The organism is Actinokineospora iranica (genome assembly GCF_900101685.1).
GTDB classification, from domain to species: domain Bacteria; phylum Actinomycetota; class Actinomycetes; order Mycobacteriales; family Pseudonocardiaceae; genus Actinokineospora; species Actinokineospora iranica.
The window spans coordinates 1-55723 of sequence record NZ_FMZZ01000021.1; the positions used below are offsets into that span (position 1 = coordinate 1).

Annotated in this window: 56 protein-coding genes, 2 tRNA genes, 2 rRNA genes, 1 other RNA gene and 1 pseudogene (1 of these 62 cut by a window edge); 34 read left to right on the forward strand and 28 right to left on the reverse strand. The window is 69.7% G+C overall.

All coding sequences use genetic code 11. The features are described from left to right. The 7 genes from BLS56_RS28060 to BLS56_RS28090 form a co-directional block, all read left to right on the forward strand. Positions 1-91: ribosomal RNA gene (locus BLS56_RS28060) — 23S ribosomal RNA — on the forward strand; the annotation flags it as partial. Positions 92-196: 105 nt separating this feature from the next. Beyond that, a 5S ribosomal RNA gene (gene rrf, locus BLS56_RS28065) occupies positions 197-313 on the forward strand. Positions 314-483: 170 nt separating this feature from the next. Then, positions 484-1341, forward strand: coding sequence for a GNAT family N-acetyltransferase (locus tag BLS56_RS28070; protein WP_091456997.1), 858 nt, complete (start codon positions 484-486; stop codon positions 1339-1341). Continuing rightward, positions 1338-2084 (forward strand): type 1 glutamine amidotransferase, encoded by a 747-nt coding sequence (locus tag BLS56_RS28075; RefSeq protein WP_091457001.1) that lies wholly within the window; start codon positions 1338-1340, stop codon positions 2082-2084. Before BLS56_RS28070 ends, BLS56_RS28075 begins: the two co-directional genes overlap by 4 nt. 1 nt (position 2085) lies before the next feature. Next, positions 2086-5085 carry a bifunctional [glutamine synthetase] adenylyltransferase/[glutamine synthetase]-adenylyl-L-tyrosine phosphorylase gene (locus tag BLS56_RS28080; RefSeq protein ID WP_091457003.1) on the forward strand — a complete coding sequence of 1000 codons (3000 nt, stop codon included), beginning with the start codon at positions 2086-2088 and terminating at the stop codon, positions 5083-5085. A 98-nt stretch (positions 5086-5183) separates the two neighbouring features. Then, entirely contained in the window at positions 5184-5609 is a 426-nt protein-coding gene (locus BLS56_RS28085; RefSeq protein ID WP_091457006.1) for an acyl-CoA thioesterase, read from the forward strand. 41 nt (positions 5610-5650) lie between these two features. Further along, the gene (locus tag BLS56_RS28090) at positions 5651-6283 is read left to right on the forward strand and encodes a TetR/AcrR family transcriptional regulator (protein WP_091457010.1); all 633 of its coding nucleotides are present in this window, start codon (positions 5651-5653) and stop codon (positions 6281-6283) included. Here the strand turns inward: BLS56_RS28090 and BLS56_RS28095 are convergent. Continuing rightward, on the reverse strand, positions 6242-7069 hold the full coding sequence (locus tag BLS56_RS28095) for an SAM-dependent methyltransferase (RefSeq protein WP_228772000.1): 828 nt from the start codon (positions 7067-7069) through the stop codon (positions 6242-6244). The two genes, BLS56_RS28090 and BLS56_RS28095, sit on opposite strands and share 42 nt — an antisense overlap. Before the next feature lie 95 nt (positions 7070-7164). Beyond that, positions 7165-8241 (reverse strand): DUF1611 domain-containing protein, encoded by a 1077-nt coding sequence (locus BLS56_RS28100; RefSeq protein WP_091457013.1) that lies wholly within the window; start codon positions 8239-8241, stop codon positions 7165-7167. A 161-nt stretch (positions 8242-8402) separates the two neighbouring features. Here BLS56_RS28100 and BLS56_RS31840 point away from each other — a divergent pair, with 161 nt between their 5' ends. After that, the gene (locus BLS56_RS31840; RefSeq protein ID WP_175483088.1) at positions 8403-8579 is read left to right on the forward strand and encodes a hypothetical protein; all 177 of its coding nucleotides are present in this window, start codon (positions 8403-8405) and stop codon (positions 8577-8579) included. A gap of 15 nt (positions 8580-8594) precedes the next feature. Here BLS56_RS31840 and BLS56_RS28105 read toward each other — a convergent pair whose 3' ends face one another. Continuing rightward, positions 8595-9644, reverse strand: a complete 1050-nt coding sequence (locus BLS56_RS28105; RefSeq protein WP_228772001.1) for an acetylserotonin O-methyltransferase — start codon at positions 9642-9644, stop codon at positions 8595-8597. Positions 9645-9944: 300 nt separating this feature from the next. Here BLS56_RS28105 and BLS56_RS28110 point away from each other — a divergent pair, with 300 nt between their 5' ends. The 3 genes from BLS56_RS28110 (at position 9945) to BLS56_RS28120 (ending at position 13114) form a co-directional block, all read left to right on the forward strand. After that, positions 9945-11318: a glutamate decarboxylase gene (locus BLS56_RS28110; RefSeq protein WP_091457018.1), complete on the forward strand. Its 1374-nt coding sequence runs from the start codon at positions 9945-9947 to the stop codon at positions 11316-11318. A gap of 3 nt (positions 11319-11321) precedes the next feature. Continuing rightward, positions 11322-12500 carry a cytochrome P450 gene (locus BLS56_RS28115; RefSeq protein ID WP_091457021.1) on the forward strand — a complete coding sequence of 393 codons (1179 nt, stop codon included), beginning with the start codon at positions 11322-11324 and terminating at the stop codon, positions 12498-12500. Positions 12501-12727: 227 nt separating this feature from the next. Continuing rightward, complete coding sequence (locus tag BLS56_RS28120; RefSeq protein WP_139191037.1) at positions 12728-13114, forward strand: hypothetical protein; 387 nt, start codon at positions 12728-12730, stop codon at positions 13112-13114. A gap of 255 nt (positions 13115-13369) precedes the next feature. Here BLS56_RS28120 and glnA read toward each other — a convergent pair whose 3' ends face one another. Continuing rightward, positions 13370-14794 carry a type I glutamate--ammonia ligase gene (glnA, locus tag BLS56_RS28125; RefSeq protein WP_091457025.1) on the reverse strand — a complete coding sequence of 475 codons (1425 nt, stop codon included), beginning with the start codon at positions 14792-14794 and terminating at the stop codon, positions 13370-13372. Positions 14795-15030: 236 nt separating this feature from the next. On the opposite strand from glnA, the gene BLS56_RS28130 reads away from it, so the two are divergent. Beyond that, on the forward strand, positions 15031-15513 hold the full coding sequence (locus BLS56_RS28130; protein WP_091457028.1) for an RDD family protein: 483 nt from the start codon (positions 15031-15033) through the stop codon (positions 15511-15513). Positions 15514-15537: 24 nt separating this feature from the next. On the opposite strand, the gene BLS56_RS28135 is transcribed toward BLS56_RS28130, so the two are convergent. The 8 genes from BLS56_RS28135 to BLS56_RS28165 form a co-directional block, all read right to left on the reverse strand. Beyond that, on the reverse strand, positions 15538-16296 hold the full coding sequence (locus BLS56_RS28135; protein WP_091457031.1) for an ESX secretion-associated protein EspG: 759 nt from the start codon (positions 16294-16296) through the stop codon (positions 15538-15540). Further along, the gene (locus BLS56_RS28140; RefSeq protein WP_139191038.1) at positions 16293-17774 is read right to left on the reverse strand and encodes a hypothetical protein; all 1482 of its coding nucleotides are present in this window, start codon (positions 17772-17774) and stop codon (positions 16293-16295) included. The genes BLS56_RS28135 and BLS56_RS28140 overlap by 4 nt, the downstream gene beginning before the upstream one ends. A gap of 9 nt (positions 17775-17783) precedes the next feature. After that, the gene (locus BLS56_RS28145) at positions 17784-18359 is read right to left on the reverse strand and encodes a DUF3558 family protein (RefSeq protein ID WP_091457036.1); all 576 of its coding nucleotides are present in this window, start codon (positions 18357-18359) and stop codon (positions 17784-17786) included. Positions 18360-18367: 8 nt separating this feature from the next. Further along, positions 18368-18778, reverse strand: a complete 411-nt coding sequence (locus BLS56_RS28150; protein WP_139191040.1) for a hypothetical protein — start codon at positions 18776-18778, stop codon at positions 18368-18370. A gap of 101 nt (positions 18779-18879) precedes the next feature. Continuing rightward, entirely contained in the window at positions 18880-19215 is a 336-nt protein-coding gene (locus tag BLS56_RS28155; RefSeq protein WP_091457040.1) for a hypothetical protein, read from the reverse strand. A 63-nt stretch (positions 19216-19278) separates the two neighbouring features. Then, positions 19279-20061 carry a helix-turn-helix domain-containing protein gene (locus BLS56_RS28160; RefSeq protein ID WP_175483089.1) on the reverse strand — a complete coding sequence of 261 codons (783 nt, stop codon included), beginning with the start codon at positions 20059-20061 and terminating at the stop codon, positions 19279-19281. Between the two features lie 14 nt (positions 20062-20075). Beyond that, positions 20076-20276: a hypothetical protein gene (locus BLS56_RS31845; protein WP_175483090.1), complete on the reverse strand. Its 201-nt coding sequence runs from the start codon at positions 20274-20276 to the stop codon at positions 20076-20078. A gap of 15 nt (positions 20277-20291) precedes the next feature. Beyond that, positions 20292-20513 (reverse strand): hypothetical protein, encoded by a 222-nt coding sequence (locus BLS56_RS28165; protein WP_091457044.1) that lies wholly within the window; start codon positions 20511-20513, stop codon positions 20292-20294. Positions 20514-21132: 619 nt separating this feature from the next. Between BLS56_RS28165 and BLS56_RS28170 the strand changes: the two genes are divergently transcribed. Further along, entirely contained in the window at positions 21133-22020 is an 888-nt protein-coding gene (locus BLS56_RS28170) for a helix-turn-helix domain-containing protein (protein ID WP_228772003.1), read from the forward strand. After that, entirely contained in the window at positions 22017-22214 is a 198-nt protein-coding gene (locus BLS56_RS28175; protein ID WP_228772004.1) for a DUF397 domain-containing protein, read from the forward strand. The genes BLS56_RS28170 and BLS56_RS28175 overlap by 4 nt, the downstream gene beginning before the upstream one ends. A gap of 103 nt (positions 22215-22317) precedes the next feature. On the opposite strand, the pseudogene BLS56_RS33160 reads toward BLS56_RS28175, so the two are convergent. The 5 genes and pseudogenes from BLS56_RS33160 to BLS56_RS28200 all read right to left on the reverse strand — a co-directional run. Beyond that, a pseudogene (locus BLS56_RS33160) lies at positions 22318-22485 on the reverse strand (Imm1 family immunity protein); the annotation flags it as partial. 502 nt (positions 22486-22987) lie between these two features. Beyond that, positions 22988-23224, reverse strand: a complete 237-nt coding sequence (locus BLS56_RS28185; protein ID WP_091457050.1) for a hypothetical protein — start codon at positions 23222-23224, stop codon at positions 22988-22990. A gap of 56 nt (positions 23225-23280) precedes the next feature. Then, on the reverse strand, positions 23281-24054 hold the full coding sequence (locus tag BLS56_RS28190) for a GNAT family N-acetyltransferase (RefSeq protein WP_175483091.1): 774 nt from the start codon (positions 24052-24054) through the stop codon (positions 23281-23283). A 41-nt stretch (positions 24055-24095) separates the two neighbouring features. Next, positions 24096-24683 carry a Uma2 family endonuclease gene (locus BLS56_RS28195; RefSeq protein ID WP_091457135.1) on the reverse strand — a complete coding sequence of 196 codons (588 nt, stop codon included), beginning with the start codon at positions 24681-24683 and terminating at the stop codon, positions 24096-24098. Between the two features lie 62 nt (positions 24684-24745). Then, positions 24746-25474: a DUF4191 domain-containing protein gene (locus BLS56_RS28200; protein ID WP_091457053.1), complete on the reverse strand. Its 729-nt coding sequence runs from the start codon at positions 25472-25474 to the stop codon at positions 24746-24748. A gap of 53 nt (positions 25475-25527) precedes the next feature. Here BLS56_RS28200 and BLS56_RS28205 point away from each other — a divergent pair, with 53 nt between their 5' ends. The 7 genes from BLS56_RS28205 to BLS56_RS28235 all read left to right on the forward strand — a co-directional run bounded on the left by BLS56_RS28205 (position 25528) and on the right by BLS56_RS28235 (position 31209). After that, complete coding sequence (locus BLS56_RS28205; RefSeq protein ID WP_091457056.1) at positions 25528-27645, forward strand: ATP-dependent DNA helicase UvrD2; 2118 nt, start codon at positions 25528-25530, stop codon at positions 27643-27645. A 125-nt stretch (positions 27646-27770) separates the two neighbouring features. After that, the gene (locus tag BLS56_RS28210) at positions 27771-28175 is read left to right on the forward strand and encodes a hypothetical protein (protein WP_139191041.1); all 405 of its coding nucleotides are present in this window, start codon (positions 27771-27773) and stop codon (positions 28173-28175) included. Positions 28176-28306: 131 nt separating this feature from the next. Next, positions 28307-28696: a WhiB family transcriptional regulator gene (locus tag BLS56_RS28215; protein ID WP_091457060.1), complete on the forward strand. Its 390-nt coding sequence runs from the start codon at positions 28307-28309 to the stop codon at positions 28694-28696. Next, positions 28693-28908: a hypothetical protein gene (locus tag BLS56_RS28220; protein WP_091457062.1), complete on the forward strand. Its 216-nt coding sequence runs from the start codon at positions 28693-28695 to the stop codon at positions 28906-28908. Before BLS56_RS28215 ends, BLS56_RS28220 begins: the two co-directional genes overlap by 4 nt. Positions 28909-29082: 174 nt before the next feature. Beyond that, positions 29083-30078, forward strand: coding sequence for a DUF742 domain-containing protein (locus tag BLS56_RS28225; protein WP_091457065.1), 996 nt, complete (start codon positions 29083-29085; stop codon positions 30076-30078). A gap of 58 nt (positions 30079-30136) precedes the next feature. Then, positions 30137-31006, forward strand: coding sequence for a class I SAM-dependent methyltransferase (locus BLS56_RS28230; protein WP_091457068.1), 870 nt, complete (start codon positions 30137-30139; stop codon positions 31004-31006). 11 nt (positions 31007-31017) lie between these two features. Then, a complete protein-coding gene (locus BLS56_RS28235; protein ID WP_091457070.1) occupies positions 31018-31209 on the forward strand; it encodes a hypothetical protein in 192 nt (63 codons plus the stop codon). A 14-nt stretch (positions 31210-31223) separates the two neighbouring features. On the opposite strand, the gene BLS56_RS28240 is transcribed toward BLS56_RS28235, so the two are convergent. Together BLS56_RS28240 and BLS56_RS28245 are read right to left on the reverse strand one after the other, a co-directional pair. Continuing rightward, positions 31224-32531: an ABC1 kinase family protein gene (locus BLS56_RS28240; RefSeq protein WP_091457138.1), complete on the reverse strand. Its 1308-nt coding sequence runs from the start codon at positions 32529-32531 to the stop codon at positions 31224-31226. A gap of 892 nt (positions 32532-33423) precedes the next feature. Then, a complete protein-coding gene (locus BLS56_RS28245) occupies positions 33424-34479 on the reverse strand; it encodes a ThiF family adenylyltransferase (RefSeq protein ID WP_091457073.1) in 1056 nt (351 codons plus the stop codon). Positions 34480-34589: 110 nt separating this feature from the next. Between BLS56_RS28245 and BLS56_RS28250 the strand changes: the two genes are divergently transcribed. After that, a complete protein-coding gene (locus tag BLS56_RS28250) occupies positions 34590-35120 on the forward strand; it encodes a M48 family metallopeptidase (RefSeq protein ID WP_091457076.1) in 531 nt (176 codons plus the stop codon). A 186-nt stretch (positions 35121-35306) separates the two neighbouring features. Here the strand turns inward: BLS56_RS28250 and BLS56_RS28255 are convergent, their stop codons facing one another. Beyond that, positions 35307-36647, reverse strand: coding sequence for a zinc-dependent metalloprotease (locus BLS56_RS28255; RefSeq protein WP_091457077.1), 1341 nt, complete (start codon positions 36645-36647; stop codon positions 35307-35309). Positions 36648-36726: 79 nt separating this feature from the next. On the opposite strand from BLS56_RS28255, the gene BLS56_RS28260 reads away from it, so the two are divergent. Continuing rightward, positions 36727-37827 carry a YlbL family protein gene (locus BLS56_RS28260; RefSeq protein WP_091457080.1) on the forward strand — a complete coding sequence of 367 codons (1101 nt, stop codon included), beginning with the start codon at positions 36727-36729 and terminating at the stop codon, positions 37825-37827. Positions 37828-37842: 15 nt separating this feature from the next. Here the strand turns inward: BLS56_RS28260 and BLS56_RS28265 are convergent, their stop codons facing one another. Then, entirely contained in the window at positions 37843-38361 is a 519-nt protein-coding gene (locus BLS56_RS28265) for a PPA1309 family protein (protein ID WP_091457083.1), read from the reverse strand. A gap of 268 nt (positions 38362-38629) precedes the next feature. On the opposite strand from BLS56_RS28265, the gene BLS56_RS28270 reads away from it, so the two are divergent. The 3 genes from BLS56_RS28270 to BLS56_RS28280 all read left to right on the forward strand — a co-directional run bounded on the left by BLS56_RS28270 (position 38630) and on the right by BLS56_RS28280 (position 42222). Further along, positions 38630-41653: a UPF0182 family protein gene (locus tag BLS56_RS28270; protein WP_091457085.1), complete on the forward strand. Its 3024-nt coding sequence runs from the start codon at positions 38630-38632 to the stop codon at positions 41651-41653. Between the two features lie 68 nt (positions 41654-41721). Beyond that, positions 41722-41795 (forward strand) — tRNA-Met (locus tag BLS56_RS28275). Positions 41796-42148: 353 nt separating this feature from the next. Further along, positions 42149-42222: transfer RNA gene (locus BLS56_RS28280), tRNA-Met, on the forward strand. An 81-nt stretch (positions 42223-42303) separates the two neighbouring features. On the opposite strand, the gene BLS56_RS28285 is transcribed toward BLS56_RS28280, so the two are convergent. After that, positions 42304-42873 carry an NADPH-dependent FMN reductase gene (locus BLS56_RS28285; protein WP_091457087.1) on the reverse strand — a complete coding sequence of 190 codons (570 nt, stop codon included), beginning with the start codon at positions 42871-42873 and terminating at the stop codon, positions 42304-42306. A gap of 752 nt (positions 42874-43625) precedes the next feature. On the opposite strand from BLS56_RS28285, the gene BLS56_RS28290 reads away from it, so the two are divergent. From BLS56_RS28290 to BLS56_RS28315, 6 genes are all read left to right on the forward strand, one after another. Beyond that, positions 43626-44126: a PadR family transcriptional regulator gene (locus BLS56_RS28290; protein WP_091457141.1), complete on the forward strand. Its 501-nt coding sequence runs from the start codon at positions 43626-43628 to the stop codon at positions 44124-44126. 51 nt (positions 44127-44177) lie between these two features. Next, positions 44178-45278: a peptide chain release factor 2 gene (gene prfB / locus BLS56_RS28295; RefSeq protein ID WP_091457090.1), complete on the forward strand. Its 1101-nt coding sequence runs from the start codon at positions 44178-44180 to the stop codon at positions 45276-45278. A gap of 90 nt (positions 45279-45368) precedes the next feature. Then, positions 45369-46058 (forward strand): cell division ATP-binding protein FtsE, encoded by a 690-nt coding sequence (ftsE, locus tag BLS56_RS28300; protein WP_091457092.1) that lies wholly within the window; start codon positions 45369-45371, stop codon positions 46056-46058. Between the two features lie 40 nt (positions 46059-46098). Next, positions 46099-47001, forward strand: a complete 903-nt coding sequence (gene ftsX, locus BLS56_RS28305) for a permease-like cell division protein FtsX (protein WP_091457095.1) — start codon at positions 46099-46101, stop codon at positions 46999-47001. Between the two features lie 45 nt (positions 47002-47046). Then, positions 47047-47523 (forward strand): SsrA-binding protein SmpB, encoded by a 477-nt coding sequence (gene smpB, locus BLS56_RS28310; protein WP_091457098.1) that lies wholly within the window; start codon positions 47047-47049, stop codon positions 47521-47523. Next, a complete protein-coding gene (locus BLS56_RS28315; protein WP_091457099.1) occupies positions 47520-48407 on the forward strand; it encodes an amidohydrolase family protein in 888 nt (295 codons plus the stop codon). The genes smpB and BLS56_RS28315 overlap by 4 nt, the downstream gene beginning before the upstream one ends. 18 nt (positions 48408-48425) lie before the next feature. Here BLS56_RS28315 and BLS56_RS28320 read toward each other — a convergent pair whose 3' ends face one another. Continuing rightward, a complete protein-coding gene (locus BLS56_RS28320) occupies positions 48426-49154 on the reverse strand; it encodes a hypothetical protein (RefSeq protein ID WP_139191042.1) in 729 nt (242 codons plus the stop codon). Between the two features lie 132 nt (positions 49155-49286). Here BLS56_RS28320 and lon point away from each other — a divergent pair, with 132 nt between their 5' ends. Next, on the forward strand, positions 49287-51650 hold the full coding sequence (lon, locus tag BLS56_RS28325) for an endopeptidase La (protein ID WP_091457144.1): 2364 nt from the start codon (positions 49287-49289) through the stop codon (positions 51648-51650). Positions 51651-51690: 40 nt separating this feature from the next. Here the strand turns inward: lon and BLS56_RS28330 are convergent, their stop codons facing one another. The 3 genes from BLS56_RS28330 to BLS56_RS28340 are packed head-to-tail and all read right to left on the reverse strand — an operon-like array spanning position 51691 to position 54135. Further along, positions 51691-52335, reverse strand: a complete 645-nt coding sequence (locus tag BLS56_RS28330) for a response regulator transcription factor (RefSeq protein ID WP_175483093.1) — start codon at positions 52333-52335, stop codon at positions 51691-51693. Beyond that, positions 52323-53441, reverse strand: a complete 1119-nt coding sequence (locus tag BLS56_RS28335; protein ID WP_091457105.1) for a sensor histidine kinase — start codon at positions 53439-53441, stop codon at positions 52323-52325. The genes BLS56_RS28330 and BLS56_RS28335 overlap by 13 nt, the downstream gene beginning before the upstream one ends. Positions 53442-53448: 7 nt before the next feature. Then, positions 53449-54135, reverse strand: coding sequence for a sensor domain-containing protein (locus tag BLS56_RS28340; RefSeq protein WP_091457107.1), 687 nt, complete (start codon positions 54133-54135; stop codon positions 53449-53451). Between the two features lie 168 nt (positions 54136-54303). On the opposite strand from BLS56_RS28340, the gene ssrA reads away from it, so the two are divergent. After that, positions 54304-54676, forward strand: a transfer-messenger RNA (tmRNA) gene (gene ssrA, locus BLS56_RS28345). Positions 54677-54922: 246 nt separating this feature from the next. Here the strand turns inward: ssrA and BLS56_RS28350 are convergent. Together BLS56_RS28350 and BLS56_RS28355 are read right to left on the reverse strand one after the other, a co-directional pair. Then, positions 54923-55384 (reverse strand): SixA phosphatase family protein, encoded by a 462-nt coding sequence (locus tag BLS56_RS28350; protein WP_091457109.1) that lies wholly within the window; start codon positions 55382-55384, stop codon positions 54923-54925. A gap of 102 nt (positions 55385-55486) precedes the next feature. Then, on the reverse strand, positions 55487-55723 hold the end of the coding sequence (locus tag BLS56_RS28355) for a DedA family protein (protein ID WP_091457112.1). Its footprint extends 393 nt past the window's final position; 237 of the gene's 630 nt are visible here — the last part of the coding sequence; its start codon lies off the right edge, out of view — the gene reads right to left on this strand; the stop codon is at positions 55487-55489.

The window sequence follows — 55723 nt, forward strand, 5'->3', positions numbered from 1 at the left end:
CCCCCAGTAGACGACTGGGTTGATAGGCCAGAGATGGAAGCCTGGTAACGGGTGGAGTTGACTGGTACTAATAGGCCGAGGGCTTGTTACAAAAATGCTACGCATCCACTGTGTGGTGTCTGAGACACCAACCATCCCCACCATCCCTGTTTTTCGGGTTGGGTCGGGGTTGAGGGTTGTGTTTGTTTCATAGTGTTACGGCGGTCATAGCGGTAGGGAAACGCCCGGTCCCATCCCGAACCCGGAAGCTAAGCCTGCCAGCGCCGATGGTACTGCACTCGTGAGGGTGTGGGAGAGTAGGACGCCGCCGGACAATCATTGCGAGCAGCCCTCGTTCCCCAGGATTCCGATCCTGGCGGAACGAGGGCTGCTTTGCGTTTCCAGGACCTTGCGGGCGTGTTTACGCGGGCAAGGCTGCGGGCGGAAGGCTGTGCGGCGGAAAACCGGTCGCGAGGGGCCCGGGTGGTTCGTCACCATGACTGGATGAAGGTGACCCGCTACGCCACGGCCCCCGACTACTGGGAAGTCGTGGGTCCGCTGTTCGAGGCCGATCCGGTTCGACACACCGTGGCGTTGACGGCGTTGTACGGGCTCATGGTCGTCGGGCCCGAGGACGATTCGCTTCTGCTCGCGATCCACCAGGATGAGCGGCTGGTCGGCGCCACCTTCCAGATCGAGCCGTGGCCACTGTCGGTGTCGGCGCTGCCGGTCGAAACGCACAACACGCTCATCGATTACCTGCTCGACCACAACCTCCGGCCGATGTTCGTGCGGGGACCGAGGGACGTGGCCGACCCGTTCATCGATCTGTGGCGGGAGCGGGCAGGCCTGGTGATCACCAGCAGGCGCCCGGATCGGCTTTATCGGCTCGGCGAGTTGATGGCTCCCGACACACCGGGGCGGTTCCGGCTGGCCACAGAAACGGATACCCCTCTCCTAGGGCGGTGGTGGGATGAGTTCAGCGCCGAGGTGCTGCCCGGGTTCACCGGACCGCCCGGGGAAGAGCAGATGCGGCGGCAAGTCGCGGCCGACCGACGGATCGGGATTTGGCTCGATGAGCAGGACACGCCCGTGTCCCTCGCGAGCGGCAGCGCGCCGCTGTGCGGCATGTCGCGGATCGGGCCCGTCTACACCCCGAAGGAGCACCGGGGCCGCGGGTACGCCAGCGCGGTGACGGCAGCGGTGGCGCAGGTGACGCTCGACCGCGGTGCGCGGGATGTGTTGCTGTTCGCCGACCTCGACAACCCCGTGTCGAACTCGATCTATCAGCGGATCGGGTTCCGGCCGGTGTTCGACGCTGTGGAGTCCTTGTTCGGTGAACGGCATACTCTCCAAGCGTGACGCCCGTACGCATCCTCCTGGTGCAGCTTTCCGACATGGACCCGCCCGCTCGCCTCGCGGACTGGTTGGCCGACGCGGGCGCCGACCTCGACCTGGTGCACGCTGACCGGGAGCCGCTGCCCGCCGCGCCTGCCGACTACGCCGCCGTGGTGTGTCTGGGCGGGCGGATGGGCGCGAACGACGTGCTGGAACACCCGTGGCTGGTCGACGTGCGGCGGTTCCTGAGCGCGTGCGTCACCGGGAACGTGCCGCTGCTCGCGGTGGGCCTTGGCGCGCACCTTCTCGCGGTCGCCATGGGCGGGGAAGTGGTGGCCGGGCCGGAGGCCGGCGGCGGCCTGGTCGCCAAGCGGGACGTGGGATGGGCCGACCCGCTGTTCGCCGACCTGCCGCTGATGCCCGACGTCGTGCAGTTCCACACTGACACCGTGCACCGGCTCCCGGTCAACGCCGATCTGCTCGCCTCGTCCACCCGCTACCCGAACCAGGCGTTCCGGATCGGGCGGGTCGGCTACGGCCTCCAGTTCCACATCGAGACCACCACCGACATCGTGCTGGACTGGGCACAAGCGGACCCGGCGACCGCCGCCCACGCGCGGCCCGGCGAGCTGACCCCTGAGCGGCTGGACGAGGTGCACGCCGACGTCGAAGAGACCTGGCGGCCGTTCGTCGACCGGTTTGTGCGCCTGGCGCGCGGGGAACTCGCCCCCGTGGACCCTGCCCGCCCACAGCTGCCGATGATCTGACGTGGCTGACCCCGCGCGTTCGATTTCCTCCGCTGCCCGGTTCGGCCTGACCGAGAGCCGGGCCGAGCAGGCGCTCCGGGCGGCAGGCCTCTGGGGCGATGTCGGCCCACAGGCCGAGTACGAGGTGATCCTCACCGCCCTTTCCCGCAGCCCCGACCCCGATCTGGCGTTGCGCGGGCTGGACCGCATCCGCGAGTCCGACCTCGACGCCTGGCCGGAGTTGCGGGACGCGTTGGTGGCCGACCGGCGGCTGCGCGGCAGGCTCGTCGCCGTGCTGGGCGGGTCGAGCGCCCTGTCGGACTTCCTCGCCGCGCGCCGTGGCGAGTGGCGCAGGCTCGCGGGCGACGGCACTCCCGTCGACGGGTACAACGCGGCCCTGTACGCGGCCGTAGGCGCCGACGCCCAGACCGATGGGCAGGGGCCGGTGGCGACGCTGCGGGGCGCGGAAGCGGTGCGGGCGCTCAAGTTCGCCTACCGCGGGCTGCTGCTGGAGATCGCCGCCGACGATCTCGGGCATGTGGTCGAGCCGGGGCTTCCGGCCGCCGTGTACGACGTGATCGCGGGCAGGCTCAGCGACCTGGCCGAGGCCGCGCTGCGGGCCGCGCTCGCGGTCGCCTGGGAGGAGAACGGCGCCGCCCCGGTCCAGGAGCGGGCCCGGTTGGCGGTCATCGCGATGGGCAAGTGCGGCGGCCACGAGCTCAACTACGTCAGCGACGTCGACGTCGTCTTCGCTGGTGAGGGCGACAGCTCGCTGGCCACCCGGGTGGCCACCGCGATGATGCGGGTCGCCAGCGAGGCGTGTTTCGAGGTCGACGCCGGGCTGCGTCCCGAGGGCCGCAACGGCGCGCTGGTCCGCACCCTCGACGGGCACAGCGCCTACTACAAGCGCTGGGCCAAGACCTGGGAGTTCCAGGCGCTGCTCAAGGCGCGGTTCGTCGCGGGCGACGCCGGGCTCGGCGCGACATACCTGGACACGGTGCGGCCCATGGTGTGGAACGCCGCCGACCGGGAGAACTTCGTCCCCGAGGTGCAGGCGATGCGCAGGCGCGTCGAGGAGCACGTGCCGTCCGAGCTGCTCGACCGCGAGCTCAAGCTGGGCCGGGGCGGGTTGCGCGACGTCGAGTTCGCCGTGCAGCTGCTGCAACTCGTGCACGGCCGCACCGACGAGGCGCTGCGCCTGGGGTCCACTGTGGACGCGCTGGCCGCGCTCGGCGCGGGCGGGTACGTCGGGCGGACCGACGCGGCCGAGTTGGGCGAGTCGTACCGGTTCCTGCGCACCCTCGAACACCGCTTGCAGTTGCAGCGGCTGCGCCGCACGCACCTGTTCCCCGCCGACAGCGAGACCGCCGACCTGCGCTGGCTCGCCCGCGCCACCGGCATCGGGCCCGAGCGCGGCCGGTCGGCGGCGCAGGTGTTGCAGGCCGACTTCAAGCGGCACGGCAACCGAATCCGAAGGCTGCACGAGAAGCTGTTCTACCGGCCGCTGCTCGAAGCGGTGTCCCGGGTGCCGACCGACGCGCTGCGACTGACCGCGCAGGAGGCGCGGGCCCGGCTCGCCGCGCTCGGCTACACCTCGCCGCAGGGGGCGCTGCAGCACATCAAGGCGCTCACCGAGGGGGTGTCGCGGCGCGCGGCGATCCAGATGGCGATACTGCCGGTCCTGCTCGACCTGCTCGGCAAGACACCGGACCCGGACGGCGGGCTGCTGGCCTACCGCAAGGTTTCCGAGGCGTTGTCGGGCACGCCCTGGTACCTGCGGGTGCTGCGCGACGAGGGCGCGGTGGCCGAGCGGCTGGCCACGCTGCTGGGCACGTCGAAGCTGGTCCCGGACCTGGTGGTGCGCGCCCCGGAGGTGCTGCGGTTACTGGCCGAGCCCAAGGAGTTGGCGGTCCGCGACCCGGCCGAGGTCGCGACGTCGCTGCGCAACGCGGTGAACCGGCACGGCTACCTGGGCAACGCGGTCACCGCGGCGCGGTCGCTGCGCAGGCACGAGTTGCTGCGGGTGGCGTGCGCGGACCTGTTGGGGTTCATGGACGTCATGTCGGTGTGCTCGGCGCTGTCGAGCGTGTGGAGCGCGGTGCTGCAGGCCGCGATCGCCGCGGTCGACCGGGCGGAGGCAGCGGCGGCGGGCGGTCGGCAGGCGGCCGTCGCGGTAATCGGCATGGGCAGGCTCGGCGGGGCGGAACTGGGCTACGGATCGGACGCCGACGTGCTGTTCGTGTGCGAGCCCGCGCCCGGGGTGTCCGATTCGGACGCGGTGAGGTACGCGAGCCGGGTCGCGCAGGCCGTGCGCAAGCTGCTCGGGTCGCCGAGTCAGGACCCGCCGCTGCAGGTCGACGTGGATCTGCGGCCGGAAGGGCGGCAGGGGCCGATCGTGCGGACCCTGGAGTCCTACCGGGCGTATTACGCGCAGTGGGGCGAGATCTGGGAGACCCAGGCGCTGCTGCGGGCGCGCCCGGTGGCGGGCGACGAGGAGCTGGGCGCGCGGTTCATCGAGCTGATCGACCCGATCCGCTACCCCGAGGGCGGTCTCGACGCCACCCAGGTCCGCGAGATCCGCCGGATCAAGGCCAGGGTCGACACCGAGCGGCTGCCGCGCGGGGCCGACCCCACCACGCACACCAAGCTCGGCCGCGGCGGGCTCGCCGACATCGAGTGGACGATCCAGCTCGTGCAGCTTCGGCACGCGCACGCCTGCCCGTCGCTGCGCACGACCTCCACTGTGGACGCCCTGGCCAACGCGGCCGCGGCGGGCCTGATCGACCCCGACGACGCCCGCGCGCTGCGCGAGGCCTGGCTGCTGGTGACCCGGGTCCGCAACGCCGCCACCCTGGTGCGCGGCAAGCAGACCGACCAGGTGCCCACGCACGGCCGGGAGCTGGCGGCGGTGGTCAGCGCCCTGCGCGAGCCGCTCAGCGAGGACCCCGGCGAGTTCCTGGACGCTTACCGGCGCACCACTCGCCGGGCCAGGGCGATCGTGGAGCACATCTTCTACGACTGACCGGTGGGGACTTGTCGGGCTGGTCACGAGCGCGGGCGGGACTGTCGGGTGCGGACATAGGCTCAGGCCATGAGCGAGCTTGCCTGTGAGGTGGCCCGGTGACCGCCAAGCCCTGGAGTACGCGCATCTCCGTGCGCACGTACGAACTCGACAGCCTCGGGCACGTCAACCAGGCCGTCTACCACCAGTACGCCGAGATCGCCCGCGTCGAGGGGTTCGCCGCGGCGGGCTGTTCGTGGGACGGGCTGATGGCGGCCAAGACGGCGCCGGTGCTGCTGTCGTCGACCATCGACTTCCGGCGTGAGTTGCGGACCGGGGACCAGATCGAGGTCACCTGCGAGGTCAAGTTCGGCACCGGTAAGACGTTCAACGCGGACTCGGTAATCAGCAAGCTCGACGGCACGGTCTCCGCTGAGATCACCTGCGTGATCGGCGTGATGGACCTGGACAAGCGCAAGCTGGTGGCCGACCCGCGGGCGGTGCTGGCGGCGCACGGGTTCGACCTGGCGCGGCTGTCCTCCTGAAGGACAGCGCAACCAGAACAGGCGTTCTCTACACTGGGCCGATGCCCCGTGTCACCCAGCCCTACCGGGACGCCCGCAGGCGGCAGATCGTCTCCGCCGCCCGCCGGTGCTTCACCCGCTCGGGCTTCCACGCCACGTCCATGCAGGACATCTTCGCCGAGTCGGGGCTCTCGGCGGGCGCGGTGTACGGGTACTTCGCGAGCAAGGAAGCGCTGGTCGAGGCCATCGTGACCGATGTGCTCGCCGAGATCACCACCGGCTTCGACGCTGTGCTCGCCGACGACGCGCCGCCGCGTCCCGGCGACGTGCTCCAGCACGTGTTCGAGGTGCTGGAGCAGCAGGAGGGCGGGCGGGACTTCGCGTGCCTGGCGGTGCAGGTGTGGGCGGAGGCGCTGCGCAACCCGGCGCTGCGCGCGCTGCTGGCCGACGCCTACGAGCAGGTGCGCGTCAAGTTCCTCCGGCTGGTTGAGCGCGGCAGGCAGGCCGGATCGCTCGATCCCGCCGTGCCCGCCGAGGATGTCGCCCGCGCTCTTACCGCGCTCGGTCCCGCTTTCCTGTTCCAACGCGCGCTGCTCGACAGTGCTGACGCGCGGGTTTTCCACAGTGGGCTGTCCGCGGTCTTATCCGCTCGTTCACCCGCGCCAGTGGGCGGTGATCAGCCAGCCGCGTCCTGAGTCGGCACGGGCGGGGTCGAAGGCGGGCGGCGCGGGGCGGCCGTAGCTTTCGGCCACCTCGGCGACGTCGAGGACGGCGGGCTCCCAGCCGTGGTCGGCGAGCCAGGCGCCGGGGTCGGCGGGGCCGCCCTGCCAGAGGCCCACGAGTTCCGACGAGATCGCCGCCCGCGCCGCGCGCAGCGGTTCGGAGTCCTCGCCGTGGTCGGCCGCCAGCGCGCTGCCCGGCGCGGACAGGCCGCTCACCCGGGTCAAGAGCAGGTCGGCGGCGGGCGCGGGTAGCGCGTACAAGATGCCCTCGGCCAGCCAGACCGTCGGCGCGGTCGGGTCGAAACCGGCGGCGCGCAGGTCGTCCGGCCAGTTCTCGCGGAGGTCGGTCGGCACCTCGACATGCGCGCAGCCCGCGACGGCTCCGGTGAGCGCGGTCCGCTTGTGGGCCAGCACCTCGGCGAAGTCGAGTTCGTACAGCCGGGTGTGCTCGGGCCAGTGCAGCCGGAACGGCCGGGTGTCCATGCCGGACGCGAGCAGCACGACCTGCCCGCGCCCGTCGGCCACCGCGTCGAGCAGGGCCTGGTCGAGGAACCGGGTCCGCACGGCCACCTGGTCGGCCATCAGGTCGATGAAACTCGCCGCGCCCGCGCCCCACGTGCCCGGGTCGACTCCGGTGGCGGTGAGGACGTGGCGCGCGTACGGGTCCTCGAAGAGCCGGTCGGGCCGCTCGTTCTCCCTGGCCCGCAGCGCGGCCACCCCCAGCGCCGTCCAGCCGATGCCGCTCAGCGTCTCGCTCACCCTAACCCCCTAAAAGGAACATTCGTTTTGTTTCAGTCTCCCCGCGGTCCGGGGCGACGTCAAACAGAATCAGCGTTCGGTTTCTGTGGCGAGCGCTAGGCCAGGACCTCGCCGACCTCGACGGTCGCCTCAGCGGTCGCGCGGCGGAGCAGTTCGCCCGCGAGGGCGGGGGATTGCAGGTCGAGCGGGCCGTAGACCGGGACGTCCAGGCCCGCCTGCGCCTCGCGCACGGCCAGCGGCGACGCGGTGAGCAGGCCGCTGACCGCGAGGACCGGCTGACCGGCCGCGCGGAGCCGCTGCACGCCGTAGAGGGCGCCGGAAGAGTCCGCCGCCGCGAAGAGGACGCCGTCGGTGAGGCGGCGCAGTTCCGGGCGGTCGAGCAGTTGCGAGGTCTCCGGCTGCAAGAGGCCGTCGGCGATCTCCCGGACGATCGCGTCCACGCCACGGGCGGCCAGGTGCCCGTGCAGCAGCACCGAACTCGCCACCAGCCGCTCCAGCGGGATGCGGAACGTGGTGGCCATGCCCGCGTCGGTGAAGTCCAGGGCGACCACCGCGCCCGAGTCGCGGAACAGCCACGGGTCGCCGCCAGCCGCGGTGCCGGTCAGCTTGGCCGCGCCCACCCGCAGACCCGCACGGGCCAGGCCGTGCACCAGGGACGCGACGGTCGTGGTCTTGCCCGAGTTCATCGACGTGCCGACCACGACGAACGTGGGCGGCTTGCGCAGCGCGGCAAGCGGCGCGCCCAACGCCAGGTCGGACACGTTGAGCACCCGGCCCGCGCTGTCGCCGACGAGGCCGAGCGGGCGGACCGTCGTCGGCGCGCTGACCGCGGCGTTGCGGCTGCGGACCTTGCCGAGCACGCCACCGGCGGCGACCAGGTCGCACGCGCCGAGGTCGTCGGGCAGTTCCGCCTCGAAGTGGTCGGGGGCGTAGCGGGCGCCGTAGGCGAGCAGCAGCTCGTCGCCGAGGTAGAGCTTCGCCTTGCGGCCGTCGGTCAGCTCGATCACCTCGTGGTAGCCGACCTTGGTCACCTCGGCCAGCACGAGGTCGCCGTGGCGGGGCTGGTGGTCGCTGTGGTGGACCAGGCTCAGCGGGGTGCCGAGGTCGAGGTTGCGCACCGAGTAGGCGACCTTGAGGCGGTCGACGCGGGCGGGTTCAAGGGCAGCGGACATGGCGGATTCCTCGTCGTCAGCGCGGAAAGACCGTCCGAACGAGCCCGCGCGGACGTGCTGCGCGGGAGCGTATGGCTTCGCGCGCGGTGCGCGGAATCCCAGCGCGGGTAGCGGTTCGGGAAACACTTCCGTAACGCGGGGAACGCGCAGGGTGAGAGGTCGTGGGCTTCCGCGATGTCGCCCTCGCCGTCTGCCGCAGGCTGCGGCCCCAGCCGTGCCGCGGCTGTCCGACCGGCTGGGGCGTCTTCCGGGTCGTCGGGATGTCCGGCGGCCACGAGGTGCTGGTCACCGATCCGGCGGCCACCGCCCGGAAGGTCATCGAGGCAGGCCGGGACTGACGCGGGGCCGCGCGATCAGGCGGCGGGCGCCGCTTCGATCAGCGAGAACGGGTGCGGCGGCGGCAGGGCGCTGATCCCGGTCACGGTGAAGCCCGCTCGGGCGCAGAGGTCCTCGAAGTCCGCCCGGTCGCGTTCGCGCCCGCCGAGGTTCACGAGCATGTTGAGGTCGCTCAGGTACATGATCGGGGAGGTCGAGCCGTCCACCGCGGCGGGAAACACCGGCTCGACGATCAGGAGGCGGCCGTGGTCGGGCATCGCGGCGCGGCAGTGCCGCAGGATGGTTTCCGCGCGGTCGTCGTCCCAGTCGTGGATGACGCTCTTGAGCAGGTAGAGGTCGCCGCCGTCGGGAACCGAGGCGAAGAAGTCGCCGGTCTTGACGAGGCAGCGCTCGGCGACGCCGTGGCGCCCCAGGGTCTCTTCCGCCCGGCTGAGCCCTTCGGCGGTGTCGAAGAGGATTCCGCGCACCGCCGGGTGCTCCCGCAGGATCGCGGCGAGCAGGGTGCCGTCGCCGCCGCCGACGTCCACGACCGTGCCGAACCGGCCGAAGTCGTAGCGCGCGGGCAGCACGGCGGCGCTGGCCCGGGTGCCCTGGCTCATCGCGGCATTGAACTGGGCTGACAGCTCCGGGTTGTCCTTGAGGTAGGCGAAGAAGTCGACGCCGAAGACCTCGGTGAAGGACGGCTGGCCCGTGCGCACGCTGTCGTCCAGGTGCTCCCAGGCGCGCAGCATGGCGGGGTCGGCGAACATCCGGACGAAGGAGGCGAGCGAATCGGGCCGGTCGACGCGCAGCAGCGAGCCCGCCGGTGTCAGCGCGAACGTGCCGGGCTGGTCCTCGGCCACCAGGTCCAGCGCGGCCAGCGTCCGCAGCAGCCGACGCGTCGCCTGGACGTCCGTGCCGCGCTCGCGGGCCACCTCCGCCGCGGTCAGGCGACCGTCCCCGATCAGGTCCGCCACCCCGAGCCGCACGGCGGTGGCCACCACCTGCGCGGCCATGTGCCCGAACACCAGCTGGGCCACTTTCCCCCGGGCGGCCATGGCCTGCGCGGTCGGATCTGCTTCCGTCACGATGTACCCCCTGTGGTCGCTTCTCCCTACCGTCATACCGTAACGACAACCGTTGTCAAGTATCGGCCCGGGGTGGCGCCACCTGTTCGCCGACTTACTTCCTCCGAAAGAGTCGCGATTCACTCGGCCGTGCGAAGTCGTGGTCTCGGCAGGCTGACTATTAATCTTTGGGCGACGAGACGTCCGCGGCTCTTGTGCGAAAAGAGCAGAGGCATTCACTCGATAGTGCGTATCAACTGCGCTAAACATAGTGGTGGCTTTTCTGTTCCGCGAAACCCCCGAACGAGCCCCGAGGTAGCCATGAGCCTGCAGCGTGAGATCACCGATGAGCAAGATTTGCAGATCGCCCCCGTCTTCGCGCAGCGGATCGACGAGGACGTCATCCCCAAAGGCAGACTCGCGGAGAATCCGATGCCAGCGGGTGTCGCCGCGGGCATCGTGCATTCCCGGCTGCTGCTCGACGGCCGGGCGGCGCTGAACCTCGCCACGTTCTGCACGACCGTCGCCGAGCCGGAGCTCGAACGGATCTACGCGGACACCGCGTCGATCAACCTCATGAACCGCGAGGAGTACCCGGCGAGTTCCGACATCGAGCAGGAGTGCATCAACGCGCTCGCGAATCTGTGGCACGAGGACGACGGCCGATTCATCGGCTGCTCCACCAGCGGCAGCTCGGAGGCCGCGATGCTGGCCGGTCTGGCCATGCTGCGCCGCTGGCGGGAGCAGGGCGGAACGGGCAAACCCAATATGGTGTTCGGCTCCCACGTCCACGTCTGCTGGCCGAAGTTCTGCAACTTCTGGGACGTGGAGGCGCGGATGGTGCCGCTCGCGGAGGGGCGCACGATTCTCGACCCCGCGCTTACCGCCGAGGCGGTAGACGAGAACACGATCGGCGTCGTCGCGGTGCTCGGCAGCACCCAGGACGGGCGCTACGACCCGGTCGCGGAGATCGCCGCCGCCCTCGACGCCGTGGCGGCGGACCGGGGCATCGATGTGCCGCTGCACGTCGACGCGGCGAGCGGCGGGTTCGTCGCGCCGTTCCTCGACCTCGACTTCGCCTGGGACTTCGCGCTGCCCAGGGTGGTGTCGATCAACGCGTCCGGGCACAAGTTCGGCCTCGTTTACCCGGGGTCCGGATGGTGCCTGTGGCGCGACCCCGAGTACCTGCCGCAGTCGCTCGTCTTCGACTGCAACGTGCTCGGCGGCCACCACCCCACGTTCACGCTGAACTTCTCCCGGCCCGCTTCCGGGGTGATCGCGCAGTACTACCAGTTCCTGCGCAACGGGCTCGCGGGCTTCCAGCTGATCGCGCAGCGGTGCCAAGAGGTGGCGCGGCAAGTCGCGAAGGGCGTCGCGGCCGCCGGGCCGTACGACGTGCTCAGCGACGGCGAGGACCTGCCGGTGGTGGCCTTCCGCCTGCACGACCCGGAAGACGTCGGCTTCACCGTCTACCACCTGTCCGAGGCGCTCAAGAGCGACGGCTGGCACGTGCCCGCCTACAGCCTGCCGCCCAACCTGGAGCACGTGCACGTGCTCCGCGTCGTGTGCAGGCAGGGGTTCACCCTCGACCTCGCCGGGAAGTTCCTCGAAAGCCTCGCCAAGCACACCGAGCGGCTGACCAAGCACCCGTTCCCCCTGCCCGACGTCGCGACCGCGCTGACCTACACGGACTGACGCGTGGTCACGATCGCGGAGCTGCAGGCCGACCCGTACCCGGCCTACGCGCGGCTGCGCCGGGACGAGCCGGTCAGCTGGGTGCCGGAGGCGCGCCAGTGGCTGGTGACCGGCTGGGACGACGTGCACACGGTCCTGACGGACACGGCGCGGTTCACCACCGACCAGCCCGGGTCGCCGCTGCTCGGCCTGTGCGGCGGGCCGCCGATGCTGCTGCGTGAGGGCGAGTCCCACCAGGACGTGCGGGAGGCGTTCCAGCACGACTACGCCGCCCACCGGGTGACCGACCACGTGGACACGGTCGTCCGCCCGGTCGCCCACCAGGTCGCCGACGAGGTGTTCCCGTCCGGCCGGGCCGACCTGGCCGGGGACTACTTCGAACCGGTCGCGGTGACCGCCGTGACCAGGCTGTTCGGGCTCGACGTCGGCGGCGCGGACACGATGCGCCACTGGGGGGAGGCGCTGGCGAACGTGGCGAACGACTTCGGCCGCGACCCGACGGTGCACTCGGCGGCGGCAGAGGCGCTGTCCGAGGACAGGGGCGTGACCGCGCTCGTCAAGCGGCTACGCGGGCAGCCGGACGGGTCGGGCATCTCCCACCTCCTGCACGCGAACCGCCGCCCCGGCGACCCCCGACCGGAGGCGGACGTGCTGCCGGTGCTCAAGCACCTCGCGCTGAGCACCCTCGAACCCGGCTGGCTGGCGGGCTGGACCCTGGCGGCGCTGTGGGCGGCGCCGGACCAGCTCACCGCCGTCCGCGCCGACAGGTCACTGCTCGGCGTGGCGGTGTACGAGGCACTGCGGTGGAGCGCACCCGTCGGCGTCCTGGGCAGGCGCACGACCTGCCCGGTGACTCTGGGCGGCCAAGCCATCCCAGCGGACAGCATGATCGCCGCCGCCATCGCCTCAGCGAACCGCGACGAGACGGCGTTCACCGAGCCCGAGCGTTTCGACCTGCACCGCGACGTCCGTTTGCACCTCGGATTCGGCACCGGTCCACACCACTGCCCGGCGCACCCGCTGGTCACCGCCGTGGCCCGCACGGCACTGGACGTGCTGTTCGACCGCCTACCCGGCGTGCGCCCAGCACCCGGTTGGCAGGCGGCGCCGCACGGCTGGAAGCTGCGGCTACCGGGGCCGCTCGCGGCAGTGTGGGACGCGACAGCCCAGCGGGCATCCTGACCGGGCAGGCCAACACATGACGAACGGCCGGTTCTGCGCTGGTGGCGGAACCGGCCGTTCGCTGTGATCACGGTCGCAGTCGGTCTGAGTGACCAAAACGGGTCTGGGGTCGGGACGCAGTGCCGATCACAGCCATTTTGGGGATGGCATGGCGACAAGTAGGGGCCGGTTGCAGCCCACTTCCCGAAACTCCTGGCGTGGCCGGATGCTCAGGGTATGGGCGACAAGTGGGTGTTGAAGTGCTCGTCGCTGGAGACGCCCTCAATGGCCATCGGCTGATGTTCTGTGATGGGATGACTTCGACGTTGTACGGGGGCTTGATGGGGGTGCTAATGATCGATCGCGACGGTCGCGAGGAGTACGTGTCCAGCCTGATCAGTGAGTTGCTGCCATTTGATACTGCGTTCGCGGTCTTGGGCTGCGCGAGGTTCCGCAACCTGGTGGATGTGCTTGGCAGGCTCGGACGCGACGACGCTGCGGCAATAGAAGGTCTCCTGCGCGAGGCGGTCGTTGAGCTGGAACCACATAAGTTGGAGTGGTTGGCAGAGGGCGCCGAGTCACCTGCTGGATTCTTGGTCAGCAGAGTGCGACGTGCCTACGAGGAGCAGTCCTGAACTTCCTGGCTTACCCGCAGGGGTGTTCGACGTGCGCGGCAGGGTACGAGTTGTCTGGCAGGTTGTCGATGATCGCGCCCTGCGTTTGTCAGTCAACGAGATAGGGACTCCGATGTAGGTCCTTGTGGAATCATCGGGTGCCGAGCGGCTTCACCATGTATGTCGATCACCACGAACGGCCGGTTCCGCGCGGGTGGCGGAACCGGCCGTTCGTGGTGGAACCAGGTGTTCTACCAGGTCAAACCCGGTGTGCGATCACACGTCGTAGTACAGGCCGAACTCGTACGGGTGCGGGCGCAGGCGCAGCGGGTCGATCTCGTGCTCGCGCTTGAAGGCGACCCAGGTCTCGATGACGTCCGGGGTGAACACGCCGCCTTCGAGGAGGTAGTCGTGGTCGGCCTCCAGGGCGTCGAGGACCTCGCCGAGGGTGGCGGGGACCTGGGCGACCTGCTTGGCCTCCTCCGGGGGAAGCTCGTAGAGGTCCTTGTCGATCGGGGCCGGGGGCTCGATCTTGTTCTTGACGCCGTCCAGGCCCGCCATCACGATCGCGGCGAAGGCGAGGTACGGGTTGCCCGAGGAGTCGGGGCAGCGGAACTCGACGCGCTTGGCCTTGGCGTTGTTGCCGGTGATCGGGATGCGCACGCAGGCGGAGCGGTTGCGCTGGGAGTAGACCAGGCTGACCGGGGCCTCGTAGCCGGGCACCAGGCGGTGGTAGGAGTTCACCGTGGGGTTGGTGAACGCCAGCAGGCTGGGCGCGTGCGCCAGCAGGCCGCCGATGTAGTGGCGCGCGGTGTCGGACAGGCCCGCGTAGCCGGACTCGTCGTGGAACAGCGGCGTGCCGTCCTTCCACAGCGACGAGTGCACGTGCATACCGGAGCCGTTGTCACCGAAGAGCGGCTTGGGCATGAACGTCGCGGACTTGTCCGCCTGCCACGCGGTGTTCTTGATGATGTACTTGAACAGCTGCAGGTCGTCCGCGGCGTGCAGCAGCGTGTTGAACCGGTAGTTGATCTCGGTCTGGCCCGCGGTGCCGACCTCGTGGTGCGCGCGCTCGACGGTGAAGCCCGCGCCCTGCATATTCAGCACCATCTGGTCGCGCAGGTCGGCGAAGTGGTCGACCGGCGGGACCGGGAAGTAGCCGCCCTTGAAGCGGGTCTTGTAGCCCTTGTTGTTGCCGTCCTCGTGCGCCCCGGTGTTCCACCAGCCCTCGACCGAGTCGATCTCGTGGAACGAGCCGTTCTCGGTGTAGTCGAAGCGGATCGAGTCGAAGATGTAGAACTCGGCCTCGGGACCGAAGTACGCGGCGTCGGCGATGCCGGACTCGGCGATGTAGAGCTCGGCCTTGCGCGCGATGTTGCGCGGGTCACGGGTGTAGGCCTCGCGGGTGAACGGGTCGTGCACGAAGAAGTTGACGATCAACGTCTTCTCGATGCGGAACGGGTCGATCCGTGCGGTGTACGGGTCGGGCAGCAGCAGCATGTCCGACTCGTGGATCGACTGGAAACCGCGAACCGACGACCCGTCGAAGGCGAGGCCCTCGGTGAAGGCGTCCTCGTCGAACGCGCTTGCGGGGAGGGTGAAGTGCTGCATGACGCCCGGGAGGTCGCAGAACCGGACGTCCACGAACTTCACGTCCTCATCGGCGATGAAGCGCAGGACCTCGTCGGAAGAGTTGAACACGCTTGTTGACTCCTTCGTCTACTCTGCCGGCCGCGACCGGCCCACCGCGCGAGCGGGCAGCCGTTCCTGCCGGCGATCACGGCGGCATGGCCGTGCCCGCTCTGCGTGATGACGCTAAGAGTGTGGTGTTGCCCGCCAATCACCCCCATGTTTCACGGGTGTTAACGAGACCTGTTAGTGCACCTCGAAGCATGCCAGGTCCACTCGCCACGGTGACGCCGCCCTACGCTGGAGGGGTGAGCAGATGGACCGGAACCTGGTTGTCCGGGCCCGGCGCGGCCCTTGAGCCCGCCGACGGCCCACAGCGCTGGCGCGGAGAACGCCTCGGCCTGCCCGAGCGCGGGTCGGGATCGGTCGCGTCCACCGGCATCCGGCTCGGCGCGCTGGCCATCGACCTGGTGCTGGCCTCCCTGGCGACCTCGGTGTTCTTCCGCCCCGACTTCACCGACCCGGCCGTCATGCGCACCTTCAACTACTGGGCGTTGCTGACCTGGTTCGTCATCACTGTGGCGGGTGTCGCACTGGCGGGCTTCACACCGGGCAAGGCGCTGCTGGGGCTGCGGGTGGTCCGGATGGACGGAGCGCCACTGGTGGGCCCCATCCGTGCGATCCCCCGATCGGTGCTCGTGGCTCTGGTCGTCCCGGCGGCCATCACCGATCGGGACGGCCGAGGACTGCATGACAAAGCTGTCGGGACCATCGTCTTGCGCACCCGCTAGACGAGTAGTCGGTCAGGACCGGGGTCAGCGGGCCTGGGCCAGTTCGTCCACCAGTTCGCCCAGTTTGCGCGCCACTCGTTCGCTGTCGGCGGGGAAGTAGGTGACGTTGGTGTCGCCCCGCTGGTCGGTTCGGCTCAGGCCGAGGTACCGCCCGGCGTCGGTGTCGACCCAAGTGAGGCCCTGCGTGCGGCGCCGTCCCCGGTTGACGACGAAGTAGCCGTCGCCGAGCCTGGGCCTGCGGAGGATTCGCGTGGCTGCCTGTTCCTGCGCGTGGGCCCCGGTTCGTGGCGGGCGCACCACGCTGTGCGCGGCGCCGACGCTGTCCGGGGCTGTGGCCGCCCGCGGCCGGGTGATGCTCACGGACTGGCCTGGCCCGGCCTTCGCGGGCGGCAGCAGGTGCGCGGCAGCGCGGACCATCGCCTCCGGACGGAGCACCTCGAACCGCAGGGCCTGCTCTACCCGGGTCACCAGCACCGCGTGTCGGCCCGCCGTCGACGCTCGCGCGTGGAGCGGGCCGGTAGCCGCGGAACTGCCCACCACCGCGATCGCCACCTCGGGCTCGGCCAGCACCCGCAGCGCCTGTTCGACCTCGGGGGCAAGATCCCCCGCCCGCGCGAGTCCCCGGCGGTGGAGATCGTCGCGGACCGCGCCGACGAGGCGCAGGCGGTCCGCCACGTGGTCGCCGAAGCTGTGGATCTGAAAGGGGAACTGGCGGCAGTTGATCCCGAGTCCCTGGGACAGGACGTCAACCGCGGCGAAGGACAGGTCGAACGAGGCGATCATTGCCCGATGACCGGGGGCGCGGTGATCTCGTCGGTGCCGAACAGGTCGTCCGGGTCGGCTTCGACCAGGTACGACGGGCGTTGGTGCTCGGTGTCCTCGCCGCCTTGACCGGCGCCGCCGCCCCCGCCCATGCCGCCTGCGCCGCCACGCCCGCCGCCCGCCGAGCCGCCGCCCGCGGGACCGCCGCCGCGACCGGCCGCGTGCTCGGCGGCCAAGGCTCCCGCCCCGGCTCGCGGTCCACCGGCCGTGGGCCCAGGGCCGCCCGTCCCGGGGCCGGGTCCACCGGTCCCCGGCCCGAACCCGCTGCCCCCGCGTGGGCCGAATCCCCCGCTTGGCCGGGCGCCCGCGCCGAATCCGCCCGCCGAACCCTGGCGCGGGCCGCCAGGTCCGGCTCCGCGCCCCGCGCCTCTCCGGTCCGCCTGCTGGTCACCGCCGCCAAGACCGGCGATCGGGAGTCCGCCGAGTGGCGGGGAGAACTCGCCCGGTCTGCCCGAGGACGTGATCGGGCGTCCCGCCTGGTTCGCCTGCCCCTGCTCGAATCCCTGGGCGGACACCGCCGCCGGGGGCACGCTGGTCACCGAGTCCGGGCCGCCGGTCCCCACCGACGACGGTCCGGCGACCTGGCTGGGCACGAACGCCCCGCCCGGCTCACGGGACTTCGGCGGCGGCGACGGCGGTCCCGGCGGCTCCACCGGCGGCGTGCTGCCCGCGCCCATCACCGGCGGCGTGGCGAAGGCGGGCATGGTGCTCGCGCCCGCCATGCTCTGGTCGTATCCCGACGCGACCTGCGCGGCTTCCTCATGGGCCCGCTGGCTGCGCTCGTAGGTCGCCATGTGCTCTTCGTACTTCGTGGCTCGCTCGACCGGATCGGTGATCGTCCCCAGCTCGGCGTTGGCGGCGTCGACGTCGAAATCGACCGGATCGGGCATCGCGCGGGCCGTGGACAGCGCGTCCGCGTGCAACTGCGCCTGCCTGCCCGCCAGTTGCGCGCTGGTCCCGGCCTGGCCGACGTAGTTGCCAACATCGGCCATGAACTGCCGAGCGGCAGTGCCCGACGTCCCTTCCCAGGTGGACTCGCTGGCGGCGATAGCGCCGCTGAACTGCCGCTGAAAACCGATCATCCACTCGCCGAGGCCCACCCAGGCGTCGCCGACTCGGCCGACCTCACCCGGGTCGGCATCCTCCATGACATTGTTTTTGAGATCGCTGTGCGGGATAGCGAGGTAATTCATGCCGGGAATCGAGGGCGCGGCTCGCATGTGACCCCCTTGAGACAGGATGCCCGCCTCGGCGGCCATCCGGTCGCGCACCTGGTCGTTGACCATGCTCTCGCGGTGCAACTGCGCCATGAGCTCACCGAAGAGCCCGTCGCCGTAGCGGTTCCGCAATTCCCGATCGACTTGCTGCTCAACCTCGGCGCGCAAATCCCCCTGCGACCGCACCGAGCCGACCTCGTTGACTACTGGCTTAGGCCCCACCGCTCCCCCTCACGGCAACTTCGGCTCGACGGCTTGAGCAATCTTCATCGCGACCTCGCACGACTCAGCATCCGTTCTAGCCGACCCGGCCCCCTCCACGGTGGATGTGGCGGTGACTTCCATCGTCACCAAGCAGGTGATGCCGAACATCGAGTGCAGCGCCTTGTGTCGTCCCACTGTCGGCACTGGCCGCACGTCGGTGTTACCGGCTTCCACGCTGTCCAAGCCCAGCCTGTAGTAAATGTTCACACCGGCCGTGAACCGGTCTTCATTGAACTTGCATGACCGTCGGTCGACATAGTCGACGTCCTTGGGCTCGGTTTTGAAGCCCAGTTGGGCGCGATCCGCCTCGGTCAGCAGCGAGCACGGCACCACATCGGCCAACGGGCCATCTCCGGTCGGCTTGCCGGTGCTCGTCGGCACCTTGGACGTGCCGGTCGAACGCGGCAGGCCGGTGCCAGGGATGGTCGGACCCGCATCGGACCCGGGCACCGGTCCAGGCTGGCCGGGTGTCACTGTCGAACATCCCACCATCCCCACGACCGCACCGAGCAGCACCGCCAGCGCTGAACCCCGGACTCGCATCGACTTCCTCACTGTGCCTCGTCCCGCAGCCTGTTCATCGCCGCCCGGTTGGCTTCCTCGGTGGCCTCGTAGTTCGCCATCGACTGCCGGATGGCCTCTTCTGCCTTCAACAGCGACTCCCGCAACTCACGAAACCGCGTCACGAAACCGTTCTCATCGGTGGCCACCTCGACCATGAACGGCGCCATCACCTCCCCGCCCTTCAACCGCCCCAACGGCGGCGGCCGAGAGATGAGGGTGAGGTTGTGAGCCTGGTCTTGCATCCCGTCCAGGAAGCTCTTGATCACAGCCAGGAGGGCTTCGCCGCCTTCTTCGGTGATCTTGACCGCGCCCGCCGCTGCCGCGTCGGCGAAGCCCTGCATGTTGTCGAACAGCGAGCCACCCATCGGGCCGAATGGGTTCGCGTCCTCTGGTGTCATCCCGCGACCTCCCCGCCAAGATCCACTTGGGGAACCGTAGCAGCGCGGCCACGCTCTGTGCTCGGAATGACGAAAACAGGATCTCGGGGGTTTCCCTCGGCTCAGGGGGCCGGGGGCCTGACCTGGGTGTTCGGGGACTCGGGAGGTTGGTTGTGGTTGGCGCGGGTGGTGAGGTCTTCGTAGGCCGAAGTGTCACCGCGAGCCAGGGCGCGGAAGGCCTCGGCGCGCAGGGCCAGTGACATGGCCCAGCCCACCCCCGCCTCGCCGCCTGAGGTCTCGACTGTCAGGTCCGCGAGGCGGTCGCTGTGCTCGGCGACCATCCGACACACCGACCACGCGGTTCTCAGCATCTCGACGCCTCGGCGGCGTTGCTCGTCGGTCAACGAGTCCAGCCAGACCTGCTGTTCTGGGGTGACGATGAAGCCTTCGGCGTCCATACCCGCACTATGCCGCGCCCTTGAGAATCACACAGCCGATTGTCGGACCTCGGTTTCCTTCGCCTACTCGGTTGTGCGGCGGAGGAGGGTTAGTGACTCTTCGGGGGATAGGGCTGTGGTGGTGAGGTTGTCGAAGGCGTTGGTGTAGGCGCGGGTCTCGGTTTTCTTTCTGAGTTGGAGGGTGCCTGCGGGGTGGTCTACGCAGGCGATTTCGGCGTGGGTGGGGAAATCCAGGAGCGAGAACGAGCAGACGAGCCGGACAGTGGGCTGGGGTGATGGGGGGAGGATCTGGACGGTGACATTGTCCAGTTCGGCCAGTTCGGCTATGTGGCGGCGTTGTTCGGCCATGTGGGGGGCCGTGTGGTCCAGGCTGCTGGCGTGGATGATCGCGTGCAGGCGCAGGGGCGGGTTCTCGGTGAGGCGCTGTTTGCGCCGCCGGTGGAGTAGGACGGCCTTGGTGGACTGGGTGGTGGCGCGGACATGGTCAGGGGTCTGCAGGAGCGTGGGAATCGCGGCGAGTTGGAATGAGCGGACGGACACTGCCTGGGCTTCCAAGGGAACATAACCGCGGTCGTCCAGGCCGAACTCGCGCCACCAACCCCTGGCCTTCGCCTCCTCGCGCATGATCACGTATGGCTCCCAGTCGTTGACCGGGACGCCGTAGAGGTCGAGCATCGCCAGCAACTCGTGGTGGCTGGGGACCTGGAAGGTTTCCAGGCGGCTGATCTTCCGGTTGTTGAACAGCAGCCTCGCCGCCGCTTCCTCCTGGGTGATCCCCGTCCGCTGGCGTAGTTCGCGCAGCGCGGTTCCCAAAACTCGCACCGGCAGAGTGGGCTCGATCCGCATTCGCGTGGTTCCTGTCAAATATGGTGGTTGATGGCGATGTGGGTGATTCGGTAATGGACTTTCACCGCCGCCACGGGGTCGATCGTCTCGGCGGCCACACCGAACCCGCATGGCCGGTACCGGCACAGGTACCAGTCCTTTCCACCGCTGTCGGTCGTCCTGTCGCAGAACGGGGAGACCTGCTCGACCTCGGGTGGGCGGGACTTGGCGGCCATCGGGTTTTCCGTTCGCTATTTCTTGGGCGGGGTGTGCTTGGCGATCCAGTCGAGGTGGTCGAGGATCATGTCGTTCGTCATGCGAAGCTCATCCACGAGTTCTTCAGTGCATTCCACTTCTTCCACGGCCCGCTTGATCTTCTGCATCAGGAATGTCAAGTCGTCGATGTCGGTGCAGATGTTTTCCAGGCTCTGCGGGATGAAGCCGTGCGGGCACGGTAAAAACGGCTGGTTCATGGTCGTTGTTCTCTTTTGATCCGGTGGGGACGGGCTAACGGGCGGTCGCCCGGGGGTACGAGCCGGACTGGCGGCGGCGCTTGGGCAGCGCGAAGTCCGGCGGGACCGGACGCAGCGGCGGAATCTCATTTCCCGGAGGTGAAAGAGTGAGAATCCACCGCAAAACCCAGGTCGCGGGACCGCTGTATTCGGCGACCACGTGGGTCGGAGCGAACTCGGACAGCCCCGGCCCTCGTGGCGTTCGGTAGGCGATTGCCGTCGTCTCATCCCATACGATCACCACATCGTGGACGGAAGGCCAGGTAAGCACGGCGGCGAATACCGCGCGTGGCTCCGTGGCCGCCTCAGCCGGGTGAAGTTGCCATCGGCGCCGCCGAAACTCCCCAAGCCAGTAGTCGGCATCGAGGGTGATAAGAGTGTGCATCCGCCGCTCCAGATGATTGGGGGAGAGCGGGAACGACCCGCCGATGAAGAGGAAACACGTTCGGCGGTGGATCTGCAATACTGCGTAGGTGATTTATTGGAAAGAATACGCCTAAGCGGTGAGTTTCGACCGGCGCGTACCTGATGAACCTTTCAAATAGCGCGTAAGATTCCTTCTGAGCGAGTGAGGTGGAGAGTGTCGGACGAAGGCACGACGGGATCGACGTTGCCGCGCCGCCAACTGGGGCGGTTCCTGCGCGGCCTGCGGAACGAGGCGCGGATGGGAGTGCGGACCGCTGCGGTCGAGCTGGAGTGGTCGGAGACGAAGATGTGGCGCATCGAGAACGGCCTCACCTCGCTGCGCGGACTGGACGTGCAGGCGATGTGCGCACTGTACGGGGCGCCAGCGGAGACCACAGAGGCGCTGATGGCGCTGGCCAGGGAGACCAAGGCCAAGGGGTGGTGGGTGAGCTACGGCGACGTCCTCCCCGAGGGCTTCGACCTCTACATCGGCCTGGAGGAAGCGGCCGAGTATCTCTGCGGGTACTGGTCCGAACTGGTGCCCGGACTTCTGCAAACCGAGCGCTACGCCCGCATCTTGATTCAAACAGACAACCCCGGAGTCGACCCTGCCGAGATCGAGCGCAGGGTGCAGGTGCGGATGGCTCGGCAGACGCTGCTGTTCCGGCGGTTTCGGCCACTTGTGCTCCACATCGCGCTCAACGAGGCGGTTTTGCGCAGGCCCGTTGGCGGTCCCGAAGTCATGGCCGAACAACTGCGCCGACTTGTCGAGTTGGGGCAGTTGCCCAACGTGTCGGTGCGCGTGGTGCCGTATGCGGCGGGATTTCACTACGGCGTCCTGGCTGGCCCGTTCGTCAAGTTGGATTTCCCGACCAACGGGAATGGTCAGCCTCTGGAGCCGTCGATAATTTATATCGACAACTTCGCTGGTGCGCTCTTCTTGGAGAAACCGCACGAAATTCGGCGATACGCTACGGCATTCACGAATATATGGGACTCTGTGCTAGACGAGACGGAGTCCATGAATTGTATCGCCACTGTAGCAAGGGAGATGGGACAGTGAACAGCAAGAAGCTGGCCAACGCCAACTGGTTTAAGAGCAGTAAGAGCAACGGGCAAGCAGAGTGTGTCGAGGTGGCGTTCCTTGGCGAGCGTCAGGTCGCCACCCGGGACAGCAAGCAGTCCGACGCCGGTCCGGCCCTGGTCTTCGGCTCCCACCAGTGGGACGCCTTCGTCCGCCACACCACGCAGCACTGACGCGCTTTCTCGTCCCTGCCGCAGCCACGCGGCAGCGGTGACCTGTCGAAGGCCGCCCCGACCCGTCGGGAGCGGCCTTCGACAGGCCCTCCCGCCCCCGGCGCTACGGGGCCGTGGGGCTCCGCCGCCCGAGTTTCCGCCACGCCACCGACGCGGGCCGGTCCCCGCCGAGCCGAAAGAACTCCGCCGCCGCCTCGGCCACCTTGGCGAACGGGATTTCACTGTTCGCCGGGACCGGGCGCTCATTGTCCTGGTAAGAACAGGCCAGAAGTTCGTCAGCGGGAGGCCATAGGCCAAGGAATCGGCTCGCACTCTTTCGAGCAGCGGGGAGGCATCGCTGAGGTCACGGAGGACATTCGGACCGTCTCGCTGATACCACGCTTCGATTGTCATTTCGCTCTCCCGTGATAGATTTTGCGGAAACCTCAATGGTGAGGGCGGTGTGTCGGATTCTATTGCTGCGCATGTGGATTGCCATCTTTATCTCCACGTCGGCGGCTGTTGAAGGGACCTTGTTTCCGGTTGGTTCTCGAACCATTCGACTGCCGCTTGGTGTTTGTCGTCCCATCCGCTGACCTCGGAGTTGATGTTGCCCTCCGGGTCGATCCAGCGGCCGTGCGCCTTGGGCTGGGGTGTGCCTCGCAGGCGATCCTCTGACCGGATGATGTCGGGAGGCAGGCCCGTTCGTAACCGCTCCACCTCTGCGGGCGGCACCGGGACTCCGGCGTCGACCGATGGTGTCGGCGACGATGTGCCGTGGAGGTGGCGCTCCGCTATGTCGGAGATGTGCCGGGAAACCATGTCCAAGACGGCATGGAGGTCGCTGAGACGGGCTCGGCTTCCTCGATGGCGTGGTTGACAGCCGCCGCGCGGTGTCCAGTGCCGAGTATTCGCGCGGTGTCGGTGTCGACGGTGTCCATGGTGTCCGAAATGGCCACAAGCCGGTCTTGGACGCGGTCCACCGCTCCGGCGAGCGTTGCCAGGCGCCGGGCGTCGTCGGCGATGGTCACAGCCAGGATGCTAGGCGCGGGGGCTGACAACCTGGGGCGGGATAAGCCGCGGGCCGTCAGGGCTCGGTGTCCGCCAGGTGCACGGCGGTGGCGGTGGGGACGAAGCCGACTGTGCGATACACCCGGTCGGCGTCTTCGCTGCCGGGGGTCAGCCAGGCCAGGCGGACGCCTGCCAGGTCAGTCGCGGCGCGGACGGCGTGGGCGGTGACCAGGGCGCCGAGGCCCTTGCGGCGATGGTTCTCCGCGGTGCCGACGCCCGCGATCTCGGTGACGCCGTGGGCCACCGGCGTCCAGGAGGCGACGGCTACCGGCTCGCCGTCGAGTGTGGCCAGGACGGAACCGCCGTTCTCGGGGGCGGGCGGCGGGCTGGTGGGCGGCTCGCCCGGGGGCGCGCCGAACGCGGCGCGGGCCACCTCGGCGGAGGCCGCGAGGTCGGCGGTCGTGCGCACGACGTCGATCGCCACGCCGTCGAGGGGCTTGGGGAGCAGCAGGTCAGCGGGGTCGAGGACCAGCAGTGGAATCCGCATCGTCACGGTCAGGCCTGCGGCAGCCAACGTGTCCGCGGCGCCGGGGCAGGCCTGCTCGATCAACTCGAACCGCAGACCGCCAGGCGGGAAAGCGGCGCGCAGGATCTCCAGACTCCGGGCCACCTTGTCGGCGTCCCTGACCGGCTCGCCCGGGTGCGTCGCCACCGCGTACGACATGTACCCGGGGCCGTCAGCGGAGAGCAAGCCGGTGAACGGGCCCGCTGGAATGACGGCGCGGTCGCGGCTGAGCCCCGCCAACTGCGCGGCGGCGATACGGGAGGCGAGACGGTCTGCTTCTGGCACCCGAGGACGGTAACCGGGGCCGAGCCTGGCCCGCCCGCGAATTACTGGAGGGCGTCGAGGTCGATGGTGACTGGGAACGGGACGTCGGTGGTGAAGGTTCCGGTCACCTCGTCCCTGTTCTGGTACCCGAACTCCTCGGCCAGGTGGCATGGCAGTAACGAGACCGGGTCTTCGATGTCGAGCAGCCAGTAATGCGGAATCCCGGCGTCGGCATACTCGCCGCGCTTGGTGACGCGATCCGTGCGCTTGGACCCCGGCGCGACGATCTCGACCACGACCAGCACACCGGCGGCCCGGAGGATTCCTCCTTCGGCCTTGCGGCGTGCCACCTCAGCCTTCTCGACCACGACGAGATCCGGCCGCCTGCTGAAACCGGGGCCCTCCGCCGGGCCCAGACCGAGGTCCACGTCCACATCGGCGATCAGGTCAAGGTGATCGGGCAGTTGGTCGAACAGTTGGTAACCCAGCACCATCATGGCCTTCTGGTGCTCCGGGGTGGGACTTGGCGACATCAACAGGCGGCCCTCTAGCAGCTCCGTGTACCCCGTCTCGGTCTCTTCGAGCGCGGCGTACTCCTCAATGGTCAGCAGGTGTGCGGGCGCGCTCGACTCGGTTTGACGCATCGGCATCGCGGTCACGGGCTTCTCCTCACCTTCTGCCGACAGGCTGCCAGAGGGGTACGACAAATGGCCTAACGCCGCCGCATGGTGCGCTGCACGCTGCGCATCTTGGCTCCCTGCGGCATCGGACCCTTGGGCAGGGCCGCGCCGCGGGAGGCGAGGGCGGCCAGGCGCTTCTCGACCACGTCGATCTGGGCGGGGCGCAGGTTGTTGGGCAGCTTCATCAGGTGCCGCTGCAGGTGGCGCAGCTCCACCTGGCCCTGGTCGTGGCCGACGACGACGTCGTAGATCGGGATCTCGCCGATGACCCGGGCGGTGCGCTTCTTCTCCTGGGCCAGCAGGGTCTTCACCCGGTGCGGCGCGCCCTCGGCCACCAGGATGACGCCGGGGCGGCCGATGACCCGGTGCACCGCGTCAAGCTGGGTGGTGCCCGCGACGCTGGGGGTGACGCGCCAGCGGCCGCGCAGGTTCTCCAGCGCCCACGCCGCAGCGCCCGGCTGGCCGTCGGCCTTGGTGTAGACGTTCTTCTGCACCCGCCGCCCGAAGATGATCACGGCCGCGAGCAGGCCGAACGCGATGCCGACCGGCAGCACGAACCACTCGATGCCCAGCAGCAGGCCGATGCCGAACACCACGCCGGTGACCACCAGCAGGGCGCCGAGCATCCAGGGGATCAGTGCCTTGTCTTCCTTGCGCTGCATGTTGAACGCCTGGAAGATCTGCCCGCGCTTGGCCTTCGACGCTGCTTTGCGCGCCTTCTTGGCTTCCTTGGCGGCCGCTTTGTCCTGCTTGTCAGCCATAACCCCCAGGATACGGGGCGGGGTCCCCCGGCAGGCGGGCGCGCTCTGTCAGGATGCACCCCATGGCTGGCGAACGCGGACCCACGGACCTGCTGGCCGGGCTCGACCCGGAACAACTCGCCGCCGTCACCGCGCCCCGGGGGCCGGTCTGCGTGCTCGCGGGCGCGGGCACCGGCAAGACCCGAACGATCGTCCGCAGGATCGCGCACCTGATTCACGCCGGGCACGTTTCCGCTGGTCAGGTCCTCGCGGTCACGTTCACCGCGCGCGCGGCGGGGGAGTTGCGGACCCGGCTGCTGGCGCTGGGCGTGCCCGGCGCGCAGGCCCGCACGTTCCACGCCGCCGCGCTGCGCCAGCTTCGCTACTTCTGGCCGAGGGTGGTCGGCGACCAGCAGTGGGACCTGCTCGACGGCAAGCTGCGGCTGGTCGGGCAGGCCGCGCACCGCGCCGGGGTGGGCACCGAGCGGGAGACCCTGCGCGACCTGGCGAGCGAGATCGAGTGGGCCAAGGCGTCGCTGGTGGCCCCGGAGGACTACCCGGCCGCCGTCGCGCGCGCCCGGCGGGAGACACCGGTAGCCGCCGAGCAGGTAGCCAAGGTCTATGCCGCCTACGAGGCGGCTAAGAACGCCGCGCGGCAACTCGACTTCGACGACCTCTTGCTGCATACCGCCGCGGCGTTAGAAGAGCACTCCGCGGTCGCGGAAGAGTTCCGGGACCGCTACCGCTGCTTCGTCGTGGACGAGTACCAGGACGTCACCCCGTTGCAGCAGCGCGTGCTCGACGCCTGGCTGGGCCGACGCGACGACCTGACCGTGGTCGGCGACGCCAACCAGACCATCTACTCCTTCGCGGGCGCCTCCCCGCGACCGCTGCTCGACTTCACCCGCCGCTTCCCGGAGGCCACCGTCGTCCGCCTTGAGCGTGACTACCGGTCGACGCCGCAGGTCGTGTCGCTGGCCAACCGGGTCATCTCCGCCGCGCGCGACCGCCCGGCAGGCTCGCGGCTGCGGCTCATCGGGCAGCGCCCGAACGGCCCCGAGCCCACCTACGCCGAGCACGACGACGAGCCGACCGAGGCCAAGGCGGTCGCCGCGCGGATCAAGGACCTGGTCGACGCGGGCACCGCGCTCAGCGAGATCGCGGTGCTCTACCGGGTCAACGCGCAGTCCGAGGTCTACGAGCAGGCGTTGGCCGAGCTGGACATCCCTTACCTGGTTCGCGGAGGCGAGCGCTTCTTCGCCCGCCAAGAGGTCCGCCAGGCCATGGCCGCGTTGCGGAAGGCGTGCGGCGACCCGCCCGAGGGCGAGCTTCCCGCGATCGTGCGCGGTCTGCTTGAGCCGTTCGGCCTGACCGCGGAACCGCCGTCGGGCGGCAAGGCCCGCGAGCGGTGGGAGTCGCTGCTTGCCTTGGTGGAGTTGGCCGAGGAACTGGTGGCTACCGACGCGCGGGCAGACCTACCGCGCTACGCCAACGAGTTGGAGATGCGCGCGCAGGCGCAGCACCCGCCGACGGTCGAGGGCGTCACCCTGGCCTCGCTGCACGCGGCGAAAGGCCTGGAGTGGGACGCGGTGTTCCTCGTCGGCCTGGTGGACGGCACGGTCCCGATCCAGCACGCCGACGGCGACGACGCCGCCATCGAGGAAGAGCGCCGCCTGCTCTACGTCGGTGTCACCCGCGCGCGCGAACACCTGGCGTTGTCCTGGGCGCTGTCGCGCACCGAGGGCGGTAAGCGCTACCGCAGGCGCAGCCGGTTCCTCTACGGCCTGATCCCGGACAACCATCCGACCGCGCGGATAGCGGCGACGCGGCAGCGCGACACCCGGCCCGTCATGGGCCGCGCGATGACGCCGGTCCGGTACTGCCGGGTGTGCGGCGACAAGCTGATCGGCACGATGCCCACGAAGCTGGGCCGCTGCGAGAGCTGCCCGTCGGACCTGGACCAGAGCCTGCTCGACCGGCTGCGCGAGTGGCGGATGGAGCGGTCGAAGGCGCTCAAGGTGCCCGCGTACGTCATCTTCACCGACGCCACACTCCTGGCCATCGCCGAACAACGTCCGGCGGATCGGGCCGCGCTCGTGGCCATATCCGGTGTCGGAGCCACCAAACTGGACAAATTCGGCCCTGAAGTCCTGTCGGTCATCGACGCGGCCACCCGTTCGGGTGGTCTGTGACCGGGGTCACCGGAAGTTCTGGAAAATCGGTTGCACGGCCTCAGTGAAGGCCAATAACCTGCAATAGCGGGGCACGAAGTGCCCCGAAGACTTTCGGCCCGAGGACAACTGGGGAGGTGGCCAACGTGGAGATCTTCATGATGAAGCAGACCCTTGGCCACGTGCTGTCCGACGGCTTCGCCGCGCCTCTCGGCGCTGTCGCGTCCTTCGGTATCACCGCCATGGGTGCTGCCGCGTGCTCTGGCACCGCGTCCGCAGGCACCGCTGTGTCCCGCGGCACCGGTCTGCGTCCGTTCGCGGGCGGCCGAGCGGTCGACGTCATCCGTGTCCAGCGTGAACGGCGCGCCATTGTCGGCGCCACCGCGCGCACGGCCGCCGCCGCTCCCAAAACCGGCGTCGTCGTGACCAGCCCGGCCATGGCCATTGCGGTCAAGCCGGTCGCCTCGACCGTGCCAGCCGCCGCGTGGACGCACGTCCGCACCCTCGATGTCAGCACCCGCCTGTCCGCATACTCGGGCTGGAGGACTTGACGCGCTGTCAAGCACTCCTGGCCCCGAGGCCGCGGACTCCGACACCGGAATCCGCGGCCTTTTTGTTTGTCGAATGTGGTTACACCGCAACGGTTTTCCCAATTTTTCAAGAGAGTCAGGAGCTTTACACCATGTCAACCGCCACTGTTCCGCTCACTGGCGGAGCACTCAACGACCTGATGGGCCCTCCGGGTTCCGGGGTGAGCGAGCTGCTGGACGCCGCTCCCGCCGCGGGCATGGACCTGCCCTGCCGGTCGAACGACAACCCGGACCTGTGGTTCGCCGACGCGCCCGCCGAGTTGGAGCGCGCGAAGGGGCTGTGCGGGGACTGCCCGGTGCGCGCCGCGTGCCTGGCCTCAGCCCTCGCCCGGCACGAGCCCTGGGGGGTCTGGGGCGGCGAGATCTTCGAACGCGGCGTCGTCATCGCCCGCAAGCGGCCCCGTGGCCGCCCGCGCAAGGAAGATGTCGCCCGCGCGGCGGCCGAGCAGGCCGCCCAGAACCGGGACGAGGTCGCCGCATGAACGCGCTGCTGAAAGACCCGATGTACAACTTCAGGCCACAGGGGAGTCAGCAAATGCTGATTTATGAAGATCTCGCGAGATCGCGAATGCGCGAGGCGGAGCAGGTGGCGCGTGCGCGTCGCCTGGTTCGCCTGCTGGGCGCGGCCAAGCGCTGGGACCGGCTCGCGAAGTGGGCGGCGCGGCGCGCCGACCGCGTGAACGCCATTCTGTAAAACCCAACCGCGAAAAACCGACACGAAGCCCGCTCCGGCTCACACCGGGGCGGGCTTCGTCCTTAGGGTTGGGAAACGCGATGGAAACTGACCTGTCACCGCCCACATGCACCCCGCCGCTACGGTTGGCCTCCCCTGTTCACGACGCGCCTTGGGGCTGACGTGGTGATGCAAATGTTCGACACAGGCGCCGCCGGTGGCAGGCGCAGGCGAAAACGCAGGACCGAGGTCGGGCGCACCGGTGCGCGCTTCGGCCCTCCCGGACAATGGCGGATCGCACCCGACGAATCCGACGAGGACGATCCGCTGCTCGAACCCCCCGACCCCGAATCCGAGGTCGGCCTGGTCGGCGCCCGATTCGGCGGGCGCAAGCGCAAACCCCGCGACGACGATCCGGCGGACGAACCCGCTCAGACCGACGAGCAATCCGACCAACCACAGAGCGGGCCCTACGACCCACCGACGGTCCCCGGCCTCGTCGGCAACTCCCCGAGCTGGTCCGACGAACACGACGACTGGCTCGACCCGCCCGAACCCCTCATCCAGGCGCGGGAACGAGAGCCCGAGCGCGACCTCGGCGGAACCCGCTGGTCCGGTGAGCTCACCGACGGGTCGGATTCGCCGGAGTCTGCTTCGCGGGAGTCGGGGCATGACCCTGGTGAAAGCCCTCGGCGCTGGTCCGGCGAGCTCACCGGACGGTTGGGTTCGTCTGAATCTGGTTCTTGGTCTGGTGAGTTCGCTGACCGGTCTGGTTCGCCTGAGTCTGGCTCCTGGGCGGAGTCGGAGGACGACCGTGGCGGAAGCCCTCGGCACTGGTCGGACGACCACGCCGACTGGCTGAGCAGGCCCGAGTCCCACGCGCTGGTCCGGCCCTACGCGTGGACCGGCGGACGCACCCGCGCCCGCAGCGACCTCGCCCTGGAAGCCCTGGTCTCCACGGCGGTCCACGGGCCGCCGGTGTCGTGGGAGCACCGGGCCATCGCCGACCTGTGCGCCCGGCCCCGGTCGGTCGCCGAGATCGCCGCGCTGCTGGGCCTGCCGCTGGGCGTGGCGCGCGTGCTCATCGGCGACCTCGCCGACCGTGGCGTGCTTACCGTGCACCAGATAGCGAGCGCGGCGCCGAACCTGGAGTTCATGGAACGGGTCTTAGCCGGATTGCGGAAGCTCTAAGAGGTCAGTGAAGGCCGTTTCCACCCCAGTGGAGACGGCCTTCACTAACGTCTCAGCCATGGCGCACACCCACGACGGCATCGACTGGACCACCCGACTCGCCCCGATGCGGCGGACCGACGCGATCGAGGCCGAGGTCAACGGCTGGGTCGCCGACCGACTGGTGGAGCCGCTGCCGCCCGGCGCGACCGTCGTCGACGTCGGGTCCGGCTCCGGCGGCATGGCCGCCGCGCTGACCGCTGCCATCGCCGCGCGCTCAGGCGGGCGGATCGTGCTGGTCGACGCGGTCCCGGAGTTGCAGGCCGTCGCGGCGGAACAGGTCGCCGCGGTCGCGGGCGACCGGGTCGAAGTCGTCACCGTCCTGGCCGACGCCGCCGCCGACGGCCTCGCCGACCTGGTGCCCGCCGCCGACCTGGTGTGGGCCTCGCGCGTGGTGCACCACCTGCCCGACGAGCGGCGCGGAGTCGCGGGCCTGGCCCGGCTGCTGCGGCCGGGCGGGGTGCTCGCGCTGGGCGAAGGCGGGCTCAGCACCCGGTGCCTGCCCTGGGACGTCGGCGTCGGCGAGCCCGGGTTGCAGGACCGGCTGATCGCCGCGCGCGGCGAGTGGTTCGCCGAGATGCGCGCGGGCATCGAAGGCGCGGTCCGCACCCCGGTCGGCTGGAACCGGGTGCTGGGCGAGGCAGGGCTGGTCGACATCACCTCGTTCAGCTACCTGGTCGACCTGCCCGCGCCAGCGTCCGAGCAGGTCAGGCTGTCGGTCGCGGACTGGCTCGGCATGTACGCCCGGGTCTGCGCGGAACGGCTGTCGGAGTCCGACCAGGCCGCCCTGGCCCGGCTGCTCGACCCGACCGGCCCGGATTGGGTGGCGGCCCGCGACGACGTGTTCGTCCTCGGCGCGTCCACCGTGCACCTGGGCCGCGCGGCGTAGCGTCGGACGGCATGACTCCGGCCTGTTCAACCACCTGCTCGCTCTGCGGCCGCGCCCGCGCCGACGACCCGCCCGCCGACGCGCTCGCCTGGGCGCGCGAACCCGGCCCCCGCTGGCTGTGCCCTGCCTGCGCCCGACGGCACGTCCGCGACATCGAGGGCAAGCTGCCCCCGGAGTACTGGCTCGGCCAGGACCGGTCGTAAGACAGGCTGTTCGGTCAGTCTTCGTCGGCGAAACCGGGTTGCCAGCGGGAGATGATGGCGCGCACCGGGACCCTGGCGTCAAGCTGGCAGAGGATGCCGGTCGCGCCCGCGGTGACGCGCTGGACCAGGAGATACTGCGGGGGCAGGTTCAGCGAGCGGCCGGTTTTGAAGTCCTGGCCGCGCAGGTCGCCGACACGGCCCGCTTGGCGGCGCATCCAGCGGCGGGTGAAGTGGAAGGTCTCCACCGCGGCTGGCTCGGCGAACGGCGCCAGGTAAGCCAACACGTCGTCGGCGTCCAGTTGCATCCCGGGGCGGATGAAGCCCTCGTCGCGCATGAGTTCCATCAGCTGCGTCGAGCGGCCCTGCAAGGACAGGCGGGTCATCTGGCCCAGGGGGCGCGGGAGACCTTCGGGGAGGCGGGCGACGGCGCCGAAGTCGATGACGCAGAGCCTGCCGTCGGGGGTGATCATGAAGTTGCCCGGGTGCGGGTCGGAGTGCAGCAGACCCGTCCGGGCAGGTGAGGAGAAGTGGAACTCCGACAGGAGCGTGCCCGCGATGTCGCGTTCCTCGCGGTCGCCGTCCTTGATGATCGCGGCCAGCGGGCGGCCGTCGACCCACTCGGTCACGGTGACCTTCGGGGCGCTCGCCACGACCCTCGGGACCAGCACGCGGTCGTCACCGGCGAACGCCTTCGCGAAGACGCGCTGGTTCTCGGCCTCCGCCCGGTAGTCCAACTCCTCGGTCATCCGGTCGGCGAGTTCCTGTAGCAGCGGCTTGATCTCCATACCCGGCGCGAACGGCTGGAACAGCCTGCTGAACCGCTGAAGCTGGCGCAGATCCGACAGCAGCGCCTCGTCGGCCCCCGGGTACTGCACCTTGACCGCGACCTGCCTGCCGTCGTGCCACACCGCCTTGTGGACCTGCCCGATACTCGCCGACGCGGCAGGCGTGTCGTCGAACTCGGCGAACCGCTTCGCCCAGTCCCGCCCCAACTGCTGCCCCAGCACCCGGTGCGTGGTCTGCGCGCTCATCGGCGGCGCCGCTGCCTGTAGCTTGGTCAACGCCTCCCGGTAGGGCTCGGCCAACTTCGGGGGCACCGCGGCCTCGAAGACCGAAAGCGCTTGCCCGAACTTCATCGCACCGCCCTTGAGCTGCCCCAACACGGCGAACAACTGCTCAGCCGTGCGCGCGGACAACTCGGCGCTGACGTCGTCGGCGCTCTGCCCGGCGAGCCGCTTCCCCCAGCCGCCCACCGCCCGCCCCGCCACCCCAAGAGGAATGCTGGCGAGCCGCGCGGTGCGCGCGACAGTCTTGCGTGGCATCTCGGTCACGAGCCGATTCTCCCTTGCCCAGGCGGCGGACCCTACGAAAATACCCGGTGGTCACATGCGGGCTGCTCACATTCGCCCTGGAACAGGCTCCGAACACGCATTGTCGACGGCTGCGGACCGCCTGCGCGCGCATTCGGCTGCTGCGCGGGCTTGCCTGCTGTTCGTCGTCACGGCCTGTGGTCAGGCGCTGTGCTGGTTGTCCGCGACCTGTGCTTCGACGGCGGGCGACCGCGTGGGCACCTCGCGGGCTGATCGGCCGCGTGGGGTGTGGCTGTCGGGGTTGGCTCGATGGGGTGGAGTGGTTTCTTCGGGGCCCCTACGAAGGAAGATCCCGTCGCGGGGAAAGACGGGTGGGGAGCCTTCGGCCCCACGACCACGGCGAGTTCAGGGATCTTCCTTCACCCCCAAAGAAACCACTCCACCCCATCGAGCACTGGGCGGGCGTCGGTGCGGCCTGGCTGGGGGCGGGTGTGCCGCACCGCAACCATCCAGCGCTGGGCGGGCCTCTGTTCGCGGTCCGGCAGGTGCTCGGGTGTGCCTGGGCGTGGGGGCTGAGCGGCGTTCGGGAGTCAGCCACGTGGGGTTGAGCGGCCGTGTGGGTTGAACGGCTGGGTGGGGCTGAGTGGCCGTGTGGGGTTGAGCGGTCCCGGGGACTGAGTGCGGTCTGGGGCTGACTGGTGGCTGACTCCCGTGGTGCGGTTGTTCGCGGCTGGGGTGGGTTTCCGCTGGTGAGCGCTGTGCGCTTGGGGAGGTGGTGTGGTCGTGTCCGGTCCTGGGCGGTTGGGCGGTTGGGCGGTTGGGCGGTTGGGCGGTTGGGCGGTTGGGCGGTTGGGCGGTTGGGCGGTTGGGCGGTTGGGTCGTGGGGGTTGTTCCGTTGTGGTTGTCATCGGCTACGGGGGCGGCGGTAGGTGGGGTGGGTGGCGGCTCGGCAGTCGCAGGCCGGGTGGGGGGTCCAGGGGCGGTGTTCGACGGTCGCGGCGAAGGGGTCGATTTCGATGGCGGCGTTCCAGACCGCGGGTGGGTTGGGGTCGGGGGCGTGCAGCCAGCCGAGGGCGTCGATGACCTGGGCGGCGGCTACACCGGCGGTGGCGTGGACAGTGGCCAGGTCGACCAGTTGGGTTCGGCCCGCCAGTTGGGCGGCGACGGTGGGCCAGCAGGGGTCGATGTCGGCTCGGTGGCGGTCGGCGCAGCGGAGACAGCTGGTGATGCCGGGGACGACCATCGGGCCGACGATGCCGACGCCGTCGCGGACCCGCACGCAGAGATGGGGGACGGCGTCGGCGATCAGGGAGATCACCAGGTGGGGGTCGGGGACCAGGGCGTCGGTGAGGATCACCAGGTCGGGCCGCTTGCGGGTGAAGCGTTGGGTGCGGACCGTGTCGTCGGTGCGGTGGACGGCGTCGTGCGCGGCGGCCTGGCGGGGGCGGCCGATGTCCGCCGGGCGCAGGCCCGCGCCCACGTCTTCCGCGGTGACCGTGCCCTCCGCGGAGACATGGAGGCGGCCGATGCCCGCCGCGGCGAGAAGACAGGCCAGGGCCACCGCGATCCGGCCGTTGCCACGTAGGTGGACGGCCGCTTTGGAACGGTCGGCCAGAGCGGCGACGGGGGCGCGTAGGGCGGCGGTTGTCTGATCGGCGGCCAGTCGCCGCGGGACGGGGGTGCCTGGGGCGGCGGCGTCCTCGACCAGGCCGTGGCTGGCCAGGTCGGCCAATAGGGCGCGCATGGTGGGCCGGTGGGCTGAACCGAGGGCGGCTAGGAGCTCCGCCGTGGTGTGGCCGCCGTCGAGGCCGGTGGCGGCCGCGACGACCGGATCGGGCAGGCCGCTGACGACCGCGGCCCGCCTCGGGTGCAGACCCACCTGGATCTCGCCCGCCCGGCGGCGCAGCACGGCGACACCCGGTCGGAGGCGGGGGCGCTGGGGGAGTGTCTGTTCTCGCATATGGCCAGGCTGCCCGATTGCGCCGAACGGCGGAGCGAGTTATCCACAGGCGAGAGTCACACCCCACCGGTCCTCCCGTTGTGTCGGTGCGGACCCTTACGGTTGGCACCGTGGCCGAACCCCGCGTCGAGGTGCGCAGGAGCAAGCGCAGAACCCGCACCGTCACCGCCTATCGCGAAGGTGACACCCTCATCGTCCTCATCCCGGCCAGGCTCTCCAAGAAGGAGGAAGCCCACTGGGTGCAGGAAATGCAGCGCAGGCTCCTGCGCAGTGAAACCCGCAGGCGCTCACCTGCCCGGACCTCCGACGCCGCGCTGCTCGCGCGCTGCGGGGAGCTGTCAGCGCTGTACTTCGACGGAACATGCGACCCGCGCTCGGTCCGCTGGGTGCCGCCGATGCGGACGCGGTGGGCGTCCTGCACGCCGGTCGACCGGACGATCCGGGTGAGCGAGCGGTTGCGGGAAGTGCCTGCCTGGGTGCTCGACTACGTGCTGGTGCACGAGTTGGCGCATCTGCTGGTGCCGGGGCACGGGGAGGACTTCTGGGAGCTGGCGCGGCGGTATCCGCGGACGGATCGGGCTGTGGGGTACCTGGAGGGGCTGTCCGCCGCTGCCGGGTGGGGGATTTCGGCCGCTGACTAGCCGGGGTGCTCGCTTGCGGGGGTTGGTTCGTGGGGTTGGCTATGGGGCTTGGGGCGGGTGTGCCGGTCCGCTCCCATCGGGCACGGACGAGCTTGAGTGCCTGGTCGGGCGGCGGGCCTGGTTGGCAAGCCGGGGCGCGCCCTGGTTTGCCAACCGATCCAGGCCCTTGCCAGACCCCGGAAACCCCTAGTCCCCGTTCTCGCCCTCGGCGTCCTTGGACTCGGGGGACTGTTCGGTGCGCTTGAGCTGGGCGATGGGGTCGTCGTCCAGGTCGGGGTTGGCGCCTAGGCGTTCGGCGAAGTCCAGGGGGTCGTCCAGGTCGGCGGCGGTGGGCATGAGGTCGGGGTGGGCCCAGAGGCCGTCTCGGGTCTCGATGCCGTGTTGGTCGGTGAGCAGGCGCCAGAGGGAGGCCGCGGCGCGCAGGCGGCGGGGGCGCAGTTCCAGGCCGACCAGGGTGGCGAAGGTCTGCTCGGCGGGGCCGCCGGAGGCGCGGCGGCGACGCAAGGTTTCGCGGAGGGCGTCCGCGCCGGGGAGGCGTTCGCTGACGGCTTCGCCTACGACTATGTCGACCCAGCCCTCCACCAGGGCCAGGAGGGTTTCCAGGCGGGTCAGGGCCGCTTTTTGCTCCGGGGTGGTCTCTGGTTCGAGCATCCCGGACTGCATGGCGCGTTCGATGGTCTCGGGGTTCGACGGGTCGACCTGGGAGGCCAACTGCTCCAGGGCGGCGGTGTCTACCTTGATGCCGCTGGCGAACTCCTCGACGGTGGCGAGCAGGCGCTGGCGCAGCCACGGGACGTGCGCGAAGAGGCGCTGGTGGGCGGCTTCGCGCGCGGCGAGGAAGACGATGACCTCGCTGGCGGGCCGCTCCAGGCCCTTGGTGAACTCCTCGATGTTGGCCGGGACCAGCGCGGCGGTGGCGGCGGGTCCCAGGGGCAGGCCGATGTCGGTCGAGGTCAGGACCTCGGCGGCGAGCTGGGCCAGCGCGTTGCCCAGCTGCGAGCCGAACGCCATGCCGCCCATCTGGCCGACCATCGCCAGCAGCGGACCAGCCTGCTGCTTGGCCTCGGCTGGCAGCGCCTCCACCCAGGCCCCGGACATGCGCCGGGCCACCGGGTCGCACAGGCGCTGCCAGGTGGGCAGGGTGTGCTCGACCCAGTCGCGCGGGGTCCAGGCCCTGGTCACGGTGGCGCCCGCGGGCAGGGTGGTGACCGGATCGAGCCACATCTCGGCGAGGTGCACGGCGTCGGCCACGGCCTTGCCGGAGTCCGACGGGGCAACGAAGCCCATCTGGCCGGACAGCTTCTGCACCGCGATCTGCTTGGCGAGGTCGTAGTTCACCGGGCCGGTCGACGTGCCAGCCTGGCTGAGCATCTGCCCGAGCTGGCTGAGCATCTGGCCGAGCTGGCCGAAGGCGTCGAACGGGTTTTCCGCGCCCCCGCCTTTCCCGGGCTCGCCCGAGTTCGGGTCCTTGTTCTTGTCCCGGTCGTCAGGGTCCGGCGCGCTGAAGCCGAACGTGAACTCGCTCATGTGTCCACGGTACGCGGCGGCGCCGTGGGTCTGCCGTCCGGTGATTCGCCTTCGGTGAACGCACGTACTCTGTGACGTCGTGAGCACCCCACCGGACGCCCCAGCTCAGCAGCCAGCGCCAGCGGCCGAACCCGCGTCGAGAACGCTGTCCCGACGCGGGTGGACGCTGGTGTCCAGCCTGGTCTGCACGCTCACCCTGCTGCTGATCGGCGTGCTCGTCCCGATCCCGTACGTCTCGCTCGGCCCCGGCCCGACCTTCGACACCCTGGGCTCGGTCGACGGCGTGCCGGTGGTGAAAGTCGACGGCGAGCCGACTTACCCGACCACCGGTCAGCTCCGGATGACCACGGTGTCGGTCAACGACGACATCACCCTCTTCGGCGCTCTCGGCCGGTGGGTCAGCGGGCGGTACGCGCTCGCGCCCCGCGAAGAGTACTTCCGTCCCGGAGAGACCGAGGAAGAGATAGACGAGCAGAACACCAAGCTCTTTCAGGACTCGCAGAGCAACGCCGAGGTCGCCGCGCTGCGCTACCTCAAGTACCCGATGAAGGTGATCGCCCAGCAGATCACCGCGGGCGCCCCCGCGGACAAGGTCCTCGTCCCCGGCGACCAGTTGCTGACGGTCAACGGCAAGACCATCGTCACCGCGGCCGACGTGCGCGCCTCGCTCGCGGGCACCACGCCCGGACAGAGCGTCACGATCACCTACAAGCGGGACGGCCAAGAGAAGACGGCCACGCTCACCCTGGGCAAGGCAAGCGACCACGGCGCGGAGGACCGGCCGGAGGGGTTCATCGGGCTCGGCCCGATCGAGCGCCCGGACGTGCCGTTCACCACCACGATCAGCCTGCAGAACGTCGGCGGCCCGTCCGCCGGGCTGATCTTCGCGCTGGCCATCGTCGACCGGCTCACCCCCGGCGACCTGGGCGCCAACGCCACCATCGCGGGCACCGGCGAGATCGACATCGAGGGCCGGGTCGGGCGCATCGGCGGCATCCCGTTCAAGATGGTCGCCGCCAGGGAGGCGGGCGCGACGACGTTCCTGGTCCCCGCGGACAACTGCGCGGAGGCCAAGGACAACGCCCCCGCGGGCCTGCGCCTGGTGAAGGTGGAGGACCTGGGCGGCGCGGTGCGGGCGCTGGAGGACCTGAAAGCGGGCCGGGACGCGCCCGGCTGCTAGCAGGCGCCTGGCAGGTCACTCCCGGAGTGTGTCGAGCAGGGCGGTGGTGAGGTTCGCCGCCAGGTCCCGGTGCTCGATGATCTCGTCCAGCTCGCCCTCCGCGCCGCGCAGCCTGAGCACGCAGGCGACCGTGCCGTCGCGCAGCGCGGCCGCGACCAGCCGGGCCTCCCTGGCCTGCGGGTGGGTCGCGGCGATCCGGCTCAACGCGTCGCTGTCGCCCTCGGGCAGGTCCGCCTCCGCCTCGGGCGGCAGGATCACGATCTCCTGCGCGAGCGCGCACCCGGCCACGACCGGCGGCCACATGATCCCGGCCAGCGCGACCCCGAGGTCGGGCTCCTCCAGCGCCTCCTGAGCGACCGGGGTCAGCGTGGACTCGGCGTCGACCTGGCCCGCGAGGTCGGGCTGCTCGCGGAGCAGGTGCTCGGTGGGGACCAGGGCGAACAGCTGCGGCGGCTGGTCCCAGCCGCCCGCCGAGACGAACTCCTCGACCTCGCGGGTCACCGAGGGCAGGTCATGGTTGCCGGGAGCGCTCACCAGGCCACCGCACAAGATCGGTGGCCGCGCGCGGCTACGCCCTGTGTTGATCGTTCGCTCGCAAGCTCGCTCATCGGCACATCGTCGCATCCCCCCGTCCGCGTCCCCCCGCCACCGGGAGTTCACCCGATCGGACGCCCGCGCGAGGTCATCCGCACATTTCGGGCACCCTCACGGGAACCTGAACCCGTCCTAATAGAGTTGAACAATCAGGGCGGGCCCTCGGCTCACCCGAGACTTCTCTGCAAGCGACTCTGGAGCGTGCCCAGTGGCCACTCGGCCCCCGATCGGCCTGCCGAAGCTGTCCCGTCGCAGCCGGTTCCTGCTTTTCATCGCCGCCGCGTTCGTCCTGCTGCTGCTGGTGGGATCACGGTTGCTCAGCACCTACGTGAACTGGCTGTGGTTCGGCGAGGTCGGGTTCCGGTCGGTGTTCACCACCATCCTGTGGACGCGGATCGTGCTGTTCTTCGCCGTCGGCGCCTTCGTCGGCGGCCTGCTCGCGCTGAGCCTGTGGATCGCCTACCGCGCGCGGCCGGTGTTCGTGCCGGTCTCCAGCGCCGACGACCCGCTCGCCCGCTACCGCTCCACCGTGGTGCAGCGGGTGCGGCTGTTCGGCATCGGCATCCCGCTGGTGATGGGGCTGATCGCGGGCTCGGCGGCGCAGTCGGACTGGCAGCAGACGCAGCTGCTGCTCAACGGGACGAACTTCGGCGTCACTGACCCGCAGTTCAACATCGACATCGGCTTCTACGCGTTCACGCTCCCGTTCATCACCTGGGTGATCAACTGGCTGTTCGTCGGGGTCGCCATCGCCTTCTTCGGCGCGCTCATCACGCACTACCTGTTCGGCGGCATCCGGCTCGCGGGCAAGGGCGGGCAGCTCGCCGCGCCCGCGCGGATGCAGCTGTCGATCACCGCGGGCGTGTTCGTGCTGATCTACGCCGTCGACTACTTCTTCGAGCGCTACGAGCTGCTGTTCTCCCAGCGGGAGAGCTTCAGCGGCGTCAGCTTCAGCGGCGCGACCTTCACCGACCTCAACGCGGTGCTGCCCGCCAAGCTGATCCTGATGTTCATCGCGGGCTTCTGCGCGGTCGCGTTCTTCGCGGGCGCGTTCCTGCGCAACCTCCAGCTTCCCGCGATCGCGACCGCGCTGCTGATCCTGTCCGGCATCCTCGTCGGCGCGGCGTGGCCCGCGGTCATCCAGCAGTTCTCGGTGCGGCCCAACGAGAACACCAAGGAAGCGCTGTCCATCCAGCGCAACATCGAAGCCACCCGCGCCGCGTTCGGGATCACCGACAAGCACGTGACCACCGAGGGCTACGCGGGCACCACAGACGTCTCGCCCGCGAAGATCCGCTCCGAGCAGAGCAGCATCAACACCATCTCCAACGTGCGGCTGCTCGACCCGAACATCCTCGCGCCCACCTTCACCCAGCGCGAAGGCCGGGAGAACTTCTACGGCTTCCCGGACAAGCTCGACGTCGACCGCTACACCATCGACGGCAAGACCCAGGACTACATCGTCGCCGCCCGTGAGATCAAGTCCAACGGCCTGACCGACGTGCAGGGCGGCTGGATCAACCGGCACATGGTCTTCACCCACGGCCACGGCTTCGTCGCCGCGCCCGCGAACACCATCAACTCCGCGCTGCAGGACTCCACTGGCCAGAACAACGACCAGGGCGGATACCCGGTCTTCAAGGTCAGCGACCTGAACACCAAGGGTCCGATCGAGGTCACGGAACCGCGCATCTACTTCGGCGAACTCGCCACCGACTACGCGATCGTCGGCGGCAAGGACGGCGACAAGCCGATGGAGTACGACACCTCCGACAAGACCTACGCCTACACCGGCAGCGGCGGCGTCCCCATCGACGGGCTGTTCAACAAGATCGTCTTCGCCGCGCACAACACCGAGCGCAACATCCTGTTCTCCTCGCAGATCGGCGAGGGTGCGAAGATCATGTACAACCGCAACCCGCGGGACCGGGTGAGCATGGTCGCGCCGTGGCTGACCGTCGACGGCGATCCGTACCCGGCCGTCGTGGACGGCCGCATCCAGTGGATCGTGGACGGCTACACCACCCTGGAGAACTACCCGTACGCCCAGCGCACCCCGCTCGGCGAGGCCACGACCGACTCCCTCGCGGGCGTCGTCCGCCAGGAAAACCGGACGATCAGCTACATCCGCAACTCGGTCAAAGCCACCGTCGACGCCTACGACGGCAGCGTGAAGCTCTACGAGATCGACGAGGAAGACCCGGTCCTCAAGGCATGGCAGGGCGTCTTCCCCGGCACGGTGAAGCCGAAGTCGGAAATCTCCAAGGACCTCGAATCGCACTTCCGCTACCCGGAGGACCTGTTCAAGGTCCAGCGCGAACTGCTGTCGAAGTACCACGTGTCCGACGCGGGCGAGTTCTTCTCCCAGAAGAGCTTCTGGAATGTGCCAGCCGACCCCACCGAGGACGGCACGCCCAACGCCTCCGGCACTGGGGCCAAGCAGCCGCCGTACTACGTGCTCGCCCAGGCGCCCGGACAGGACAAGGCGACCTTCCAGATCACCAGCGCGCTGACCCTGCTCAACCGGGAGTTCCTGGCGTCGTGGGTCTCGGTGTCCTCAGACCCGGGCAGTTACGGGAAGATCAAGGTTCTGCGACTGCCCACGTCCGGAACGGACCAGGTGGAGGGTCCGGGGCAGGTGCAGAACCGGTTCCAGACCACACCGGAAGTCGCGGAGAACCGGACGCTGTTCAACAACCCCAGCGTCTCACCCCGCTTCGGCAACCTGCTGACACTGCCCGTCGCGGGCGGACTGTTGTACGTGGAACCCATCTACATCCAACGCAAGGACGCCAAGGCCTTCCCCCAACTCGCGCGCGTTCTGGTGTCCTTCGGCAACAAGGTCGGCTTCGCGCCCACCATCGACGAGGCGCTGGACGAGGTGTTCGGCCCGGGAACCGGTGACACGGCCACCAAACCCGGCGAGAACACCGCACCCCCGCCCAGCAGCCCGACGTCGCCCCCGCCGACCGACACCCCGCCGCCGACCGACGGCGGCAGCGGCAACGCCGAGATGGACCAAGCGGTGCAAGCCCTCAACGCCGCCATCGGCCACCTCCGCGAAGCCCAGCGCAACGGCGACTTCGCCGAACAAGGCAAGGCCCTCGCCGAACTCGACGCCGCGGCCAAGCAGTACGACACCGCCAAGGCGAAGGCAGGCCAAACCCCGGCGCCACCGTCCTCACCAGCCGTCACCCCGTCACCGACCCCCGGCGCCAACGGCGGCGGGTGACCCCACTCACCTGACCGCCCCCCGATTTGCACCTGACCGACACACCCGCGTAGAGTTCCATTTACCGACGCGGGGTGGAGCAGCTCGGTAGCTCGCTGGGCTCATAACCCAGAGGTCGCAGGTTCAAATCCTGTCCCCGCTACAAGACTGGGAGACCCCTATCCACGGAAAGCGTGGATGGGGGTCTTTCCGTATTTCTTGTGGGGGCGGAGCCCCCACGCCCCGCCCCGGCGGGCTTCGCCCCCGGACCCCCGTGTGGGGGGCGGGTGGGTGGGGGAGGTGGCGGTTGGCGGTGGGGGTCTTATTCTGCGGCGTGCTGGGCGTGTTGGGCGTGTTGGGCGTGTTGGGCGTGTGGGGCGTGTGGGGCGGTGTTGTGGGGGACGTGGGCTTTTCGGGTGTGTGGGGCGGTGGACCGGGGGGTGGGGAGTGGGGTTGAGGGGGGTGGGTGAAAAAGGGTTTTTGGGGGCGTGTATGGTTCTGTTTGTAAGAAGGCGGCGCGGGGTGGAGCAGCTCGGTAGCTCGCTGGGCTCATAACCCAGAGGTCGCAGGTTCAAATCCTGTCCCCGCTACTACGTGGAAAGCCCGGTCCTATGCGGACCGGGCTTTTCGCGTTTTTGGGGTTTTGGGGTTTTTTTTTGGGGGGGGGTGGGTTAGGTGGTGGTGGGGTAGGGGGTTGTGGTGCGGGCCTGGCGGAGGGGGTGGGCCCACCAGGTGAGTTGGTCCAGTAGGAGGGTGGCGGCGGGGTTCACGGCATCGGGGGCTTTGGGGGCGCCGGTGGGGGTGAAGAGGGTGTGGGCGTTGGCGAAGCTGACGGTTTCGCGGATTGTGACGGTGTGGAGTTCGGCGAAGACCTGGCGGAGCTGTTCCGCTGCGCGTAGGCCGCCGGAGATGCCGCCGTAGGTAATGAAGGCTACGGGTTTGGCGTGCCAGGCCGTGTAGACGGAGTCTATGGCGGTTTTCAGGGGGCCTGGGTAGCCGTGGTTGTACTCGGGGGTGATCACGGCGAAGGCGTCGGACTCGGCGATCTTGGTGGGAAAGTCGGTGGGCTCCGCGAGGTCTATCAGGGTGACCTGGAGGTCGGGGCGCTGTTTGGCTTGGTCCAGGAACCAGGCGGCGATGGTGGGGCCGAAGCGGTTCTCGCGGACGCTGCCGAGGATGACGGCCAGTCTGACGGGGGCGATCGGCTCGGCAGGCGCGGTGGGTGGCGTGAGGGTGGGCATGGCGGGTGTTCTCCTTCTAGGCCGTTCTGGTGGGTTGCGTGGTCGACGGTAGGACCTCCAGTAAGGACGAGGTCAACGTGAGCGGCGGGATTCCGCCGCACAAGTGGGTTTTGGGGGCTGTGAGGTCGGGGGGTGGGGTGACAGGGTTCTGACTCCGCGGCTGAAATGACCGTGCGGACGGCATGTGCGGAACAACTGTGCAGCTGCACGGTCGGGTGCTCGCGCGGTCGCTGGTGAAAGTTGTCCACTTGGGACAATAACGGGCGCGGGTGTTGATAGTGGGGGATGGCGGGGTGGATGGCGGTGCGGCGGCTGAATGGGTGACGCGGTGGGGACGGTGGGTCTTTGGCTGTGCTTTGGGTGTGCGCGCGATGGGGGGCGGGCGGCCGCGGCGGTGGTGTACGGGGGTGTCGAGAGGGGTATTGGTAGCGGAATTCGGCCGCTGACCTGCGGAATTCGTAGTGATATGGCGCACATTGGTGGGTGGTTTGGGGCTGTCGTACTGACTACGGTTCGCCCACACCCCTTTGGGCCGAACGGGTATTCCGGGGTGCCGAGATCCACTCCTTCGGGTGAGTGGAGCCGGCCGGTCCACGTGGGACCGTCCCAGTTTGGGCCAGATGGGGTGCCGCGCTTCGGCTGTTCGGTCGCGGACCGAACGTGCCCCCGGCGGCCGTTCGCGATCAGCCACTGTGGACTCCGCGACTTGGCCACTGTGGACAGCTCGGCTCACTCGTGGCACCGTGGACCACGTGTCTGAATTGAATGCAACCGCCGCAGCACTCCTTGGCCTGCTGCACGAGGGCCCGCAGACCGGTGGTCAACTCGTGGCGGCCGCGCGTGAACGCTTCGGCTCCTTCTTCAGCGTGACGCGCAGCCAGGTCTACCGCGAGCTGCCCGCCCTGGCCGACAGCGGTCTGGTCCGGCTCGGAAAGCAGGGTCCCCGCTCCAGCCAGCAGTACGTGATCACGGCCGCGGGCAAGAAGGCATTCAAGGCGTGGCTCGCAGGCGAGCCGGGCCCCGACCACCTTCGCAGCCCGCTGATCCTGCGCCTGGTGCACGCGAGCACGCTCACCGCCAAGCAGCGCGTCGGGCTGATCGACGCGGCCAAGCAGGTCTACAACGGCGAGCACGAGGCCGCGAAGTCCGCGGTCAAGGTCGCCGAGGACCCGTACGCCAAGGCGATCGCCGAGTTCGGCGTGGCCCGCGCGAAGGCGGTGCTCAAGCTGCTGGACTCGATCCCGAAGTCCTGACCGGCCTACCGCTGCGGCGGCGGCGCCCGCGCCCGCGTAATCTTGTCCGACGTGAACCCGGACGCCGCCGCTGACCTCAAGGAACTCTCCGCCACGCTCGCCAGCGTCGAGGCGGTGATGGACCTCGACGGGCTGCGCGCGGAGATCGCCGAGCTGGAGGAGCAGGCCGCCCGGCCGGACCTCTGGGACGACCCGGACGCGGCGCAGAAGGTCACCAGCAAGCTCTCCCACCGCCAAGGCGAGCTGCGCAAGGTCGAAGAGCTGCGCTCCCGCTTGGACGACCTCGGGGTGCTCTACGAGCTTGCCCAGGAGGACGAGGGCGACGCCGACGCCACCGCCGAGGCCGAGGCCGAGCGCGAGAAGCTGCGCGCGGACATCTCATCGCTGGAGGTGCGCACGCTGCTGTCCGGCGAGTACGACGGCCGCGACGCGCTGGTGACGATCCGGTCCGAGGCCGGGGGCGTCGACGCCGCCGACTTCGCCGAGATGCTGATGCGCATGTACCTGCGGTGGTCCGAACGCCACGGTTACCCCACCGAGGTCTACGACACCTCTTACGCGGAAGAGGCGGGTATCAAGTCGACCACGTTCAAGGTCGCCGCCCCCTACGCCTACGGCACCCTCTCGGTCGAACAGGGCACCCACCGTCTCGTGCGGATCTCGCCGTTCGACAACCAGGGGCGCAGGCAGACCTCGTTCGCCGCGGTCGAGGTCGCGCCGGTCGTGGAGCAGACCGACCACGTGGAGATCGACGAGAAGGAACTCCGGGTCGACGTGTACCGGTCGTCCGGTCCGGGCGGACAGGGCGTCAACACGACCGACTCCGCGGTCCGGCTGACCCACCTGCCCACCGGGATCGTCGTCTCCTGCCAGAACGAGCGCTCGCAGTTGCAGAACAAGGCGTCGGCGATGGCCGTGCTGCAGGCCAAGCTGCTCGAACGCCGTCGGCAGGAGCAGCAGGCCGAGATGGACGCGCTCAAGGACACCTCCAGCGGGTCCTGGGGCAACCAGATGCGCTCCTACGTCCTGCACCCGTATCAGATGGTGAAGGACCTGCGGACCGAGTTCGAGGTGGGCAACCCCTCCGCGGTGCTCGACGGGGACATCGACGGTTTCCTCGAAGCCGGTATCCGGTGGCGCCGCTCGCGCTAGTAGTCACGGCCGCACCCTGTGTGACCAGCGGAAACCGCTACGGTAGCCGAGGCAACGTCTCGATAACGACCGAAGGTAGACTCGCCCACCGTGATCCGGCTCGAACAGGTATCCAAGGTCTACAAGACCTCCACGCGGCCCGCACTGGAGAACGTTTCCGTCGAGGTCGACAAAGGTGAGTTCGTCTTCCTGATCGGCCCGTCCGGGTCCGGGAAGTCGACTTTCCTGCGCCTGTTGCTGCGCGAGGAGGTGCCGAGCAAGGGCCGGGTCTACGTCGCCAACTTCGATGTCGCCAGGATGGCGCGCCGCCGGGTCCCCCGCCTGCGCCAGTCCATCGGCTGCGTGTTCCAGGACTTCCGGCTGCTGGCCAACAAGACTGTCGCGGAGAACGTGGCGTTCGCCCTTGAGGTCATCGGCAAGCCCCGGCACACCATCCGCAAGGTGGTGCCCGAGGTGCTGGAGCTGGTCGGGCTGGAGGGCAAGGCCGAGCGGATGCCGCACGAGCTTTCCGGCGGTGAGCAGCAGCGCGTGGCCATCGCGCGCGCGTTCGTGAACCGGCCGCTGATGCTGCTCGCCGACGAGCCGACCGGAAACCTGGACCCGGACACCAGCCAGGACATCATGCTGCTGTTGGAGCGGATCAACCGCACGGGCACGACGGTCCTGATGGCCACCCACGACCATTCCATCGTGGACTCGATGCGGCGCCGGGTGGTCGAACTCGACCTCGGCCGCGTCGTCCGCGACGACGCCCGCGGCGTCTACGGCGTCGGCCGCTAGCCCCCAACCCCGGCCCCGACAGCAAGGAAGCCCACCCCCGATGCGTGCCAGCTTCGTGTTCAGCGAAGTCGTGACCGGCCTCCGCCGGAACATCACGATGACCATCGCGATGATCATCACGACCGCCATCTCGCTCGCCCTGCTCGGCGGTGGACTGCTGGTCGTGCGGATGATCGACAAGACCAAGACGCTCTACCAGGACAAGGTCGAGGTCAGCGTCTACCTGACCAACGACGTCTCATCCTCCGACAACGGCTGCGTCAACGACCCGTGCCGCACCCTGCACAGCGCGCTGCGCGCCGACCCGGCGGTGGAGGACGTCGACTTCGAGAACCGCGAACAGGCGTACGAGCGGTTCAAGCGGATCTTCGAGGCGCAGCCGGAACTGGTGAAGCTGGCCCGGCCCGAGGCGCTGCCCGCGTCGTTCCGGGTCAAGCTCAAGGACCCCGACCGGCCCGAGGTGATCACCCAGACCTACGGCGGCAGGGCCGGGGTGGACACCATCGCCGACCAGAGCGAGTTCCTGGACCGGTTCTTCAACGCGCTCAACGGGTTCCGCAACATCACCTTCGCGGTCGCGCTGTTCATGGCCATCGCCGCGCTGCTGCTGATCTCCAACACCGTGCAGCTCTCCGCGTTCACCCGGCGAACGGAAGTCGGGATCATGCGCCTGGTGGGCGCGACCCGGTGGTACACGCAGCTCCCGTTCCTCCTGGAGGCCATGGTCACCGGCCTGATCGGCGCGCTGCTGGCGATCGGCCTGCTGGTGCTGGCCAAGCTGTCCTTCCTGGACGACGTGCTCGCCGACCCGATCTCCGCGGGCGTCGTGCGCTCGGTGGAGGGGCTGGACATCCTGCTGGTGTCGCCGTGGCTGCTGCTGGTCGCGCTCGGCGTCTCCGCGACCACCGGCTACGTCACCCTGCGCCTGTACGTGCGCACATGACAATCCCGTCGCAGCGGCCTGCCGCCCGCACGTAGAGTTCCGGTCATGGCGAAGGAACGCGGGCAGAAGGTGATCGTGTCCAACCGCAAGGCGCGGCACGATTACTCGATCCTGGACACCTACGAGGCCGGGGTCGTCCTGGTGGGCACCGAGGTCAAGAGCCTGCGCGAAGGACGGGCCTCGATCGTCGACGCGTTCGCGACAGTGGACGACGGCGAGGTGTGGCTGCGGAACCTGTTCATCCCGGAGTACACCCAGGGGACCTGGACCAACCACGAGCCTCGGCGCACCCGGAAACTGCTGCTGCACAAGGGCGAGATCCTCCGGCTGATCGGCAAGATCAAGGAGAGCGGGCTGTCGCTGGTGCCGTTGTCGATGTATTTCTCGGACGGCAAGGTCAAGGTCGAGCTGGCGCTGGCCAAGGGCAAGAAGTCTTACGACAAGCGGCAGGACCTCGCCAAGCGCGACGCCAACCGGGAGATCGCGAAAGCGGTGGGCAGGCGGGCTAAGGGCCGGGCGTGATCGGGCCGGGCTCGGACTCCTCGGTCGCTCGTTGGGTTCACGGGCTCGGTGTTCTGGGGCTGGTCGACCTGCATCTGCACTTTCTGCCGGAGTCGGTGCAGCGGAAAGTGTGGGCCTATTTCGACGATGCTGAGCGCGATTACGGGCTCGCGTGGCCGGTGCGGTATCGGCAGTCGGAATCCGAGCGGGTGGAGATTCTGCGGTCGCTGGGAGTGGTGGCCTTCGCGCCGCTGGTTTATCCGCACAAGGCTGGGATGGGCGAGTGGCTGACCGAGTGGGTGCTGGAGTTCGCCGCTCGGGTGCCGGAGGCTGTGCCGACCGCGACTGTTTATCCGGAGCCCTCGCTTGGGCGGTATTTGGAGAAGGCGCTGCGCGGTGGGGCGCGGTGTGTGAAGGCGCATGTGCAGGTCGGGGGGTATGACCCTCGGTCTTCGCTGCTGGAACCGGCATGGGGGATGTTGGCTGAGGCCGGGGTACCGGTGGTGGTGCACTGCGGGCATGGGCCGCTGCCTGGCGCGTTCACCGGGTTGGGGGTGTTCGAGGAGGTTCTGCGGCGGCATCCGCGGTTGACGGCGGTGTTGGCTCACGCGGGGATGCCGGAGTTCTCTTTGGCGCTGGATCTGGCCGCTCGGTATCCGGGGGTGCATCTGGACACAACGATGGTGGGAGTGGAGTTCACATCGCGGTCCGCGCCGTTGCCCGCGGACTGGATTCAGCGGGTGGTTGATATGCCCGACCGGATTGTGCTGGGGACTGACTTTCCCAGCATTCCCTATGCGTATGCCGAGCAGTTGCGGGTTATCGCCGCGTGGGGGGAAGAACTGGGGGAAGGGTTCTTGCGGGGGGTTCTGTACGAGAATCCTGCCCGGTTGCTTGGGGTCTAGGGCTGCTCGCCGGGGCTCTTAGACGTACCACAGGACGCGGACGGTGTCGGGTGCGACAGTTCGCAGTTCCGCGCAGACCTCCTGGGTGGTCACCAGGCCGGTTGTCCGGCACAGTTGCTCGATGTCGGGCGAGTGGGTCGGGCGGGGTGTGAAGCCTTGGTCGGTGAGGTGCTGCCGGGTCCGTTCGCTGGCTCGGTCACCGATCGCGTCCAGGGTTCTCGAGCAGCCACCGGAGCCGCACGAGGGATCGTGCTCGGTGATCGACAGACCCGGTGGGCCGGGCAGCACCCCCTCGTCGCCTGGTGGTGGCCCCTCGTGTCGGAGCACCAGGGTGAGACCGGCGAAGAGGAATCCGCTGAAAAGGAAAGCGGTGAAAAAGCACCCGGTGAACACGGCCCCGGGCAGGCGTGGGGAACCGGCGCGGCGCCCGTGGTCCGCCCGCGCGCCGATTCCGCACACGACCGCCCCGAGCACTGAGTGCAGCCAGAGGACCTCGATGTCCGAGGGAACCCACCGGCCGGAGAAGCCCAGTCCTCTGGGCACGACGAACCAGGTCAGCAGCGCCAACAGGATCAGGCCCACCGTCAGCCCGGTTCGCCGGTCGCGGGCGATGCCGCACCAGATGAGCATCGGGGCCAAGCCGAACAGAACGAACAGGACTGATGGTGGGTTCCAGGGCCACACGGCCACCGTCGCGGCCGCCGCTATCAAGGCGATTCGCCACCAGTGTTCCCCCATGGTCTTCATCGGCCCAGTGTCTCGGGCGGGGGCGTCCGGGCTGGTGGGTGGAGTGCTCGCTGTGGGCGAACGCGGGTGGGAAACAAAACCCGGCTCAGGGAGGTTGAGCTGTCCAGACTCAACTTCTGGAGAGTGATCAGCATGTCCGAGGCTCTGACGTTGCCGGTGCTGCCGCTGGATGACACGGTCCTGCTGCCCGGCGTGGTTGTCCCGATCCAGCTCATCGGCTCCGACAACGCCAACGAGGCCCGTGCGGCCATCGACGCGGCGCGGGCGGGGGATGAGCCCGCCCGGGTGGTCCTGGTGCCGCGGCTGGACGGGAAGTACGCCCGGGTCGGGACGCTGGCCGTGGTGGAGCAGGTCGGCAGGCTGCCCGGCGGTGAGCTTGCCGCCGTTGTGCGCGGGACCGGGCGGGTGCGGATCGGGGCCGGGACCACCGGGCCGGGGGCCGCGCTGTGGGTGCGGGTGCAGACCGCCGATGACGCCGTGGACGAGCGCACCCGTGAGCTGGCCCGGGAGTACAAGGGGCTGGTCACGACGATCTTGCAGCAACGGGGTGCCTGGCAGGTCGTCGACACCGTGAACCAGTTGGACGACCCGAGCGCGCTGGCCGACATGGCCGGGTACGCGCCGTACCTGTCCGACGAGCAGAAGGTCTGGCTGCTGGAGACCACCGACGTCTCCGCGCGGCTGGAGAAGCTGCTGGAGTGGGGGCGCGAGCACCTCGCCGAACTCGACGTCGCCGAGACGATCCGCAAGGACGTCAAGGAGGGCATGGAGAAGCAACAGCGGGAGTTCCTGCTGCGCCAACAGCTTGCCGCGATCCGCAAGGAACTCGCCGAGCTCGACGGCAAACCCGCGTCGGAGGAACAGGACTACCGCGCCCGGGTGGAGAGCGCCGATCTGCCGGAGAAGGTCCGGGAAGCCGCTCTGTCCGAAGTGGACAAATTGGAGCGGACATCGGACCAGTCGCCCGAGGTGGGGTGGATTCGGACCTGGCTGGACACGGTGCTCGACATGCCGTGGAACGAGCGGACCGCGGACGCCTACGACATCGCGGGGGCGCGGGCGGTGCTCGACGCCGACCACGCCGGGCTGGACGACGTGAAGGACCGCGTCATCGAGTACCTGGCCGTGCGGAAACGGCGCGACGAGCGTGGGCTCGGAGTCGTCGGCGGGCGGCGCAGCGGGGCGGTGCTCGCCCTGTCGGGGCCGCCCGGGGTCGGCAAGACCTCGCTGGGGGAGTCGGTGGCGCGGGCGATGGGGCGCAAGTTCGTCCGGGTGGCGCTGGGCGGTGTGCGGGACGAGGCCGAGATCCGCGGCCACCGGCGCACCTACGTCGGCGCGCTGCCCGGCCGGATCGCGCGGGCCATCGCCGAGGCCGGGTCGATGAACCCGGTGGTGCTGCTGGACGAGATCGACAAGGTGGGCTCCGACTACCGGGGCGACCCGACGGCGGCCCTGCTGGAGGTGCTGGACCCGGCGCAGAACCACACGTTCCGCGACCACTACCTCGAAGTCGAGCTCGACCTGTCCGACGTGGTGTTCCTGGCCACGGCGAACGTGGTCGACGCCATCCCGGCGCCGCTGCTGGACCGGATGGAGCTGGTCCGGCTCGACGGCTACACCGAGGACGAGAAGGTCACCATCGCCGCCGGTCACCTGCTGCCCCGGCAGCTGGAGCGGGCCGGGCTGACGGCCGAGGAAGTCGAGGTGTCCGAGGCCGCGCTGCGGCTGCTGGCCGGGGAGCACACCCGGGAGGCGGGCGTGCGGCAGTTGGAGCGGGCGATCGCGCGCATCCTGCGCAAGGTCACCGCCCGGCTGGCGCTCGGCGAGGTCGACCTGCCGCTGCGGGTCGACGCGGGCGACCTGCGCGGCTACCTCGGGCAGCCCAAGCACACGCCCGAGTCCGCCGAGCGCACGGCGGTTCCCGGGGTGTCGACCGGGCTCGCGGTGACCGGGGCCGGTGGCGACGTGCTGTTCGTGGAGGCGTCGCTGGCGGAGAAGGAGACCGGCGCGTCCGGGGTCACGCTCACCGGGCAGCTGGGTGACGTGATGAAGGAGTCCGCGCAGATCGCCCTGTCCTACCTGCGCTCGCACGGGCCGCAGCTGGGCCTGCCGGTCGCCGAACTGGCCGAGCGCGGCGTGCACGTGCACGTCCCGGCTGGCGCGGTGCCCAAGGACGGGCCCAGCGCGGGCGTCACCATGACCACGGCGCTGGCGTCGCTGCTCTCGGGCAGGCCCGTCCGCGCGGACGTGGCGATGACCGGGGAGGTGTCCCTCACCGGCCGCGTCCTGCCCATCGGCGGGGTGAAGCAGAAGCTGCTCGCCGCGCACCGGGCGGGCATCACCACGGTGCTGCTGCCCCAGCGCAACGAGCCGGACCTGGACGACGTGCCGGAGTCCGTGCTGGCGGCGCTGACCGTGCACCTGGTCGCCGACGTCCGGGAGGCCGTGGCGTTGGCGCTGGAACCGGCCGGGCAGGCTCAGCGGGTCGCGGCGTGACGTAGTGGGTTGAGGGGCTGTCCCGGGTGGGATGGCCCCTTCAGCCGCGGTCGAGGAAGGTGAGCACCGCGCGGACCCGGCGGTGCTCCTCGCTGCTGGGCTCCAGGCCGAGCTTGGCGAAGATGTTGCCCACGTGCTTCTCCACCGCGCCGTCGGAGACGGTCAGGGACTTGGCGATGGCGATGTTGGACAGGCCCTGCGCCATCAGGCCGAGCACTTCCCGCTCCCGTGGGGTGAGCAGGTCGATGGGGTTGCGCCGCCCGCGTGCCATGAGCTGGGCGATCACCTCCTGGTCGATGCACGTGCCGCCCGCGGCGACCCGGCGCACCGCGTCCACGAACTCCGCGACGTCGGCGACCCGTTCCTTGAGCAGGTAGCCGACGCCGCCCGCGCCGCCTGCCAGCAGCTCGACCGCGTAGCGCTCCTCCACGTACTGCGACAGCACCAGGACCGGCAGGCCGGGCAGTTCCTCGCGGGCGCGCACGGCGGCCCGCAGGCCCTCGTCGGTGAACGTCGGCGGCATCCGCACGTCCACGATCGCCAGGTCGGGCCGGTGCTCGGCGACCGCGGTGAGCAGCCCGTCGCCGTCGTCGACCGCGGCGACCGTCTCGATGCCCTCGTCGGCGAGCAGGCGCAGCACGCCCATCCGCAGCAGCACCGAGTCCTCGGCGATCACCACACGCACGGCAGGTCAGCCCTGATCACAGTCGGCCCGCCGATGGGGCTCACCACGGTCATCACGCCGTCAATCGTGGCAGCGCGGTCGGCCAGCCCGGACAGCCCACCCCCCGGCCGCAGCGCCGCGCCGCCGCCGCCGTCGTCGGTGACCTCCACGACGACCTGGTCGCTGTCGGACCGCCACACCTTCACCCACACCGCGGACGCGTTGGCGTGCTTGGCGATGTTGGTCAGCGACTCGCCCACGATGAAGTACGCGGTGCTCTCCACCGCCGCGGGCGGGCGCGGCTCGACCTGGACCGACACCTCGACCGGGACCGGGCACTTCGCCGCCAGCGCCGACAGCGCCGCGTCCAGCCCCCGGTCGCCCAGGACGGCCGGGTAGATGCCCCGCGCCAGGTCGCGCAACTCGGCGACGGCGAGCTTGGCGTCGGCGTGCGCCTCATCGATCAACGCGCGCGCGGTGTCCGGGTCGGCGTCGAGCTTGCCCTTGGCCCGGCCCAGCCCGATCGCCACCGCGACCAGGCGCTGCTGCGCGCCGTCGTGCAGGTCGCGCTCGATGCGGCGCCGCTCGGCCTCCGCCGCGTCCACGCCCCTGGCCCGGGACGCCTGCAGCCGCTCGGCCTTGGCGGTCAGGTCGGCGGTGCGGTCCGGGCTGAGCAGCGCCACCGCGAGCCGCGAGTGCAGCCAGGCGTAGCGCGGGGCCACCCAGATCGCCAGCGGCACCAGCGGAATGCTCGCCACGCCCAGCGCGAAACCGAACACCGACAGCGGGAAATCCAGCATCAGGTAACCGAAGTCGCGCCACGTCCTGGCATCGGTGAGCAGCGCCCGCCACTGCCGCAGCACCCCCTCGTCGGACGGCAGGACCGGCCGCGCGGGCAGATCCGCGCCCACCAGCGTCCGCGCCCAGAACCGGTGCGCGTTGCCGAACGCCCTGGTCGTCACCGCCGCGCCGACCAGGATGCCCACGCCCACCCAGATGATCACCGTGGACACGCCGACGCACACGAGGACCACGGTCACCACGAACGTGAACAGGCTCAGCGGGAAGCCGCCCAGCAGGTAGGCGATGGCCGCCGCCGGATGCGGGTAGCGCCGCTGTTCGGTCACCCCAGGATCATCCACCGTGGACCCCGCTGACCGACCGGCCGAACCCCGGCTCCCACGCGCCGAACGACCGCACCGTCGCCCCCGACGGCCCCAGCAGCGCCCGCGCGAACACCGCGTGCGCCGACGCCAGACCCCGGGTCAGCACCACGGAGACGGCCAGCACCAGCAACCCGAGAGCGGCGAACGGCAGCGCCTCGAACACCGAGTCGACCACCAGGACCGGGCGCTCCCAGTCCCACAGCCGCCAGCTGCCGGTCGGCAGGAAGCGGTAGTAGACCGGCAGCAGCAACAGACTCAGCGACACCGACCAGAACGTCACCATCAGGACGAACTCCGCCACCCCGATCGGGAACAACAGCAGGAAATACCCCACATCCCGCCATGTCGCGCCCTCCTTCACCCGCGCCTTCCACTGCCCCTTCGCGGGCAGCGGCGCGTACGGGGACGCGATATAGGCGCCCAGCATCGCGTGCACCCGCGCCCGCTCCACCCGCGCCGCGCCCCGGGCCAGCACGATCGCCACCGCCAGCACCGGCAACCCCACCCACACGACCGCCGTGCCGACGCCCACGCTGAACAGGGTCACCAGGGCGACGAACCCCGCGATCCCCACCGGCAGGTTCATCAGCAGATAACCCAGCGCCCCGAATATCGGCGGGCTGGGCCGCCTGCCGTCGCTGTGGATCGTGGTCATGGTGTGTGTCCCCTCCTCGTGCCAGTGCGACCAGCATCGCGGGCAGAGGCGGGCGTGGACCATGGGGAACGCCACCGAGCGGGGGGTAGGGCTGTCCCTACCTGGCAATCGGGATGAAACGACAGGCGGGTAGCGTTACACTCAGTAGAGAACGACCCACAACACCACGGGGGTGAACGGTTTCGACTCTGGACGTCGAGTCAGGGGAAGCGTGCAGGTGCAGGCGAGATGACCACCTCAAGCGTCGCTCGCAAACCAATAAGCGCCAAGACTAACAGTCGCGCTGACTACGCCCTCGCTGCCTAAGCGAGCGCGTGTCTGTCGGCCCGGGGATGCCTCCGCCCCGGTCGCCGGCATCAGCTAGGAGGCTTACCGCCAGACCCGGTCACGGGGTCCACGCGGGAAACCCACAGTGACTGGGCCCGTCACACCGGCTAGTTCGCGTGACCGGTGGGGCCAAGCAGAGACACAGCGAACTGCGCACGGAGAAGTCCTGGTGAAGCGACAGAGGACCCGGGTTCGATTCCCGGCACCTCCACGGCCTCGGCCGACCTGTGTTCGCGGAAAGCGCGAACCAGGTCGGCCGTCGTTATATCTGGGGGGCGACCCCCCAGACCCCCACGGTGCGTTACCTCCTGAACCAGCCGTGCCCCGGCGCCGTAGGCGGTCGGGGACCATAGGCGGTCGGGGACCGTAGGCGGTCGGGGACCGTAGGCGGTCGGGGTTCGTAGGCGTAGGCGGTCGGGTTCGTTGGCGGTGGTCGGTCTGCTTGTTGGTGGACGAAGCCCTAGCCGCGGATGGTTTCTGTGGTGGTGAGGGTGGGCTTGGTGTTGTTGGGGGGCCAGGTCAGGACGGCGAGGCTGGAGGTTTTGAGGGTGGGGCGGGTGTTGGTCAGGGATTCGACCACGTCTTCCAGGTCGGGGTTGTGGCCGATGAGGAGGACGGTTTTGGCTGTGTCGGGGATGGCCGCGAGGACGGTGAGGATGGCGTCCGCGCCTTCGCCGTAGAGCTGTTCGTCGAAGGTGGTGGGTGGGGTTTGGGGCCAGTCCGCGCGGATGAGGTCCCAGGTTTGGCGGGTGCGGGTGGCGGGGGAGACCAAGGCCAGGTCGATGGGGGCGACGTGCTCGGCCAGCCAGCGGCCCACGGCGGGGGCGTCGCGCCTGCCGCGCTCGTTGAGGGGGCGGCGGTAGTCGGGGACGCCCTCCGGCCAAGCGGACTTCGCGTGCCGCAGAACCACCAACCGGCGCATGGGCCCCTCCTCGTCGTGGACTCCCATCGAACCAGCTTCCCTGGTGCCCGTGTCGGGGACTGGCCAGTGTGCGCTGGTGGGGGCACTGCGGGGTGGGGTTGATCACGTCACGGGCGACTTCTTCTTCGCGCGGATCCGGCGGACGACGAACCAGGTGAGCGCCAGCGCGGCCACGCCGAGGACCCCGTACTCGAAGACCTGGGCGTAGCCCTCGATGAGGTGCCAGTTCTGGCCCAGGGCGTACCCGGCGAGCACGAACGCCGAGTTCCAGATCAGGCTGCCGGAGCCGGTCAGCAGGACGAACCGCCACAGCGGCATCCGGTGCACGCCAGCGGGAAT

Excerpts from the sequence above, each read along its gene's own strand:
- BLS56_RS28070 (WP_091456997.1), top strand. The coding sequence starts at position 484 with ATGAAGGTGACCCGCTACGCCACGGCCCCCGACTACTGGGAAGTCGTG.
- BLS56_RS28090 (WP_091457010.1), top strand. The coding sequence starts at position 5,651 with ATGCCCCGTGTCACCCAGCCCTACCGGGACGCCCGCAGGCGGCAGATC.
- BLS56_RS28100 (WP_091457013.1), bottom strand. The coding sequence starts at position 8,241 with ATGTCCGCTGCCCTTGAACCCGCCCGCGTCGACCGCCTCAAGGTCGCC.
- BLS56_RS28110 (WP_091457018.1), top strand. The coding sequence starts at position 9,945 with ATGAGCCTGCAGCGTGAGATCACCGATGAGCAAGATTTGCAGATCGCC.
- BLS56_RS28135 (WP_091457031.1), bottom strand. The coding sequence starts at position 16,296 with ATGATCGCCTCGTTCGACCTGTCCTTCGCCGCGGTTGACGTCCTGTCC.
- BLS56_RS28145 (WP_091457036.1), bottom strand. The coding sequence starts at position 18,359 with ATGCGAGTCCGGGGTTCAGCGCTGGCGGTGCTGCTCGGTGCGGTCGTG.
- BLS56_RS28150 (WP_139191040.1), bottom strand. The coding sequence starts at position 18,778 with ATGACACCAGAGGACGCGAACCCATTCGGCCCGATGGGTGGCTCGCTG.
- BLS56_RS28155 (WP_091457040.1), bottom strand. The coding sequence starts at position 19,215 with ATGGACGCCGAAGGCTTCATCGTCACCCCAGAACAGCAGGTCTGGCTG.
- BLS56_RS28160 (WP_175483089.1), bottom strand. The coding sequence starts at position 20,061 with ATGCGGATCGAGCCCACTCTGCCGGTGCGAGTTTTGGGAACCGCGCTG.
- BLS56_RS31845 (WP_175483090.1), bottom strand. The coding sequence starts at position 20,276 with ATGGCCGCCAAGTCCCGCCCACCCGAGGTCGAGCAGGTCTCCCCGTTC.
- BLS56_RS28165 (WP_091457044.1), bottom strand. The coding sequence starts at position 20,513 with ATGAACCAGCCGTTTTTACCGTGCCCGCACGGCTTCATCCCGCAGAGC.
- BLS56_RS28195 (WP_091457135.1), bottom strand. The coding sequence starts at position 24,683 with ATGCCGATGCGTCAAACCGAGTCGAGCGCGCCCGCACACCTGCTGACC.
- BLS56_RS28200 (WP_091457053.1), bottom strand. The coding sequence starts at position 25,474 with ATGGCTGACAAGCAGGACAAAGCGGCCGCCAAGGAAGCCAAGAAGGCG.
- BLS56_RS28205 (WP_091457056.1), top strand. The coding sequence starts at position 25,528 with ATGCACCCCATGGCTGGCGAACGCGGACCCACGGACCTGCTGGCCGGG.
- BLS56_RS28215 (WP_091457060.1), top strand. The coding sequence starts at position 28,307 with ATGTCAACCGCCACTGTTCCGCTCACTGGCGGAGCACTCAACGACCTG.
- BLS56_RS28220 (WP_091457062.1), top strand. The coding sequence starts at position 28,693 with ATGAACGCGCTGCTGAAAGACCCGATGTACAACTTCAGGCCACAGGGG.
- BLS56_RS28225 (WP_091457065.1), top strand. The coding sequence starts at position 29,083 with ATGTTCGACACAGGCGCCGCCGGTGGCAGGCGCAGGCGAAAACGCAGG.
- BLS56_RS28230 (WP_091457068.1), top strand. The coding sequence starts at position 30,137 with ATGGCGCACACCCACGACGGCATCGACTGGACCACCCGACTCGCCCCG.
- BLS56_RS28235 (WP_091457070.1), top strand. The coding sequence starts at position 31,018 with ATGACTCCGGCCTGTTCAACCACCTGCTCGCTCTGCGGCCGCGCCCGC.
- BLS56_RS28240 (WP_091457138.1), bottom strand. The coding sequence starts at position 32,531 with ATGCCACGCAAGACTGTCGCGCGCACCGCGCGGCTCGCCAGCATTCCT.
- BLS56_RS28245 (WP_091457073.1), bottom strand. The coding sequence starts at position 34,479 with ATGCGAGAACAGACACTCCCCCAGCGCCCCCGCCTCCGACCGGGTGTC.
- BLS56_RS28255 (WP_091457077.1), bottom strand. The coding sequence starts at position 36,647 with ATGAGCGAGTTCACGTTCGGCTTCAGCGCGCCGGACCCTGACGACCGG.
- BLS56_RS28285 (WP_091457087.1), bottom strand. The coding sequence starts at position 42,873 with ATGCCCACCCTCACGCCACCCACCGCGCCTGCCGAGCCGATCGCCCCC.
- ftsX (WP_091457095.1), top strand. The coding sequence starts at position 46,099 with ATGCGTGCCAGCTTCGTGTTCAGCGAAGTCGTGACCGGCCTCCGCCGG.
- smpB (WP_091457098.1), top strand. The coding sequence starts at position 47,047 with ATGGCGAAGGAACGCGGGCAGAAGGTGATCGTGTCCAACCGCAAGGCG.
- BLS56_RS28320 (WP_139191042.1), bottom strand. The coding sequence starts at position 49,154 with ATGAAGACCATGGGGGAACACTGGTGGCGAATCGCCTTGATAGCGGCG.
- lon (WP_091457144.1), top strand. The coding sequence starts at position 49,287 with ATGTCCGAGGCTCTGACGTTGCCGGTGCTGCCGCTGGATGACACGGTC.
- BLS56_RS28340 (WP_091457107.1), bottom strand. The coding sequence starts at position 54,135 with ATGACCACGATCCACAGCGACGGCAGGCGGCCCAGCCCGCCGATATTC.
- BLS56_RS28350 (WP_091457109.1), bottom strand. The coding sequence starts at position 55,384 with ATGCGCCGGTTGGTGGTTCTGCGGCACGCGAAGTCCGCTTGGCCGGAG.